Annotated in this window: 51 protein-coding genes, 1 pseudogene and 1 riboswitch (2 of these 53 only partly in view); of the genes and pseudogenes, 34 read left to right on the top strand and 18 right to left on the bottom strand. The window is 71.1% G+C overall.

Going from position 1 to position 57,248, the window contains the following annotated elements; genetic code table 11:
* Together ACQEV8_RS11710 and ACQEV8_RS11705 are read right to left on the bottom strand one after the other, a co-directional pair.
* Positions 1-1,142: the 5' portion of an anthranilate synthase family protein gene (locus tag ACQEV8_RS11710; protein ID WP_432959558.1), read on the bottom strand. 715 nt of this gene lie to the left of the window's left edge; only the first 1,142 of its 1,857 coding nucleotides appear in the window; it begins with the start codon at positions 1,140-1,142; its stop codon lies beyond the left edge, outside the window.
* A gap of 104 nt (positions 1,143-1,246) precedes the next feature.
* Positions 1,247-1,303: a trp operon leader peptide gene (locus ACQEV8_RS11705; protein ID WP_082319877.1), complete on the bottom strand. Its 57-nt coding sequence runs from the start codon at positions 1,301-1,303 to the stop codon at positions 1,247-1,249.
* 96 nt (positions 1,304-1,399) lie between these two features.
* Here ACQEV8_RS11705 and ACQEV8_RS11700 point away from each other — a divergent pair, with 96 nt between their 5' ends.
* Together ACQEV8_RS11700 and ACQEV8_RS11695 are read left to right on the top strand one after the other, a co-directional pair.
* Positions 1,400-2,752, top strand: a complete 1,353-nt coding sequence (locus tag ACQEV8_RS11700) for a class II 3-deoxy-7-phosphoheptulonate synthase (RefSeq protein ID WP_432959556.1) — start codon at positions 1,400-1,402, stop codon at positions 2,750-2,752.
* A 148-nt stretch (positions 2,753-2,900) separates the two neighbouring features.
* Positions 2,901-3,143: a (2Fe-2S)-binding protein gene (locus ACQEV8_RS11695; RefSeq protein WP_432959555.1), complete on the top strand. Its 243-nt coding sequence runs from the start codon at positions 2,901-2,903 to the stop codon at positions 3,141-3,143.
* Between the two features lie 7 nt (positions 3,144-3,150).
* Here ACQEV8_RS11695 and bfr read toward each other — a convergent pair whose 3' ends face one another.
* Positions 3,151-3,627 (bottom strand): bacterioferritin, encoded by a 477-nt coding sequence (gene bfr, locus ACQEV8_RS11690; RefSeq protein ID WP_261680601.1) that lies wholly within the window; start codon positions 3,625-3,627, stop codon positions 3,151-3,153.
* Positions 3,628-3,802: 175 nt separating this feature from the next.
* On the opposite strand from bfr, the gene ACQEV8_RS11685 reads away from it, so the two are divergent.
* Positions 3,803-4,453 (top strand): sulfite oxidase-like oxidoreductase, encoded by a 651-nt coding sequence (locus ACQEV8_RS11685; RefSeq protein ID WP_432959554.1) that lies wholly within the window; start codon positions 3,803-3,805, stop codon positions 4,451-4,453.
* Positions 4,454-4,465: 12 nt separating this feature from the next.
* On the opposite strand, the gene ACQEV8_RS11680 is transcribed toward ACQEV8_RS11685, so the two are convergent.
* From ACQEV8_RS11680 to thiO, 5 genes are all read right to left on the bottom strand, one after another.
* Positions 4,466-5,344, bottom strand: a complete 879-nt coding sequence (locus tag ACQEV8_RS11680) for a deoxyribonuclease IV (RefSeq protein WP_432959553.1) — start codon at positions 5,342-5,344, stop codon at positions 4,466-4,468.
* A gap of 59 nt (positions 5,345-5,403) precedes the next feature.
* Positions 5,404-7,338 (bottom strand): Stk1 family PASTA domain-containing Ser/Thr kinase, encoded by a 1,935-nt coding sequence (gene pknB / locus ACQEV8_RS11675; protein ID WP_432959552.1) that lies wholly within the window; start codon positions 7,336-7,338, stop codon positions 5,404-5,406.
* Positions 7,339-7,442: 104 nt separating this feature from the next.
* Positions 7,443-8,240: a thiazole synthase gene (locus ACQEV8_RS11670; RefSeq protein ID WP_432959550.1), complete on the bottom strand. Its 798-nt coding sequence runs from the start codon at positions 8,238-8,240 to the stop codon at positions 7,443-7,445.
* Positions 8,241-8,242: 2 nt separating this feature from the next.
* On the bottom strand, positions 8,243-8,443 hold the full coding sequence (gene thiS, locus ACQEV8_RS11665) for a sulfur carrier protein ThiS (protein WP_432959548.1): 201 nt from the start codon (positions 8,441-8,443) through the stop codon (positions 8,243-8,245).
* Positions 8,440-9,609, bottom strand: a complete 1,170-nt coding sequence (thiO, locus tag ACQEV8_RS11660) for a glycine oxidase ThiO (RefSeq protein ID WP_432959546.1) — start codon at positions 9,607-9,609, stop codon at positions 8,440-8,442. Before thiO ends, thiS begins: the two co-directional genes overlap by 4 nt.
* Positions 9,607-9,718: riboswitch (TPP riboswitch) on the bottom strand. (Overlaps the previous gene by 3 nt.)
* A gap of 52 nt (positions 9,719-9,770) precedes the next feature.
* On the opposite strand from thiO, the gene ACQEV8_RS11655 reads away from it, so the two are divergent.
* The 6 genes from ACQEV8_RS11655 to ACQEV8_RS11630 all read left to right on the top strand — a co-directional run bounded on the left by ACQEV8_RS11655 (position 9,771) and on the right by ACQEV8_RS11630 (position 15,128).
* Positions 9,771-10,121 (top strand): hypothetical protein, encoded by a 351-nt coding sequence (locus ACQEV8_RS11655; protein ID WP_432959545.1) that lies wholly within the window; start codon positions 9,771-9,773, stop codon positions 10,119-10,121.
* 32 nt (positions 10,122-10,153) lie between these two features.
* Positions 10,154-11,395 carry an NAD(P)/FAD-dependent oxidoreductase gene (locus tag ACQEV8_RS11650; protein ID WP_432959543.1) on the top strand — a complete coding sequence of 414 codons (1,242 nt, stop codon included), beginning with the start codon at positions 10,154-10,156 and terminating at the stop codon, positions 11,393-11,395.
* Positions 11,396-11,474: 79 nt separating this feature from the next.
* On the top strand, positions 11,475-11,840 hold the full coding sequence (locus ACQEV8_RS11645) for an Rv2175c family DNA-binding protein (protein WP_184596507.1): 366 nt from the start codon (positions 11,475-11,477) through the stop codon (positions 11,838-11,840).
* A 593-nt stretch (positions 11,841-12,433) separates the two neighbouring features.
* Positions 12,434-13,093, top strand: coding sequence for a thiamine phosphate synthase (gene thiE / locus ACQEV8_RS11640; RefSeq protein WP_432959542.1), 660 nt, complete (start codon positions 12,434-12,436; stop codon positions 13,091-13,093).
* Positions 13,094-13,197: 104 nt separating this feature from the next.
* Entirely contained in the window at positions 13,198-14,121 is a 924-nt protein-coding gene (metF, locus tag ACQEV8_RS11635; protein WP_391104984.1) for a methylenetetrahydrofolate reductase [NAD(P)H], read from the top strand.
* Positions 14,122-14,177: 56 nt separating this feature from the next.
* The gene (locus ACQEV8_RS11630) at positions 14,178-15,128 is read left to right on the top strand and encodes a hypothetical protein (RefSeq protein ID WP_432959540.1); all 951 of its coding nucleotides are present in this window, start codon (positions 14,178-14,180) and stop codon (positions 15,126-15,128) included.
* Positions 15,129-15,156: 28 nt separating this feature from the next.
* Here ACQEV8_RS11630 and ACQEV8_RS11625 read toward each other — a convergent pair whose 3' ends face one another.
* The 4 genes from ACQEV8_RS11625 to ACQEV8_RS11610 all read right to left on the bottom strand — a co-directional run bounded on the left by ACQEV8_RS11625 (position 15,157) and on the right by ACQEV8_RS11610 (position 20,573).
* Complete coding sequence (locus ACQEV8_RS11625) at positions 15,157-16,659, bottom strand: phytoene desaturase family protein (RefSeq protein WP_432959538.1); 1,503 nt, start codon at positions 16,657-16,659, stop codon at positions 15,157-15,159.
* Between the two features lie 389 nt (positions 16,660-17,048).
* Complete coding sequence (locus tag ACQEV8_RS11620) at positions 17,049-17,678, bottom strand: TetR/AcrR family transcriptional regulator (protein WP_432959536.1); 630 nt, start codon at positions 17,676-17,678, stop codon at positions 17,049-17,051.
* A gap of 47 nt (positions 17,679-17,725) precedes the next feature.
* Positions 17,726-19,810, bottom strand: a complete 2,085-nt coding sequence (locus ACQEV8_RS11615; protein ID WP_432959534.1) for a YhgE/Pip family protein — start codon at positions 19,808-19,810, stop codon at positions 17,726-17,728.
* The gene (locus ACQEV8_RS11610; RefSeq protein ID WP_432959533.1) at positions 19,782-20,573 is read right to left on the bottom strand and encodes an ATP-binding cassette domain-containing protein; all 792 of its coding nucleotides are present in this window, start codon (positions 20,571-20,573) and stop codon (positions 19,782-19,784) included. The genes ACQEV8_RS11615 and ACQEV8_RS11610 overlap by 29 nt, the downstream gene beginning before the upstream one ends.
* 164 nt (positions 20,574-20,737) lie before the next feature.
* Here ACQEV8_RS11610 and ACQEV8_RS11605 point away from each other — a divergent pair, with 164 nt between their 5' ends.
* The 3 genes from ACQEV8_RS11605 to ACQEV8_RS11595 all read left to right on the top strand — a co-directional run bounded on the left by ACQEV8_RS11605 (position 20,738) and on the right by ACQEV8_RS11595 (position 23,062).
* Entirely contained in the window at positions 20,738-21,301 is a 564-nt protein-coding gene (locus tag ACQEV8_RS11605) for an SAV_6107 family HEPN domain-containing protein (RefSeq protein WP_432959531.1), read from the top strand.
* A 206-nt stretch (positions 21,302-21,507) separates the two neighbouring features.
* Positions 21,508-22,380 (top strand): methyltransferase, encoded by an 873-nt coding sequence (locus ACQEV8_RS11600; protein ID WP_432959530.1) that lies wholly within the window; start codon positions 21,508-21,510, stop codon positions 22,378-22,380.
* Between the two features lie 280 nt (positions 22,381-22,660).
* The gene (locus tag ACQEV8_RS11595; RefSeq protein ID WP_184596525.1) at positions 22,661-23,062 is read left to right on the top strand and encodes a DUF3040 domain-containing protein; all 402 of its coding nucleotides are present in this window, start codon (positions 22,661-22,663) and stop codon (positions 23,060-23,062) included.
* 130 nt (positions 23,063-23,192) lie between these two features.
* Here the strand turns inward: ACQEV8_RS11595 and ACQEV8_RS11590 are convergent, their stop codons facing one another.
* From ACQEV8_RS11590 to ACQEV8_RS11575, 4 genes are all read right to left on the bottom strand, one after another.
* Complete coding sequence (locus ACQEV8_RS11590) at positions 23,193-25,586, bottom strand: transglutaminase TgpA family protein (protein WP_432959528.1); 2,394 nt, start codon at positions 25,584-25,586, stop codon at positions 23,193-23,195.
* A complete protein-coding gene (locus tag ACQEV8_RS11585) occupies positions 25,586-26,947 on the bottom strand; it encodes a DUF58 domain-containing protein (protein ID WP_432959527.1) in 1,362 nt (453 codons plus the stop codon). The genes ACQEV8_RS11590 and ACQEV8_RS11585 overlap by 1 nt, the downstream gene beginning before the upstream one ends.
* Positions 26,947-27,984 carry an AAA family ATPase gene (locus ACQEV8_RS11580; protein ID WP_432959525.1) on the bottom strand — a complete coding sequence of 346 codons (1,038 nt, stop codon included), beginning with the start codon at positions 27,982-27,984 and terminating at the stop codon, positions 26,947-26,949. Before ACQEV8_RS11580 ends, ACQEV8_RS11585 begins: the two co-directional genes overlap by 1 nt.
* Positions 27,985-28,276: 292 nt before the next feature.
* A complete protein-coding gene (locus tag ACQEV8_RS11575; protein ID WP_432959523.1) occupies positions 28,277-28,891 on the bottom strand; it encodes a beta-class carbonic anhydrase in 615 nt (204 codons plus the stop codon).
* Between the two features lie 310 nt (positions 28,892-29,201).
* On the opposite strand from ACQEV8_RS11575, the gene rsmH reads away from it, so the two are divergent.
* From rsmH to ACQEV8_RS11495, 16 genes and pseudogenes are all read left to right on the top strand, one after another.
* A complete protein-coding gene (gene rsmH / locus ACQEV8_RS11570; protein WP_432959522.1) occupies positions 29,202-30,158 on the top strand; it encodes a 16S rRNA (cytosine(1402)-N(4))-methyltransferase RsmH in 957 nt (318 codons plus the stop codon).
* Positions 30,159-30,203: 45 nt separating this feature from the next.
* Positions 30,204-30,653, top strand: coding sequence for a septum formation initiator family protein (locus ACQEV8_RS11565; RefSeq protein WP_432959520.1), 450 nt, complete (start codon positions 30,204-30,206; stop codon positions 30,651-30,653).
* Between the two features lie 5 nt (positions 30,654-30,658).
* A complete protein-coding gene (locus ACQEV8_RS11560; RefSeq protein ID WP_432959519.1) occupies positions 30,659-32,608 on the top strand; it encodes a peptidoglycan D,D-transpeptidase FtsI family protein in 1,950 nt (649 codons plus the stop codon).
* A gap of 231 nt (positions 32,609-32,839) precedes the next feature.
* Complete coding sequence (locus tag ACQEV8_RS11555; RefSeq protein WP_432959518.1) at positions 32,840-34,360, top strand: UDP-N-acetylmuramoyl-L-alanyl-D-glutamate--2,6-diaminopimelate ligase; 1,521 nt, start codon at positions 32,840-32,842, stop codon at positions 34,358-34,360.
* Positions 34,361-34,388: 28 nt separating this feature from the next.
* A complete protein-coding gene (locus tag ACQEV8_RS11550; protein WP_432959517.1) occupies positions 34,389-35,795 on the top strand; it encodes a UDP-N-acetylmuramoyl-tripeptide--D-alanyl-D-alanine ligase in 1,407 nt (468 codons plus the stop codon).
* Positions 35,795-36,886, top strand: coding sequence for a phospho-N-acetylmuramoyl-pentapeptide-transferase (mraY, locus tag ACQEV8_RS11545; protein ID WP_382499195.1), 1,092 nt, complete (start codon positions 35,795-35,797; stop codon positions 36,884-36,886). The genes ACQEV8_RS11550 and mraY overlap by 1 nt, the downstream gene beginning before the upstream one ends.
* Complete coding sequence (murD, locus tag ACQEV8_RS11540) at positions 36,868-38,307, top strand: UDP-N-acetylmuramoyl-L-alanine--D-glutamate ligase (protein WP_432959516.1); 1,440 nt, start codon at positions 36,868-36,870, stop codon at positions 38,305-38,307. The genes mraY and murD overlap by 19 nt, the downstream gene beginning before the upstream one ends.
* A 145-nt stretch (positions 38,308-38,452) precedes the next feature.
* A pseudogene (gene ftsW / locus ACQEV8_RS11535) lies at positions 38,453-39,816 on the top strand (putative lipid II flippase FtsW).
* Positions 39,817-39,822: 6 nt separating this feature from the next.
* Positions 39,823-40,920: an undecaprenyldiphospho-muramoylpentapeptide beta-N-acetylglucosaminyltransferase gene (gene murG / locus ACQEV8_RS11530; protein ID WP_432959514.1), complete on the top strand. Its 1,098-nt coding sequence runs from the start codon at positions 39,823-39,825 to the stop codon at positions 40,918-40,920.
* A gap of 26 nt (positions 40,921-40,946) precedes the next feature.
* Positions 40,947-41,741 carry a cell division protein FtsQ/DivIB gene (locus ACQEV8_RS11525; RefSeq protein ID WP_432959513.1) on the top strand — a complete coding sequence of 265 codons (795 nt, stop codon included), beginning with the start codon at positions 40,947-40,949 and terminating at the stop codon, positions 41,739-41,741.
* A 288-nt stretch (positions 41,742-42,029) separates the two neighbouring features.
* Positions 42,030-43,223: a cell division protein FtsZ gene (gene ftsZ / locus ACQEV8_RS11520; RefSeq protein ID WP_432959512.1), complete on the top strand. Its 1,194-nt coding sequence runs from the start codon at positions 42,030-42,032 to the stop codon at positions 43,221-43,223.
* Between the two features lie 10 nt (positions 43,224-43,233).
* Entirely contained in the window at positions 43,234-43,965 is a 732-nt protein-coding gene (gene pgeF, locus ACQEV8_RS11515; RefSeq protein ID WP_432959511.1) for a peptidoglycan editing factor PgeF, read from the top strand.
* A 6-nt stretch (positions 43,966-43,971) separates the two neighbouring features.
* Positions 43,972-44,691: a YggS family pyridoxal phosphate-dependent enzyme gene (locus ACQEV8_RS11510; protein WP_432959510.1), complete on the top strand. Its 720-nt coding sequence runs from the start codon at positions 43,972-43,974 to the stop codon at positions 44,689-44,691.
* A gap of 129 nt (positions 44,692-44,820) precedes the next feature.
* A complete protein-coding gene (locus ACQEV8_RS11505; RefSeq protein ID WP_432959509.1) occupies positions 44,821-45,462 on the top strand; it encodes a cell division protein SepF in 642 nt (213 codons plus the stop codon).
* 59 nt (positions 45,463-45,521) lie between these two features.
* Complete coding sequence (locus ACQEV8_RS11500) at positions 45,522-45,806, top strand: YggT family protein (protein ID WP_115908676.1); 285 nt, start codon at positions 45,522-45,524, stop codon at positions 45,804-45,806.
* 56 nt (positions 45,807-45,862) lie between these two features.
* Positions 45,863-46,996, top strand: a complete 1,134-nt coding sequence (locus tag ACQEV8_RS11495) for a DivIVA domain-containing protein (protein ID WP_432959507.1) — start codon at positions 45,863-45,865, stop codon at positions 46,994-46,996.
* A 202-nt stretch (positions 46,997-47,198) separates the two neighbouring features.
* Here the strand turns inward: ACQEV8_RS11495 and ileS are convergent, their stop codons facing one another.
* Positions 47,199-50,375: an isoleucine--tRNA ligase gene (gene ileS, locus ACQEV8_RS11490; protein WP_432959506.1), complete on the bottom strand. Its 3,177-nt coding sequence runs from the start codon at positions 50,373-50,375 to the stop codon at positions 47,199-47,201.
* A gap of 981 nt (positions 50,376-51,356) precedes the next feature.
* On the opposite strand from ileS, the gene ACQEV8_RS11485 reads away from it, so the two are divergent.
* From ACQEV8_RS11485 to ACQEV8_RS11460, 6 genes are all read left to right on the top strand, one after another.
* Positions 51,357-52,418, top strand: coding sequence for a TraR/DksA C4-type zinc finger protein (locus ACQEV8_RS11485; RefSeq protein WP_432972613.1), 1,062 nt, complete (start codon positions 51,357-51,359; stop codon positions 52,416-52,418).
* 89 nt (positions 52,419-52,507) lie between these two features.
* Positions 52,508-53,164: a signal peptidase II gene (lspA, locus tag ACQEV8_RS11480; RefSeq protein ID WP_432959505.1), complete on the top strand. Its 657-nt coding sequence runs from the start codon at positions 52,508-52,510 to the stop codon at positions 53,162-53,164.
* 64 nt (positions 53,165-53,228) lie between these two features.
* Positions 53,229-54,173: an RluA family pseudouridine synthase gene (locus ACQEV8_RS11475; RefSeq protein WP_432959504.1), complete on the top strand. Its 945-nt coding sequence runs from the start codon at positions 53,229-53,231 to the stop codon at positions 54,171-54,173.
* Positions 54,170-54,643: a GNAT family N-acetyltransferase gene (locus ACQEV8_RS11470; RefSeq protein ID WP_432959502.1), complete on the top strand. Its 474-nt coding sequence runs from the start codon at positions 54,170-54,172 to the stop codon at positions 54,641-54,643. The genes ACQEV8_RS11475 and ACQEV8_RS11470 overlap by 4 nt, the downstream gene beginning before the upstream one ends.
* Before the next feature lie 98 nt (positions 54,644-54,741).
* Positions 54,742-56,328 carry a Na+/H+ antiporter gene (locus ACQEV8_RS11465; RefSeq protein ID WP_432959500.1) on the top strand — a complete coding sequence of 529 codons (1,587 nt, stop codon included), beginning with the start codon at positions 54,742-54,744 and terminating at the stop codon, positions 56,326-56,328.
* A 57-nt stretch (positions 56,329-56,385) separates the two neighbouring features.
* Positions 56,386-57,126, top strand: a complete 741-nt coding sequence (locus ACQEV8_RS11460) for an SDR family NAD(P)-dependent oxidoreductase (RefSeq protein WP_432959498.1) — start codon at positions 56,386-56,388, stop codon at positions 57,124-57,126.
* 62 nt (positions 57,127-57,188) lie between these two features.
* Here ACQEV8_RS11460 and ACQEV8_RS11455 read toward each other — a convergent pair whose 3' ends face one another.
* Positions 57,189-57,248, bottom strand: partial view of a mechanosensitive ion channel family protein gene (locus ACQEV8_RS11455; RefSeq protein WP_432959496.1) — the final stretch only. It continues 1,071 nt past the right edge of the window; 60 of the gene's 1,131 nt are visible here — the last part of the coding sequence; its start codon lies beyond the right edge, outside the window — the gene reads right to left on this strand; it ends in the stop codon at positions 57,189-57,191.

The following is a 57,248-nucleotide window of genomic DNA, read 5'->3' as shown; positions in this document are numbered from 1 at the left end:
GGCCTGCCCGGCCGTACACCCAGGGCCGCCAGCACGCCCGCCGCCTTCGCGTGCGTCTCCGCGACCTCGCTCTCGGGGTCGGACCCGCGCACGAGCGTGGCACCGACCGGCACCCGCAGCCCGCCGTCCGCGTCGATGTCGGCGGTGCGGATGAGGATGGGGGAGTCCAGGGTCTGCGTCCCGCCGGGATCCCGCCCGAGCAGGGCCAGCGCCCCGGCGTAGTAGCCACGCCCCCCGGCCTCGTGCCGCTCGATCACCCGGCAGGCGTTCTGTACCGGAGAGCCGGTGACGGTCGCCGCGAACATGGTCTCCTTCAGCACCTCCCGCGCGTCCAGCGAGGACTTCCCGCGCAGCTCGTACTCGGTGTGCGCGAGGTGCGCCATCTCCTTCAGCCGTGGCCCGACCACGACGCCGCCCATGTCGCCGACGGTGCACATCATCTTGAGCTCCTCGTCGACGACCATCGACAGCTCCTCGATCTCCTTGCCGTCGGCGAGGAAGCCGAGCAGATGCTCAGGGGTCGGCCCCTCGGCGGGGTAGCGGTAGGTGCCGCTGATCGGGTTCATGACGACCGTGCCGCCGGACATCCGGACGTGCACCTCCGGGCTCGCCCCGACCAGCGTCCGGTCCCCGGTGTGCACGACGAAGGTCCAGTACGCGCCCCGCTCGCCCTCCAGCAGCCGCCGGAACAGCGCCAGCGCGTCGGCCCGGCCGAATCCCGGGATCCCGCCCTCGTACGTGCGCCGGATCACGAAGTTCGCGCCCTCGCCCCGCCCGATCTCCTCCCGCAGCACACGCCCGACGATCTCCGCGTACTCCCCGTCGCCGACGTCGAAGCCGCCGCCCTCGACCCGCACGTCATGCCCCGGGAGTTGTTCCAGGGCCTCGGCCAGCGGGATCTCGTACGACTCCTCGGGCGTCAGCACCGCCAGAGGAGTGCCGTCGTCGCGGACGTCGAAGCCGCGCTCACGGATCTGCCGGAAGGGGACGAGCGCGAGGCCCTCGTCGGGGAGGTCGGCGAGCCGGTCGTACGTGGCGACCGGGCCGATCAGGACCTCGACCTGCTCGTGGTCCCGGCCCGGGGTGCGGCGGCGCAGCAGCGCGAAGGGGCGCGGATCGTGAAGGAGCTGTGCCAGGTCCATGGTTCCTCTTCCGTCGATGTCGATCGATGGCGGTGAGGAACGGACCCCGGGAACACCGAAGGCCGCCCCTCGGGCGGCCTTCGCGAAGTCAGTCGTACGCGCAGTCAGTGGGCCGCCGGATGAGCGGTCCACCACCAGGTCTGGATCGAGTGCGCGAACATGCGAGGGACCTTACCCCATGTCCGATGGGTGTACTCGGTGTCTCAATTGCTGGGCATGGGTCAGGACGTCCGACACGACCCCGTAATGTTGAGGTCGTGACCGTGAACGCTAAGACCAGCGCGAGTGCTGGCAACACCTGGCGAGACCTGCCCGCGGCGCAGCAGCCCGAGTACCCCGACACCGAGGCTCTGCGCGCAGTCGTTGCGGACCTCGAGTCGTATCCGCCGCTCGTCTTCGCGGGCGAGTGCGACCAGCTGCGCGCCCGGATGGCGGCCGTCGCCAAGGGAGAGGCGTTCCTCCTCCAGGGCGGCGACTGCGCCGAGGCCTTCGACGCCGTGTCCGCGGACCACATCCGCAACAAGCTGAAGACGCTGCTCCAGATGGGCGCCGTGCTCACGTACGCCGCGTCCGTGCCCGTGGTGAAGGTGGGCCGGATCGCCGGCCAGTACTCCAAGCCGCGCTCCAAGGGCACCGAGACCCGCGACGGCGTGACCCTGCCGACCTACCGCGGCGACTCGGTCAACGGCTTCGACTTCAACGAGGCCGCCCGCATCCCGGACCCCGAGCGCCTGAAGCGGATGTACCACGCCTCCGCCTCCACGCTGAACCTGGTGCGCGCCTTCACCACCGGCGGCTACGCCGACCTGCGCCAGGTGCACGCCTGGAACCAGGACTTCGTGAAGTCGTCCCCCTCGGGGCAGCGCTACGAGCAGCTGGCGCGCGAGATCGACCAGGCGCTGAACTTCATGCATGCCTGCGGGGCCGACCCGGAGGAGTTCAAGACCGTCGAGTTCTACTCCTCGCACGAGGCGCTGCTGCTCGACTACGAGTCCGCCCTGACCCGGGTCGACTCACGCACCGGGCAGCTGTACGACGTCTCCGGGCACATGGTGTGGATCGGCGAGCGCACCCGGCAGCTGGACCACGCGCATGTCGAGTTCGCCTCGCAGATCCGCAACCCGATCGGCATCAAGCTGGGCCCGACGACCACGGCCGAGGACGCGCTGCAGTACATCGAGCGTCTCGACCCGGAGCGTGAGCCGGGCCGGCTGACCTTCATCGTCCGCATGGGCGCCGACAAGGTCCGCGACAAGCTCCCCGAGCTGGTGGAGAAGGTCACCGCCTCGGGCGCCACCGTGGCCTGGGTGACCGACCCGATGCACGGCAACACCTTCGAGGCGGCCTCCGGGCACAAGACCCGCCGCTTCGACGACGTGCTCGACGAGGTCAAGGGCTTCTTCGAGGTCCACAAGGCGCTCGGCACCCACCCGGGCGGCATCCACGTGGAGCTCACCGGCGACGACGTCACCGAGTGCGTGGGCGGCGGCGACGAGATCTTCGTCGACGATCTGCACCAGCGCTACGAGACGGCCTGCGACCCGCGGCTCAACCGCAGCCAGTCGCTGGACCTGGCGTTCCTCGTGGCCGAGATGTACAGGGACCAGTAACAGGATCGCCTGTTACCCGGGCATGGACTGGGGCGCGGATCACAGGATCCGCGCCCCTCTCCACTTTTGTGGCTCCGACCCGGCGGGTAAGGTTAGGTTAGCCTCACCGATCAACGGGGACGGCGCCAAGAAACGAACCCGCCGGGAGGTGAGCCGCGTGTACATCTGCAGTTGTTTCGGGATCACCGAGCAGCAGGTCAAACAGCACGCGGACAGCGGTGCCTGCACCCCCCGCCAGATAGCCTCCGCCTGCAAGGCGGGCACGGACTGCGGGTCGTGTGTACGCCGCATCCAGGCGCTCCTCGGCAGGGGTGCGTGCCCTCGCCGGGACATGGCCGACCGGGGTGCACCGGTGCTCTCGGACCTGTCGGATCTGGAAGACGCCGCCTAGGCGGGTCCTAGCTCGGCTGCTCGATCTGCTGCGCGATGTACAGCGCCTCGCCGAGCTGCTCGATGAGCTCCAGCTGCGTGTCCAGATAGTCGATGTGGTGCTCCTCGTCCTCGAGGATCGACTCGAAGAGGTTCGCGGACGTGACGTCGCCCTTGGTGCGCATCACCTCGATGCCGCGCTTGAGGCGGTCGATCGCCTCGACCTCGACCTGTCGGTCGGCCTGGAACATCTCGGTGACCGTCTGCCCGACCCGGACATGGAAGAGCCGCTGGTAGTTGGGCAGACCGTCCAGCATGAGGATGCGCTCGGTGATCTTGTCCGCGTGCTTCATCTCATCGATGGACTCTTCACGCGTGTACTTGGCGAGCTTGGTCCAGCCTTTGTTGTCCTGGATCCGGTAGTGCAGCCAGTACTGGTTGATCGCCGTCAGCTCGCCGGTCAACTGCTCGTTCAGGAATTCGAGGACCTCGGGGTCGCCCTGCATCGCAGAGGCTCCTTCCACGCGTAAGAACTGGCAGGTTGCGCCGCATGATTCCACCGCGGAAGAAGATCGTCCAGTAAGTCTTCACTTAGTAAGTAAGGGCATGCTTAGTTCGGAATGCCCCGATTTGAAATGGCCCGGGTCAAGGGCATTACCCGAGGTCTGTCAGGATGGACACATGGGTCAGCCGGTGGGACGCGAATCGGGAGAAGGGCGTGATTCGGCGGGAGCGACGCAGCCCGGGCTTCCGCCGGGACAGCGATTGCAGCGCGGCTGGCCGGTCACGCACTACGGGCCCGTCCCCAAGTTCCGGCCCGAGCGCTGGGAGTTCAGGGTCTTCGGCGCCACCGCCGGCGGCGGCAAGGACTGCTGGACCCACGAGGAGTTCACCGCCCTGCCGTACACCACCGTCGTGGCCGATCTGCACTGCGTCACGAAGTTCAGCATGCTGGGCGCCGAGTGGGGCGGGGTCCCCGCGCGCACCATCCTCGACATCGCCCCGCCCGCGGACGACGTCACCCATGTGATGGTGTGGGCCGAGTACGGATTCAGCTCCAACCTCCGGCTGTCCGACTTCGCCTCCGAGCAGGCCCTGTTCGCGACCCACAAGGACGGCGAACTCCTCACCGCCGAGCACGGCTTCCCGCTGCGCCTGGTCGTGCCCCACCTGTACGCCTGGAAGGGCCCCAAGTGGGTGCGCGGCGTGGAATACATGACCGCCGACCGGCGCGGTTTCTGGGAGGAGCGCGGCTACCACAACGTCGGCGACCCGTGGCATGAGCAGCGCTACTCGTACCAGGAGGAGCCCGGGGACGGCCCCGACCTCTGAGACCGAGCGGCCTCAGAGATCACGCAGCTTCTTCAGCCGCTCCACGTCCGCCGCGTGCCCCTCCTTGCCGCCCGGTGTCTCGATGATCAGCGGCACGCCCTCGGTCGCGGGGTGCGTCATCAGGGCCCGGAACGGGTCCTCGCCGATGTGGCCCACGCCGATGTTCTCGTGCCGGTCCTTGTGCGCGCCCACCACGTCCTTGGAGTCGTTGGCGTGGATCAGCTTCAGCCGGCCCTCGCCGACCGTGTCCACCAGCAGGTCCAGCGTCTGGTGCATGCCGCTCGGGCCGGTCAGATCATGCCCCGCGGCGAAGATGTGGCAGGTGTCCAGGCACACGCCGAGCATCGGGTGGGCGTCCAGCGCTTCGAAGTACGGGCCGAAGTCCCAGGTCCGCGAGCACAGCGAGGCGCCCTGGCCGGCGGTCGACTCCAGGAGCAGATACGGGTCGTCGTCGTGGGTCAGCTCGTCCAGCAGCGGCAGCAGACGCTCCCGCACCTGCCGCAGCGCCACCGACCGCTCCCGGCCGCCCGTCGCACTGCCGGTGTGCACGACAACGCCCAGCGCCCCGATCTCCCGCCCGCGGCGCAGCGAGTGCCGCAGTGACTCCACCGACTTCTCCGCGGTCGCCTCGGTGTGCGAGCCGAAGTTGATCAGGTAGGGAGCGTGGACGTACGCCGGGATCGACTCGGTCTCGCACGCCGCGCGGAACGCCTCGTCCTGCTTCGGATTTCCGGCGGGTGTGGCCCAGCCGCGCGGGTTGGCGACGAAGACCTGGACGGTCTCCGCCTTCAGATCACGGGCGTACGACAGACCGACGGAGTGCAGCCCACCGGCCACGGGGACATGGCCGCCCACCGGGTTGCGGGAGGGGCCGGACAGCTGATTGTTCACCCGTTCAGGGTGTCATGCGTCCGGCCCAGCCCCGTCCACGGGCTGCCCGCCCGCGCTCGTCACCTGATCTTGATGGTGATCGTCGAACCCTTGGGCGCCGTCTGGCCGCCCTCGACGGACTGCCCCTTGACCTCGTCGCCGAACAGGCCGAGCAGGCCGCGGTCCTCCTCGACCTGGAACCCGGCGCTCTCCAGCGTCCGCGTGGCGTCGTCGACGCTGTCGCCGGTCACGTCCGGGACCTCGATCATCTCGGGGCCCTTGGACAGCGTCAGCGTCACCGTGTCGCCCTCGGCCGCCCGGCCGCCGGCGTTCGGCGTCTGCTTGGCGACCTGGCCCTTGTCGAACTCGGAGGAGTTGACCCGCTCGGTGGCGATCTTCACCTTGAGCCCGGCGTCCTGCAGCTGCGCCCGGGCGTCGGCTTCGTCCGCGCCGGTGACATCCGGGATGTCGATGGGGCTGCCCTTGCTGACGACCAGCGCGACGGCCGTGCCCGCACGCACCTTCGTGCCGTCGGCGGGCCGCGCGGAGATCACCGAGCCCTTCGGCACGTCCTCGCTGAACTCCCGGGTGACCATGCCCGGCTCAAGACCGTCCTCCTTCAGCTGGGCCCGCGCCTTGGCCAGCTTCTGGCCTTCCAGGGCGGGCACCCGCACGGTCTCGGGGCCGTCGGACACGGTGATGCTCACCGAGTCGTTGCCACGGATGCGCGCCCCGGCCTTCGGGTCGGAGCTGATGATCTGGCCCCGCTCCACGGTGTCGCTGTAGGCGTGCTCGACCTTGCCGAGATCCAGCCCGGCGTCCTCCAGCCGGCTCTCGGCCTCGGTCTGGGTCTTCGCCAGCAGCGGGGGGACCTCGGTGAACTGGCCCGAGTTGATGTACCAGATGCCGCCGCCGAGGCCCAGTACCAGCAGCACGGCGACGACGATCGCCAGCGGACCGCGCCGGGACCCCGAGCGGCGCCGGGACGGCGGGGGCGGCGGGGACTCGAAACGGCTGGTGCGGTTGAGCGCCGCCTCGGACGTCTCGTCGTCCTCGTTGACCGGCAGCGGACGCAGCGTGGTCAGGGCGCGCGGGATCACGCTCGTACGGTCGTCGGCGCCGTCGTGCTCCGCGGAGAGCGCCTGCGGCGGCACCACGTCCAGCTGCTCCGCGCTCAGCCCGGCGCGCCCCTCGCGGACCCGCGCGAGCAGCGCCACCGCGTCGTGCGGGCGGACGTCCGGGGTGCGGGCGGTCGCCGAGGCCACCATCTCGTCCAGCTCGTAGGCCAGACCGGGTACGGCGGCCGACGGCGGCGGGACATCCTCGTGCAGGTGCTTGTACAGGATCACGGCCGGGGAGTCCGCGTCGTGCGGCTTGTCGCCGGTCAGCATCTCGTACAGCATCACCCCGCACGCGTACACGTCGACGCGGGGGTCCGCGGTGCCGTTCTCTATCTGCTCGGGCGCGAGGTACGCGACCGTGCCGAGCACGGTCCCCGTGGTGTTCGTCACGGTGTCCACGGCCCGGACGAGCCCGAAGTCGGCGACCTTCACCCGGCCGTCGTCCCCTATCAGGACGTTCTCCGGCTTCATGTCCCGGTGCACGAACCCGGCGCGGTGCGCGGCGCCCAGCGCGGCCAGCACCGGCTCCAGGATGTCCAGGGCGGCGCGCGGCTGCAGGGCCCCGCGCTCGCGCAGCACGTCCCGCAGGGTGCAGCCCGCCACGTACTCCATGGCGAGATAGACGTAACTGCCGTCGGTGCCCTGGTCGAATACCTGCACCACGTTCGGATGGGCCAGCCGGGCGACGGACTTCGCCTCGCGGATGAACCGCTCGACGAACGAGCCGTCCACCGCGAGCGAGGGGTGCATCACCTTGAGCGCGAGAACGCGGTCCAGCCGGGTGTCCACAGCCCGGTAGACCGTCGCCATCCCGCCGACGGCGATCCGCGCGTCGATGCGATACCGGCCGTCGAGCACCTGCCCGACCAAGGGGTCCTGAAGGGTCGTGTCCACGCAGGCGAGTGTACGAGCCACGACCGACAGCCCGCCGCCCCGGCTGTTTTCGGGGGCGGGACTGCAGCCGACCTGTGACGTGTGTCCCGGCCCGCTGCCCGGGCTCACCGGAAAGCGGGCCGCTCCGGATCCAGCACGGCCATGCCCTCACCCGGCGAAGACGCCTCCGCGAAATGCCGCCGCGGGATGCGCCCGGCCCGGTACGCCAGCCGCCCTGCCTCCACGGCGTGCCGCATCGCGTCGGCCATCAGGACCGGCTCCTGCGCCCGCGTCACCGCCGAGGCGAGCATCACACCCGCGCACCCCAGCTCCATCGCCAGCGCCGCGTCCGACGCCGTACCGGCACCGGCGTCCAGGATCACCGGCACGCGCGCGTGCTCGGTGATCAGCTGGAAGTTGTGCGGGTTGCGGATACCGAGCCCGGACCCGATCGGTGAGCCAAGCGGCATGATCGCCGCGCAGCCCACGTCCTCCAGCTTGCGCGCCAGCACAGGATCGTCGTTGGTGTACGGCAGCACCGTGAAGCCGTCGTCCACCAGTGTCTCGGCCGCCTCCAGCGTCTCGATCGGATCCGGCAGCAGCGTGCGCTCGTCGGCGATGACCTCCAGCTTGACCAGGTCGGTGCCGAGGGCCTCGCGCGCGAGACGGGCCGTGAGGACGGCCTCCCCGGCCGTGAAACAGCCCGCCGTGTTGGGCAGCACCCGGATGCCGAGCCGGTCCAGGAGGGACAGCACGGAACCGTGCACCGAGGGGTTCACCCGGCGCATCGCGACCGTCGTCAGTTCCGTCCCGGAGGCGACCAGCGAGCGCTCCAGCACGTCGAGGCTGGGCGCCCCGCCCGTACCCATGATCAGGCGGGACGTGAAGGACGTACCACCGAGGACAAACGGATCGTCGGCCATGGTCAGCCTCCTTGGACGGCGGTGAGGACTTCCACGCGGTCCCCCTCGGCGAGGGACGTGGCCTGCCACTGTGCGCGCGGGACGACGGTTTCGTTGAGGGCGGCGGCCACTCCGGAGGGCGAGGTGGTGAGCGAGCTCACGACGGTGTCGAGAGCCGTGCCGGGCCGGACAATGCGGGGCTCCCCGTTGACGGAGATGTTCATACGGGCTGCTCCGTGAGTGCGGTGGCGGTACTGAAGCGCTTCGGGGTGAAGGGACGGGCCTCCTCGGGCAGTTCGCCCGCAGTCAGGGCGTGTGCCAGGGCGTCGCCGGTCACCGGCGTGAGCAGGACACCGTTGCGGTAGTGCCCCGTGGCCAGCAGCAGGCCCTCCAGACCGGTCGGGCCGAGCAGCGGCGCGTTGTCGGGGGAGCCGGGCCGCAGTCCGGCCCGGGTCTCCGTGAACGGCAGCTCGGTGACGCCCGGGACCAGCTCGTGCGCGTCGCGCAGCAGCTCGTACACGCCGCCCGCGGTCACGGTGGTGTCCCAGCCCGTTTCCTCGCTGGTCGCGCCGATGACCAGCTCGCCGCTCTCGCGCGGTACCAGATAGACATGGCTGCCGCGCACGACCGCGCGCACGGTCCGGCTCAGGAAAGGCCCGTGCCGCCCCGGCATGGTCAGCCGTACGACCTGCCCCTTCACCGGTCGCACGGGCGGCAGCACGTCCCCGGGGACGCCCGTGAGCCGTCCGCTGAGGCTGCCCCCGGCCAGCACCACCTGCCCGGCGTCCAGGGGTGTCCCGTCGGCCGTGACGACGCCCGCTGCCCGGTCCCGTACGACGGTGAGCCGCTCCGCCCACGCCCGGTGGAAGACCACACCCGCCCGCTCGCACGCCGTCACCAGTGCCCCGGACAGCCGCCGCGGGTCGATCTGGTGGTCGCCGTCGACCCGCAGCCCGCCGCGCACGCCCGGCGCGAGCATCGGCTCCAGGCGGCGGCACTCCCGCCCCGACAGCCACTGCGAGTCCAGGCCGGACTGCTGCTGAAGGGCGTGCAGTTCGCGCAGATGAGCCCGGTCGTCGGCGTCCAGGGCCACCGCGAGCGTGCCGCAGCGGCGGTAGCCGAGGTCGTGGCCCGTGAGGTCGGTGAGCTCGGCCACGAAGTCCGGGTAGCGCCGGGCGGAGGCGAGGTTCAGGCCGAGCAGGGTCTGCTCGCCGTAGTGCAGTTCCGTGACGGCGGCCAGCATGCCGGCCGCCACCTGCGCGGCCCCGCCGCCCGGCTCGGGGTCCACCACGGCCGTGGCGAGCCCGCGTTGTGCGGCCCGCCACGCGGTGACCAGGCCGATGATGCCGCCCCCGATGACGAGGACGTCTGACGTTCGCGTACGCGGCATGGGCGTCCAGCCCCTCCCTTCGCCGGCATGACCCGGATCAGGTTCGTACGGTCGGAGGCCGCCAGCCTCCCTCTCAGCCCGGTGCGTCCGGGCTCCCGCGAGTGCTCTACGTTGGCCACCCTAGCCCGATGCCGTATGTCGCAGTAAGGGAGCCTCCGTCCATGGCCCGATCCCTCGACGGTCTTCTCCTGGCCCCGGTAGCCGACCAGGCGCCGGGCCAGGTGGGGACCCGCACCCGGTTCACGTACCACGAGAAGGACGGCGAGATCTGGGCCGAGTACACGGGCGGCGACGTCGTACGCGGCCATCTCGTGGGTACCCGGGAAGGTGACCGGCTGGACTTCCGGTACGTACAGCTCAAGCAGGACGGAACCACGTCCTCCGGGCACTGTGCGTCGACGGTCGTGGAGCTGCCCGACGGGCGGGTGCGGCTGGAGGAGACGTGGGAGTGGGAGTCGCAGCAGGGCAGCGGGACGAGCGTTGTGGAGCAGGTCACTGCGCATGAGCACTGACTGACAAAACGTCAGGTGTCTATGGTGATCAGGTGAGCGAGCAGACGCAGGAACCAGGTCCGTGCGCGCCCAGGCGCGTGGTCGTGGCGGGTGCGGGCATGGCCGGTGTGCAGACCGCGGTCGCCCTGCGGGAGCAGGGCTTCACCGGCACCGTGACCCTCATCGGCGCCGAGCCCCACCAGCCCTACGACCGGCCCCCGTTGTCCAAGGCCGTCCTGCTCGGCAAGGCCGAGGGCTCTGCCTTCGACCTCGACTTCGAGGCCCTCGGCATCGAACTGCGACTCGGCTGCGAGGTGCTGGGCCTGCGGCCCGGCGATCACGAGCTGGACACCGAGGACGGACCCGTGCCGTACGACGCCCTCGTCGTCGCGACCGGGGCCGAACCGATCCGGCTGCCCGGTGCGGAGGGCGTGCCGGGCGTACATCTGCTGCGCACCCTGGACGACGCCGAGCGGCTGCGGCCCGTACTGGCCCGCAAGCACGACATCGTGGTCGTCGGCGCGGGCTGGATCGGCGCCGAGTTCGCCACGGCCGCGCGCGAGGCGGGCTGCGCGGTGACCGTCGTGGAGGCCGCCGAACGGCCCCTCGCCGGGGCACTGCCCGCCGAGGTCGCGGCCCCGATGGCCGGCTGGTACGCCGACGCGGGTGCGGTCCTGCGCACCCACGCGCGCGTGGAGCGCGTCGAACCCGGCGCGGTGGTCCTCGATGACGGCACGCGGCTTCCCGCTGGCGCGGTCGTGGTCGGCATCGGTGCCCGCCCCGCGACGGCGTGGCTGGCCGGCTCCGGCGTGGATCTCGGCCCCCAGGGCGAGATCGTGTGCGACCAGCACCTGCGTACGGCGGTGCCGGACGTCTACGCCGTCGGCGACTGTGCCTCCTTCCCGTCGGGGCGGTACGGCGGGCGCCTGCTGGTGCACCACTGGGACAACGCCCTCCAGGGGCCGCGCACGGTGGCCCTGAACATCGTCGGCCGGGCCTCGGGGGAGGCTCCGGCGGTGTACGACCCGGTGCCGTACTTCTGGTCCGAGCAGTTCGGGCGGTTCGTGCAGTACGCCGGGCACCACGCCGGCGCCGACACGACCCTGTGGCGGGGCGACCCGGCCGGGCCGGCCTGGACGGTGTGCTGGCTCCGTGGCGACCGGCTGGTCGCGCTGCTGGCGGTGGGCCGTCCCCGGGACCTGGCGCAGGGGCGTCGTCTGATCGAGTCGGGCGCCGCCATGAATCCGGTGCTGCTGGAGGACCCGGCCAGGCCGCTGAAGGCGGCGACGGCGTAGCTGTCGGGGGAGCGCGTTGTCCGCCCAGGTGGGCCGGGCTGACTTCCGACTGTCAGTGGGGGATGGCAGGCTGGTTCCCGTGACCGAGATTGACGCAAAGATCGATGCTCTCGTCCCCGCCTGGCTCACCCTCCCCGACATCGCCGAACAGTTCGATGTCGAGGTGACGCGTGTGCGGCAGCTGGTCAAGGACGGCCAGCTCATCGCCGTACGCCGAGGTGAGAACCGCGCGCTGCACGTCCCCGCCGCCTTCATCGACGGGGACAAGGTCGTCAAGGGCCTGTCCGGGACCCTGACGCTCCTGCGGGACGACGGCTTCACGGACGAGGAGATGCTGGAGTGGCTCTTCACCCCCGACCCGAGCCTGCCCGGCACCCCGGCGCAGGCCCTGAGTGAGAATCGCGGCACGGAGGTGAAGCGCCGCGCCCAGGCGCTCGCGGTCTGACCCGGCCTCGACGAGACACCGTCCGGTGCCGTGCGAGCGGGGCCGGACCTGAACGACTGCCCGGAGCACGGGCTGCGGCCCGTGGGGCCACGGGCCCGGGGCGGCTCGCGCCCGCTCGGGGCGTGGGCCGCCGGGTCGGGCCCTGCGGGGCCCCTCCCGGGGGCCTCGGGCCGCCCGGCCCGGGGACGGTCGCTGCCTCCCATAGAGGCTCGGCTGCCGCCCGGTCCCGGTGAGAGACTCGGGACCTGCCCGGGGTTGCCGTGGCCCTTTGCGGGCAGCGGCCGACAGTGGGCCGTCGCCGCCCGCCTGTCACCGGCAGAGTGGCCCCGCCGCCCTGCCGCGCGACTCGGCGGGTATGCCGACGAGGCGGGGTGCCGGCTGCCCTTCCGGCACCGGCACGGGGCGCTCTCCGGCGCGCCCCTGGTCCCGCCCTCACCCGAGGGCGCTTCGGCCGCATGCCCGGCGCGGACGGCCGACACGGGCGCCGTGGCGCCCGGCAGCTCCAGGGGCTCGGGTACGTCTCGCACCCGCCCGCCACCGACACCGGCACGGGTCTCCGCACCCGCCCGCCACCGACACCCAGGGGGACACACATGCCCGACACCGTCGCCACCACCGCACGGGCCCAGCTCGCCGACGCCCGGGTCTACCTCTGCACCGACGCCCGCAAGCGGCAGGGCGATCTCGTGGAGTTCCTCGATGCCGTGCTGGCCGGCGGGGTCGACATCGTGCAGTTGCGGGACAAGGGCATGGAGGCCGGCGAGGAGCTGGAGCAGCTGGCCGTCTTCGCCGACGCCTGCGCCCGGCACGGGAAGCTGCTCGCGGTCAACGACCGCGCCGACGTCGCCCACGCCGCCGGCTCCGACGTGCTGCACCTCGGCCAGGGCGACCTCCCGGTCCCGGCGGCCCGCGCGATCCTCGGCGACGACGTCCTGATCGGCCGCTCCACGCACGCTGGGTCCGAGGCCGCCGCGGCCGCGGCGCAGGACGGCGTGGACTACTTCTGCACCGGACCGTGCTGGCCCACCCCCACCAAGCCCGGCCGCCACGCCCCCGGCCTGGACCTCGTCCGGTACACCGCCGCCCTCGGCACCGACCGCCCCTGGTTCGCCATCGGCGGTATCGACCTCGGCAACCTCGACCAGGTCCTGGAAGCGGGCGCCCGGCGCGTCGTCGTCGTACGGGCGATGACCGAGGCCGACGACCCGGGCGCGGCGGCTGCCGAGTTCGCGAAGCGGCTGCGGGAGAAGTAGGACGCCGGTTGGCCGGTTGTCCAAGGGGTGGACAACAAGTACACAAATCGGGCAAATGTCGATGCCCGGTTGGGGGACCGACCGCCCCTGGCTAACCTGCCCGTATGGCCCTCGGCACCGCATCCATCAGGTCGGACCACGCCCGCACCGTCCGCGACATGCTCGCGACGGGTAAGACGACGTACTCGTTCGAGTTCTACGCGCCCAAGACTCCGAAGGGCGAGCGGAACCTGTGGAACGCGCTGCGCCGGGTCGAGGCGGTGGCGCCCGACTTCGTGTCCGTGACCTACGGCGCGGGCGGTTCCACCCGCGCGGGCACGGTCAAAGCGACCGAGGCGATCGCCTCCGACACCACCCTGACCCCGATCGCGCACCTCACGGCCGTCGACCACTCCGTCGCCGACCTGCGCAACATCATCGGCCAGTACGCCGACGCTGGGATCCGTAACATGCTCGCCCTGCGCGGTGACCCGCCCGGCGACCCGATGGGCGACTGGGTGCCGCACCCCCGCGGCCTCGCCTACGCCGCCGAGCTCGTCGAGCTGATCAAGGCGTCCGGCGACTTCTGCGTGGGTGTCGCCGCCTTCCCGGCGATGCACCCGCGCTCCAGCGACTGGGACACCGACGTCCGCCACTTCGTCGACAAGTGCCGCGCGGGCGCCGACTACGCGATCACGCAGATGTTCTTCCAGCCGGAGGATTATCTGCGGCTGCGTGACCGGGTCGCGGCCGCCGGCTGCGACACCCCGGTCATCCCCGAGATCATGCCGATCACCAGCGTGAAGTCGCTGGCGCGGATCCCGTCCCTCACCAACGCCGCCTTCCCGGACGCCCTGAAAGAGCGGATCCTCACAGCAAAAGACGATCCGGCCGCTGTACGCTCCATTGGGATCGAATTCGCCACGGAGTTCTGTGCGCGGCTGCTCGCCGAGGGAGTGCCCGGCTTGCACTTCATCACGCTCAACAACTCCACGGCGACCCTGGAAATCTACGAGAACCTGGGCCTGCACCACTCACCGCAGGCCTAGACCGTTCGCACCGGTATACGACACACTGCGTAACGGCCACTGGGAGAGGGGCGTACATGGGCTGGGCGGTCCTCTACATCGCGTTCGGCGTCGTCGCACTGTGGCTGCTGGGCGAGGTGCTGCTGCAGTACAAGGCGCGGCTGCGCTGGCGGCTGCTGGCCTTCGCCGGCTTCCTCGGCGTCGTCGTCGGGGTCCTGATCCCGTCGGTCGTCGTGATCGGACTGGGCGCGGCCGCCTTCGCGGTCGGGCAGACCTACGTCACCCTGTCGTTCCGCAGCGGCTTCGCGTCCGGCTGGGCGATGAGCGCCCCGATGCTGGGCGGCAGCAAGCGCGGCCGCGGTGACCGGGGCCGCCAGAAGCCGACCCTCGAGGTCTCCGGCCTGGAGGCGGCGGGCGGTGGCTACGGCGACGAGAGCGGCGAGCGTGGCGACTACCGCCGCGACGCCGACCCCTACGGCCAGGGCGACGACTACGACCGCGACGACGTCTTCACCCCCGCTCGCCCGATCCAGCCGACGGCCGCCGAGACCACCGCCGTCTACGAGCCGCAGCCCATCCCGGACGACACCGGCTCCTACGGCGTCTACGGCGACACCGGCTACCAGCAGGGCCCGCCCCACGACCAGTACGCCGCCACGGCCCAGGGCACCGACCAGTCCTACGCCTACGACTACTCGGGCTACGGCCAGCAGCAGGGCTACGACGCCACGGGCCAGCAGCAGTACGCCGCCTACTCCGACCCGTACGTCGGCAACGGGACTTACGGCGGCGGGACCTCGTACGACACCGGCTACGGCGACCAGCAGTACTACGGCCAGCAGCAGGACTACGGCCAGGACCAGTACGCCGGCACCTACGGCGGCGAGTCCCCGCCCGGTGGTGTGTGGGTCCCGCAGCAGCGCACCGACGAGTACGGGCAGGAGCTGCCGCCGGAGCAGCCGTACCCGTACCAGGGCAACGGGCAGCAGCCGCAGGGCAACGGCTTCGACGAGCAGTACCGTTTCTGAAGCCTGACCCCCCGCCGGGGGCGGTGGGCTACTGGGAGCCCCGGAACCCCGGCCCCTCCACGATCAGTCCCGCGACCAGCGCGCCCGACATGCCCGCATGCGGCAGTCCGCCGCCGGGGTGCGCCCAGCCGCCGACGCTGAACAGGCCGGGCACGCGCGTGCTGTTGGACGGATGCAGCAGCCGCCCGTCGGCCGCCGCCAGTGCCTGCACCGGCACCGCACCACCCTCCGCGCCGGTCTCCTCGGCGATGTCGGCCGGGGTGCGCACCTCGTGCCACAGGAGACGGTCGCGCAGGTCGGGTATGGCGCGTTCGGCGGCGCTGATCACGGTGTCGGCGAGGTCGTCGTAGGGCTCGTGGGGTTCGTCGGGCCGGGCGGGCACCACCGTCGTGAGCGTGACCGCCTCGTGGTCCCGGTCCGGGACCAGCGCCGGGTCGTCGGGCCGCAGGATCGTGACCGTGGGCCGCGCGTGCGACGGAGCCGGGCCGAACAGTGCGTCCAACTCGGCCTCCCGATCCGCCGCGTGCACCACCGTGCGGTGTGCCGTGCCCTCGGGGCGGGCGCCGCGCAGGCCCAGCAGCACCGTGAGCCGACTGGCCGACGCGGGCTGCGGCGGCACCTCACCGTCGGCCCGCACCACGGTCCCGGCCGTCATCCCCTCCAGCGTGCCGGGCGCTACACCGGCGACGACGAAGTCCGCCTCCGCGACCGTCCCGTCGGCGAGTTCCACTCCCGACACCCGACCGTCCTTCTCCAGCACCCCGGTCACATCGGCGCCGAAGCGGAATTCGACCTTTCTGGCCACGCACCGCTCGAACACCGCCCGTGCCAGCTCGCGCAGGCCTCCGCGCACGTACCAGACGCCGAAGGCGTGCTCCATGTAAGGCAGTACGGCCGCGCTCGCCGGGGTGATCCGGGGGTCAAGGCCCTGGGTGAGGGCATGGCTCTCCAGGAGTGCGGTGAGCCGGGGGTCGCGCAGCTCCCAGGCGCCGATCTCGGCGAGCGTGCCGGCCCGGCGGGTGCGCAGCAGCCGCTTGTGGGGGACCGCGGCGTAGGGCTCGCGCTCGGCCAGCACCTGCCAGTTCGGCCACAGCGGCTCCTCCAGGAGCGGGCGGCGGGTCCGGTCCCAGGCCTCGCGGGCCCGGACCAGGAAGTCGCCCCACCGGTTCCCGGCGCCCGGGCCGAGGCCCTCGTCCAGGGCGGTGACGACGCCCGCGCGCGAGGCGTTCGGCAGCGACACCCGGGTGCCGTCCGCGAACACGTGCCGGGACGAGGGGTCGACCTGGACCAGCTCGACGCACGCCTCCAGCGGCTCCTTGCCGGTCTTGACGAACAGATCGCGATAGACGGCCGGCAGCGGGAGCAGGCCGGGGCCCGTGTCGAAGGAGAACCCGTCACGCTCGAAGCGGCGCAGCGCTCCGCCGTACGTGTCCGTCCGCTCGTACACCACCACCCGGTGGCCCGCGACGGCCAGCCGGGCGGCAGCCGTCAGCGCGCCCATCCCGGCGCCGATCACCGCAATCCGTGCCATGTGAAGGACTCTATCGGGCCCCACTGACAGCGCCTCCTGGTGCCGTGTGCGCAGGGCTGAGTACCCGTACCTAGCCGGGGAGTTGAGTACGCGCGCGGATGGGGCAGGGCCGTCGGGGACGAGAGAGTGGAGACACGGAAAGGGGCACGGCTCCGGCACCGGCGACACGGGGCGCCGGAACGGGGCCGGCCCGCGATCCGCTCCTTCCGCCGGCCCTGTCGGCGGGAGCGAGACACGGGGGAGAACCGGGGGACGACCGAACGGGGGTCCTGCGGGGGACGCACGGGGGAGCAGGAAACGGGGGAGCAGGGAAGGCGCCGGTGCGAGGTGGCCCGCGGGGGACGCGGCCACAGCGGACCGGCGCCTTCACGTCCGCGCCCGGTGCCTCCTCAGCCGCAGCCGCTCACCCTCCCCTGGAGCAGCCGGGACAGGGCCGCGTGCACATCGTCCAGGGAGCGCTCCGCCTGGAAGGACTTCCAGTCGAGCGCGGCCACCAGGACCATGCCGACCAGCGCGGACGCCGTCAGTGGGACGTCGATCTCCTCGCTGAACTCGCCGCCCGCGACGCCCTCGCGCAGGACGTCCTCCACGACCGCGACGGCCTGCTGCCTGACCACCATCAGCGTGGACTGCCAGGTCCGGTTGGTGCGCCACAGCTCGGCCACGTACAGCTGGGTGAAGGCCGGATAGCGGTCGATGAAGACCAGACCCGCGCGGATCATCGCGTCCAGCGCGTCGACCTTGGTGCCGCCCTCCCGGGCGGTCCGCTCGGCCGCTTCCCGGAGGGAGGCGGTGAGGAGGCCCACACCGTGCCGCAGCAGTTCCTCGAAGAGGACGGACTTGCTCGCGAAGTTGTAGTAGACCGTGCCCTTCGCGACTCCGGCACGCTCGGCGATCTCGTCCACGGTCGTGGCGGAGAAGCCCTGCTCGGCGATGAGCGTGACGGCCGCCTCGTAGAGCTTCTGCCGGGTGGCCTCGCGGCGCGTGCTGCCGCCCGACGTTGCACTGCTGCTTTCCATGGCCCTGATTGTCACAGGAACCTCTCCGGGAGACGTGACGGAAGGGCTCACAGGCTCAGCTCCGGGTGCAGCCGGTCCAGCGTCCACACCTGGCGGCGCCGGGCCGCCACGGCGGTCAGCGCGAGGGCACCGGCGGTGAACGCCGTCAGCACCACGCACGCGTGCCACACCGGTTCCATACCGCCGCCCGTGATGAGCCTCCTGAGAGCCTCCACGACGTAGCTCATCGGCAGGAAGGGGTGGAGCGCGTTGAAGAAGCCGGGGCTGGTCTGCACGGGGTACGTGCCGCCCGCCGACGTCAGCTGGAGCATCAGCACGGCGAGTACGAGGATCCGGCCCGCCGCCCCGAAGCGCGCGTTCAGCCACTGCACGATCGCCGCGAAGCACGCCGTCACCAGGAACAGGAAGCCCACCGTCCCGGCCGCCCGCGCCATCTCCAGGCCGACCGCCCAGTGCAGCACCGACATCAGGGCCACCGTCTGGAGCACCCCGATCGCCACCACCGGCAGCCAGCCGGACAGCGCGATCCGCCACGCCGAGGCGCCCGCGGCGAGCGCGCGCCGGTTCATCGGCGCGATCAGCATGTACGCCACCATCGCGCCCACCCACAGCGACAGCGGGATGAAGTACGGGGCGAAGCCGGTGCCGTAGTTGGGCGCCTTGTGCAGGTCCTGGGAGGCGAGCCGCACGGGGTCGGCCATGACCTCGGTGCGCCGGTCGCGGTCCGGCTTGTCGTAGTCGGGGATCTGCCCGGCCCCGTCGTGCAGTCCGCCGGCGAGCTTCCCGGAGCCGCCGACGAGCTTGTACATGCCGCCGTTGAGGTCGTCCGCGCCGGTCTTCAGATCGCCGACGCCCTTGTCCAGGTCGTTGGCACCGGTCTTGGCCGTGCCGATCCCCTTGTGCAGCTTCTTCGCTCCCGCGGCCACCTCGGCCGCCCCGTCGTTCAGCTTGTTGATCTTCTTGACGGCGTCGTCGAGGTCCTCGGAGAGGTGCGGCGCGCGGTCGGCGAGGGCCTGGGACTGCTTCTGGAGGGTGGCGAGGTGCTTGTCGAGCTCGGTCAGATCGCCGTTCTGGTCCGCGATCAGCGTGTCGAGGTCGTCGGCGATGGTGGCCACGTCGGCGGCCGCGTCCTTGGCCTTCTTGAGATCGGCGCAGGCGGCGTCGGGCAGCACGGGGTCGTCGCAGCGCCTCGCGTAGGTGCCGTTCAGCGTGTCCGACGCCGTACGGGCGTCCTTGGCGGCGGCCGGGGCCCGTTCCGCCAGGGTGTCCAGGTGCTTGCGGATCGCGCCGGAGGAGTCGGCCACGAACTGGGCCGTGTCGCCGATGGTCTTCTCGTTGCCCTTCAGGAAGGGGCTCACCTTGGCGGCGTTCGTGTTGACCTTGTCGGCGAGCCTCCGCGTGCCTTCCGCGACCTGCTTCGTGCCGTCCGCCACGTCGCCCGCGCCCTTGTCGAGCCTCTTCAGGCCCGTGGACAGCTTTCCGCTGCCGTCCTTGGCGTCCTTCAGGCCGTCGGCGAGGTCCTTGGAGCCCTTCTCGGCCTTCCCGATGCCGCCCTTGAGCTTGTCGGCGCCCTTCGCCGCCTTCACGGTCTCGCCGTGGATGTCGGAGAACGACACGAAGATCTTGTCCAGGAAGGACCGCGACGTCTTCGTGGACGCGGCCTGGCGCACCTCGCTGAACACCGTCCGGGAGATCTGCCCGACGATGTAGTTGTTCGCGTCGTTGGTGCGTACCTGGAGGGCCCCGGTCTCCGGGGAGTTGCCGGAGCTGGAGGCGACCCGCTCGCTGAAGTCGCCGGGCACGGTGAGCGACAGGTAGTAGGTGCCGTCCTCGACGCCCCTGCGGGCCTCGGTGGCGCTCACCTCGCGCCAGTCGAAGGTCTTGCTGTCGCGCAGCTTCTCCGTGATGTCGTCGCCCGCCGTGACCTTCTTCCCGTCGGCGGTCGCCCCCTTGTCGTCGTTCACGAGCGCCACGGGGACACGGTCCAGCCGGCCGTACGGGTCCCAGAACGACCACAGGTACAGCGCGCCGTACAGCAACGGCAGCACCAGCAGCGCGACCAGTGCGGCGCGCGGCAGCTTCCCCCTGCCGAAGCGGCGGAGCTCAAGCGCGGCCAGTCTCGGCGAGCGCATCGGCCTTCTCCTTGTCCTCGCTCTGATGGTTGCCCTGAGGGGTGTTCTGCCGGGTGGACACCTTGACGGCGCCCTCGGGGGCCTCGCTGCACACCGCCACGACCGTCGTCCCGGCGTCGGCCAGCGACCTGAGCAGGGCCCAGGCCTCGTCCCGCTCGCCGTCCGAGAGCTTGAGGTCGGCGTCGTCGACCCCGAGCAGCCGCGGCCGGGCCACGAGGGCGAGGGCGACCGACAGCCGCAGCGCCTCCAGGCGTTCCAGATCGCGTACGGCGGTACGGGGACCCTTGGGCAGCGCCTCCAGGTCCAGTCCGGCCGCGGTCAGTGCGGTGTCGACACGCAGCCGCGCCTCGGCCGCCCGCTCGCCGCGGGGCCGCAGCAGCTTGCGCAGCGAGTCGCCGAACCGCCTGTGGAGCAGGGCCCGTTCGCGCAGATGCTCGCCGACGGTGAGCGCCGGGTCGAGGTCGGTGACCCCGGGCACATGGGCCAGGGCGCTGACGCGGCGCACCGCCGGCATCCGCTTGGGAAGGGCGGCGTCGCCGACGGCCGCCGTGCCCTCCGTGATCCTCATCCGGCCCGTCAGCGCGAGCAGCAGGCACGTACGGCCGGACCCGGACGGGCCCTCGACCGCGATCAGTGCTCCCGGCTCGGCGTCGACGGACATCCCACGGAACGCCCACCCGCGCGGCCCCTTGATCCCAAGGTTCTCGGCGGCGACCCGCACCCCTCCCGTTCCCGTTTGTTCCCCCACGGGGCTCCCCTGCATGTGAGCATGAAATTGAACTGACTGGTCAGTGCAAAAACTACTCCGAACCAACGATCGAAGCAAAACCGCAGGTCAGAACGGATTGTCAGTGCCATACCTCACGATGGGTCACATACGGCACTCCGTGGGAGGAGCCGCCGTCACACGACGACAGGAGGTTCGTCATGGCCAGCTACCACGCAGCAGCCGCCCGCCGGCGCCGCGCCACCGGCCTTGCCCCCTCACTGACCGGCCCGGCGAGCGACGTACACCCCGTGCTGCGCCGGGCCACGGCCCCGCCCGCCGCCCTCGACCTGCTCGCCCAGGCCCGCTCCGGTCTCGACGAGGCCACCGCCTTGGACACACCGAACGAGCGCTACGCGACGGCCCATCTCGCCGCCCTCCGCACCGCCGCCGCCGTCCTCGCCGCCCGGGGGAGGCCCGAGACCTCGACCCGGGCCCGGACCAAGATCCGGAGCGCCTGGGAAGTGCTCCCCGAGATCGCGCCCGAACTGACCGAGTGGAGCGCGCTGTTCGCCGCAGGCGCCCGGCGCCGGGCCCGCGCCGAGGCAGGCATCCAGGGCGCGGCGAGCGCCCGGGACGCCGACGACCTGATACGGGACGTGGCGATGTTCCTCCGCCTCGTCGAGCGCATGCTCGTCCTCCAGCCGGTCCTCCCGCAGCCGCGCCCGGACCAGGACCGGCCGGAGGACCCCGGGGCGGGGAGGGACATGCCGGACGCCGGCTGACCGGGGCCGCTGACCGGGGCCGGCGTCCCGGATCCGCCCGGGGGCACCGCTCGGGCCCAGGGCGGGACCGCTCATGCGGGCCGCCGTGTCCGAGGCAATAGGGTGGGAGACGCCTGAAGTCTTCCCTCCCCGTAGCCGGGGCCGGGGGAGACGCCCCGTTCGCTCCGCCGTGCAAGAGGCGGTGCCGCGCCGAGGAGTCAACTGCCGTGTCGGACCCGATGCGCCCACCCGCCTCCCCTCACCACGCTCAACCGGCGTCGCCGCGCTCAGGCCCTTCCCGGTCGCGCGCCTCACTGCGTACGGCCGTGGTCTGGGAGGTCCTCCAGGACGCCCTGGAACGCCGGGTCAAGGCCACGGGCCGGGAGTCGCTGGACGTCCTCGACACCGGAGGCGGCAGCGGCAACTTCGCGGTGCCCGCCGCCCGCCTCGGGCACCGGGTCACCGTCGTCGACCCCAGCCCCAACGCGTTGTTCGCCCTGGAGCGGCGTGCCGCCGAGGCCGGTGTCGCGGACCGGGTGAAGGGCGTGCAGGGCGACGCGCACGGCCTCTTCGACGTGGCCGAGCGCGGCGGCTACGACGTGGTGCTGTGCCACGGCGTCCTGGAATACGTGGACGACCCCGCCGAGGGCGTCCGCAACGCGGTGGCCGCCCTGCGCCCTGAGGGTGTCCTCAGCCTGCTCGCCGCCGGTCTCGGGGGTGCCGTGCTCGCCCGCGCCCTCGCCGGGCACTTCAAGGAGGCCAGGCAGGCGCTCGACGACCCGAACGGCCGATGGGGCACGGGTGACCCCGTGCCCCGCCGCTTCACCGCCGAGCAGCTCACGGGGCTCGTCGAGAGTGCGGGCCTGCGGGTCGGCGCCGTGCACGGGGTGCGGGTCTTCGCCGACCTCGTGCCCGGCGTCCTCGTGGACACCGAGCCCGGAGCCCTGGAAGCGCTGCTGAAGCTGGAGGAGGCAGCGGCCGAGCTGTCGGCCTTCCACTCGGTGGCCACGCAGCTGCATGTACTGGGTGAGACCGGTGAGACCGGTGGGACCGCTGACATCGGTGGGGCAGACGAGACCGATGGGGCAGCCGAGGCCTGAGCTGCTTCGTGAGGTACCACCCCTGATCAGCGCCTTGACTGTGCATGGAGTACGCCACAGGCCCCCCGAATGGGGGCTTGGCGCCGTATGATCGAGGGAGACCGTTCCGGCATGACGGGTCGGCCGCCGGGGAATGGAAGCCTCAGCGAGCCGGGATGTCCATGGCGGGTTCCGGTTGGCTAGTTGGCGCAGAGGGGCGGGTTTCACGGGGGCGATTCCCTGCCTATCCTGAAGAGACCCCCCGGGTCGCCCCCGGCGACTGCACGATGAGGAGGACTCCGTGCCGCTCTCGGAGCACGAGCAGCGCATGCTCGAGCAGATGGAGCGAGCGCTGTACGCCGAAGATCCCAAGTTCGCGACGGCGCTCGAGGGAAGCGGGCTGCGTACGTACACCCGGCGACGGGTCTACCAGGCGGTCGCCGGCTTCCTCGTAGGTATTGCGCTCCTCATGGCCGGTATGGTCGCCAAGCAGGTCTGGCTCAGCGTCGTGGGCTTCCTCGTCATGCTGGGCTGTGCGGTGCTCGCCGTGACCGGCTGGCGCAAGGCCCCCAAGCCGGGCGAACAGGCGGCAGGCGCCGCCGGACCGCAAGCCCGCCGCCAGGGCGGCCGGCAAAAGCGCTCCATGATGGACCGCATCGAGCAGCGCTGGCAGAAGCGCCGCGACGAACAGGGCGGCCACTAGTTTCCACTGGTCCCGGAGCCCAGCTCTCCGGGACCACGCGAAGACACGTGAATCAGGGGGTGACCACCGACGCGGTGGTCACCCCCTGACGCATGCCGTCGACGCCGGCGCCGCTGGGGTTCGGCGGGCTTCAGCCCTGCTGCCCCGAGGCCTTCCGCCACGTCGGCCGCATCGCCAGGACGCGGTCCCGCGTCCCCGACCACCAGGCCGACGCCGTCCACACCACGCGCACCGTGGAGCGCGGCGCGAGGACGGCGCGGAGCCTGGCGCCCCTGCCGACCGCGGCGCTCAGACCCGCCGACGCCCGGCGGACGTCGTCCGCGATGCCCGCCGTCGGGCGGGGCCGGGGCGCGTACAGGACCTGCTCCACCGCGTTCGCCACCCGGTGCACCGAGGCCGCGGCCGTCGCGTCGAGCCCACCCAGTGCGACGATGCGGGCGGCCGCCTTGCGCGGGGTCTGCGACTCGTCAGGCGTGATGCCGAAGTCCCACGCGGTGTCTGTCAGCTCCTGCCAGACGGCCAGAGTGGTCGGTGCCGCGTCCGCCTCGCCGCGGCCGTGCGCCCCCAGCCGGACCGTGCGTGTCCGCAGACGCCACAGCATCGGGGCCAGGGGGAGCGCCAGAGCGGCGAGGCCCGCCAGGGCCCAGGCCAGGATCGCGTACCACTTCGGGCCGCCGTCGTCCGTGGGCAGCGCCGCCTGCGGCGACTCGCTCGCGCACCCGCCGTCCAGCTTCTTCTGCTCGGGCGTGCAGCTCTCGCTGGAGGAGGGCGCCGCGGAGGGCGCGGCGGACGACGTCTCGGACGGGCGCGCGGGGTCCGGCACCGAGCTGCCCGGGTCGTCCGGCAGCGTGTACGACGGCATCGAGCCGCGGTTCGGAGTCGGCTCGAAGCGGGTCCAGCCCACGCCCTCGAAGTACAGCTCGGGCCAGGCGTGCGCGTCCCGCAGCCCCACCGACACCGAGCCGTCCGCCTGCGGGGAGCCGGGCGCGAAGCCCACCGCGACCCGGGCCGGTATGTCCAGGGAGCGGGCCATCGCCGCCATCGCGAAGGAGAAGTGCACGCAGAAGCCCTGCTTGTCCTTCAGGAAGCGGGCGATCGCCTGCGAGCCGCTGCCGACCTGCACCTGGGTGTCGTACTCGAAGCCGCCGGTCACGGCGAACCAGTCCTGCAGTTTGACCGCCTGGTCGTACGGGTCGGCCGCGCCCTCGGTGACCTTGCGGGCCGTGCTCGCCACCACCGACGGCAGTGAGTCGGGCAGCTTCGTGAAATCGCGCTCGATGGACGCCGGCGGCTTCGGCGCCGAGGCCAGCTGCTCCGCCGTCGGCTGCACGTCCAGGCTCTTTACCTGGTACGTCAGGCCCCGGGTGTTCTGGCCGTGGTCACCGACCAGGGTCATGCCCTGGGGCTCGTAACGCCAGTTGCCCCGGATGTTCACCCCGCTCGGCGGGTACGGCATCGGCAGCCAGTCCTGGGCGTACCAGTCGGCCGCGGAGATCGTGGTGTCGAACTCCGTGCGCTTCACATCCGGACCGAGGCCGGCCGGGGTCGGGAACGTGCCGTCGGGGAGGGCGGTGATGGAGCGCCGGGACGGCTTCCAGGTGGTGCCGTCGAAGTCGTCCAGGGACACGATCCGCAGATACAGGTCCGAGACGTCCGGCATCTTGGTCTTCACTGACAGGACCTGCTGGTCCTCGTCCGCGTTCAGGCTGTCCCGCAGCGACACCAGCGGGTTCACGGCGGAGATCGTGCCCCCGCCGCCCGCGCCGGAGCCGGAACCGGCCCCCACCGAGTCCAGCAGGCCGCCGTTCATCGCGGGCAGACCGAGCGGCACCACCAGGGCGATCCCCAGCGCGACCACGCCGATGCGCCGGCCGGTGCGGACCGGGGCGACCGCGCCGCTCTGCTCTCCTCCGGCCGTGCGCGAGGCCCCGCCGAAGACCCGCCCCCACTGAGAGAGGCGGTCCCGCCCCTCGGCCAGGAGCAGCATCAGATAGCCGGCCGCCGCGACCAGGAACCACAGCCAGTCCGTGCCCCCGTCGGACAGCCCCGCGGCCACGGAGTACAGCGCGAGCAGCGGCAGCCCGGCCGGTGCGGCGCTGCGGAAGGTCACCGCGAGGGTGTCCACCAGCAGCCCGATGATCAGGACCCCGCCGATGAGCATCAGCCGTATACCGTCGGACTCCAGGGGGGCCGGGATCGCGTACCGCGCGATGTCGTCCCCGCCCTGCCGGAGCAGGATCGCGAAGCGGTCGAGGGCCTCCGGCCCCGGGATCAGCCCGGCGAGGGCCTGTTCCCGGGCGAACACGAACGTCAGCAGGAACACCGTGACCACGGCCTGCGCCGCGACCGTCAGCGGCCGGGCCAGCGGCACCCTGCGGGCCGCGGCACCCACGCCTGCCTGCACGCCCAGCAGGAAGGCCGCCTGCACGATCCACGTGGCCGGCTTGACCAGGGGCAGCAGGGCGCACGCGGCCATCAGCGTGGCCGCCCACGCGCCCAGCGTCAGTCGTATCCGCCCGCTCATCACGGTCCCTCCCCGCCGCCGGCCGCGGCCACGCCCCTGCGCTCCCGGTCCGCCTGTCGCCACAGGTCGTCCAGCAAGGCCCCCCGGGGCACGCCCAGAGTCGTCCAGCCCGCCTCGCGCAGCATGCGCAGCCGCTCCCCGCTCCCGTCCAACGGACCGGGCACGTCACTCGGTTCCCGCATCCAGTTCTCGCTGTCCAGCACGAAGGCGACCGCGCCTCCACTGCGCTGGCGCATCCTGGCCACCACGGCCGCCTGCTCCTCGTCGAGATCGCCGAGGAAGGCCACCAGCAGCCCCTCGTTCCCACCGCGCAGCACGTCGTAGGCCCGGGATAGGCCCGCGCCGTCGGAGTGGTCGATCACCGCGAGGGTGTCCATCATCAGCCCGGCCGCGTCCGCCGATCCCTGGCTCGCGCCCGCGAAGCCGTCGCCGCCCTCGCCGGGCACCGCGCTGCCGGTGTCGGTCAACAGCCGTACGGAGAAGCCCCGTTCGAGCATGTGCACCAGCACGGACGCGGCGCCCGCCACGGCCCACTCGAAGGCCGCGTCCGGACCCGCGCCCTGGAACGCGATGCCCCGGGTGTCGAGCAGCACGGTGCAGCGGGCGCGCTGCGGCTGCTCCTCGCGGCGCACCATCAACTCGCCGTAGCGGGCTGTGGAGCGCCAGTGCACACGGCGCAGATCGTCGCCGTAGCGGTATCCGCGCGGGATCACGTCGTCCTCGCCGGCCAGCGCGAGCGAACGCTGCCGCCCGTCGCCGTACCCCTTCGCCTCACCGCTGAAGCGCACCGGCGCCAGCGGCTCCACACGCGGGATCACCGTCAGGTTGTCGTACGTCGAGAAGGAGCGGGTCAGCTCGCACATGCCGAACGGGTCGGTCAGGCGGAGCTGGAGCGGGCCCAGCGGGTAGCGGCCGCGCAGGTCGGAGCGCACCCGGTAGGACACCTCGCGCCGGCCGCCCGCCTCCACCCGGTCCAGCACGAAGCGCGGGCGGGGGCCGAGCACGTACGGCACCCGGTCCTGGAGCATCAGCAGGCCCGTGGGCAGCCGCGAGACGTTGTCCATCCGCAGGTGGACCCGGGCCTCGCTGCCGGCGGGCACGCGCGCGGGGGAGAGCCGGCGGCTGCCGGCGACCCGGTAGCGCGTGCGGTACAGGACCGTCGCGCACACCAGCGGCAGCACCGCCAGCAGCAGGCCCACGCGCAGCAGGTCGCTCTGCCCGAGCACGTAGCTGCAGACGGCGGCCGCGACGCCGGCGGCCAGGAAGGAGCGTCCGCGGGTGGTCAGACCGGCCAGGGCGGTGCGGATGCCGCTCTTCTCGTCCTGGTCGGCCTCCGCGTGCCCCGTCCCCGCGGTGGTCATCACAGCCTCCGCGGCGGCTGCTGGGGATACGACGGCACCCCGCGGCCCAGGCCGCCGAAGCCGCTCTGCTGCGGCGCCGCAGGCACCGGCGTGCGCTGCAGGATCTCCTCGACGACCTGCTCGGCGGTGCGGCGGTTGAGCTGGGCCTGGGCGGTGGGCAGCAGGCGGTGGGCCAGGACGGCGACGGCCAGGGCCTGCACGTCGTCCGGCAGCGCGTACTCCCGGCCGCTGAGGGCCGCGGACGCCTTCGCCGCGCGCAGCAGGTGCAGCGTCGCGCGCGGTGAGGCGCCCAGTCTGAGGTCGGGGTGCGTGCGCGTGGCGGCGACCAGGTCCACCACGTAGCGCCGGACCGGCTCGGCGACGTGCACGCCGCGCACCGCCTCGACCAGCTTGAGGATCTCGTGCGCGTGGGCCACGGGCTGGAGGTCCTCCAGCGGCGAGACGCCGCCGTGCACGTCCAGCATCTGCAGCTCGGCCTCCGCGCTGGGGTATCCCACCGAGACCCGGGCCATGAAACGGTCGCGCTGGGCCTCCGGAAGCGGGTAGGTGCCCTCCATCTCGACCGGGTTCTGCGTCGCCACCACCATGAACGGGCTCGGCAGTTCGTAGCTGCTGCCGTCGATGGTGACCTGGCGCTCCTCCATCGACTCCAGGAGCGCGGACTGCGTCTTGGGCGAGGCGCGGTTGATCTCGTCGCCGATCACGACCTGCGCGAAGATCGCGCCCGGCTTGAACTCGAAGTCACGGCGCTGCTGGTCCCAGATGGACACACCGGTGATGTCCGACGGCAGCAGGTCGGGCGTGAACTGGATGCGCCGCACCGAGCAGTCGATGGACCGCGCCAGTGCCTTGGCGAGCATCGTCTTGCCGACTCCCGGGACGTCCTCGATCAGCAGGTGTCCCTCGGCCAGCAGTACGGTCAGCGAGAGCCGTACGACCTCGGGCTTGCCCTCGATCACGCCTTCCACCGACTCCCGCACCCGCTCCACCACAGCGGTCAGATCAGTGAGGCTCGCTCGATCGTCATAGGTCGTCACCCGGCCCTCCTCGGCCTTTCCCCTGCTCCCAGGAAGCACGGGATACCCCATTTTCCCGGGCCGACGCCGCATGACGCGCGACGGCCCACCCCGAACCACGGACACCACGCGTGAAACGCTCAGCGTGACGTCACTCCCGCATTCTTGCTGCCGTTACCGATTCGTGTCACTCGACTGTGGATAACTGGCCGCGATATGTCGGCCTTGCGACCCTTTCGAACGCGTGACTGACAGGATTCCGACAGCTGCGGCAGGCCGGCTCCGGGGTGGTGACCAGGGGTGGGTGACCAGGTCAGGAGGCGGGGTCGATCTCCCGCAGCAGGCCCGTTCCGACGTCGTAGACGAATCCGCGGACGTCGTCGGTGTGCGGCAGGAACGGCGAGGTGCGCACGCGCCGCATCGACTGCCGTACGTCCTGGTCGACGTCCTGGAAGGACTCCACCGCCCAGGCCGGGCGCTGGCCGACCTCGGCCTCCAGCTCGCCCCGGAAGTCCTCGGTGAGGGTCTCCATGCCGCAGCCGGTGTGGTGGACGAGGACGACGCTGCGCGTCCCCAGCTTGCGCTGGCTGATGGCGAGGGAGCGGATCACGTCGTCGGTGACGACGCCGCCGGCGTTGCGGATGGTGTGGCAGTCGCCGAGTTCGAGGCCGAGCGTGGCGAGCGGGTCGAGGCGGGCGTCCATGCAGGCCACGACCGCCACGTGCAGGGCGGGCGCGGCGGCCATCCCGGCGTGGCCGAAGTCGGCGGCGTACCGGGTGTTGGCGTCGACGATTCGGTCGGTGACCGTGCCGCGGCCGGCTATGGCGCTCTCCGAACCCGTGGGAACTGATGCAGAAGTCGTCATATCCATGACGGTACTGGTCACGACTGTTCCGGGCCCGCTGTGAGAGAGGACAAAGAACGCCATCGGGCCTTGTAGTGAGGTAACCCACAAGGGTGGTGCGCCTGCCGGTCGCGACGCGCAGGCCGGTTGATTGACCGCGAGACGCGGTGGACTAAAGTGACGCGAAGCGGGAGGCGAGACTCTCCCCGCTGGACTGATTTCCCCGGAGACCCGGCGACGCCCGGCGATCTCCCCGCGTGCGCGGCGCGTACGTACGGCTCGGCCTCCTCCCGCTCCCGGTCGGCTGACGCTTCCGGCGCCGGCAGGCCTCCCCTTCAGCAGCGGGCGGGGACCCGGCGGTGCGTGGGCCCCGCGCCGGATCTGAGAGGCCCCCTTGAGCCAGAGTCGACACGTCCCGGTGATGCTCCAGCGGTGCCTGGACCTGCTGGCACCCGCCCTGGAGGGCCCGGACCCGGTGGTCGTCGACTGCACCCTCGGCCTCGGCGGCCACAGCGAGGCGCTTCTCGAGCGGTTCCCCGGGGCCCGGCTCGTCGCCCTCGACCGCGACAAGGAGGCCCTGCGTCTGTCGGGTGAGCGCCTCGCGTCCCACGGGGAGCGCGCCACCCTCGTCCACGCGGTGTACGACGAACTGCCCGAGGTGCTGGACAGGCTCGGCATCGCGCGCGTGCAGGGCGTCCTGTTCGACCTCGGCGTCTCCTCCATGCAGCTCGACGAGGCCGACCGCGGCTTCGCCTACGCCCAGGACGCACCGCTCGACATGCGGATGGACCAGACGACCGGCGCCAGTGCCGCCGAGGTCCTCAACACGTACCCGCCCGGCGAACTCGTGCGTATCCTCCGGGCGTACGGCGAGGAGAAGCAGGCCAAGCGGATCGTGTCCGCGGTCGTGCGCGAGCGCGAGAAGGAGCCGTTCAGCAACAGCGCCCGGCTGGTCGAGCTGATCCGGGACGCCCTGCCGCAGGCCGCCAAGCGCACCGGCGGCAACCCGGCCAAGCGCACCTTCCAGGCCCTGCGCATCGAGGTCAACGGCGAGCTCTCCGTCCTCGAGCGGGCGATCCCGTCCGCCGTGAAGGCGCTCGACGTTGGTGGGCGGATCGCGGTGCTGTCGTACCACTCGCTGGAGGACCGGCTGGTCAAGCAGGTGTTCGCGGCGGGCGCCGCCACCACCGCGCCGCCCGGACTGCCCGTCGTGCCCGAGCGTTACCAGCCGCGGCTCAAGCTGCTCACCCGCGGTGCCGAACTCCCCACGGAAGAGGAGATCGCCGAGAACCGGCGGGCGGCACCTGCGCGGCTGCGCGGGGCGCAGCGCATCAGAGAGGACATCGAGTGAGCCACGTGCAGGGCGGCCGGGTGTTCCGGACCCGAGGGAGCGTGAGTGAGCAGTAAACCCGAACTGAAGGGGAGGGCGGCCCGTCTCGCGCGGCTCTTCCCGGCCGGCACCGCGCGGGCGGCCCGCATGCCGTTCGTGCTCCTCGTGGTCCTGCTCCTCGGCGGCGGTCTCATCGGCCTCCTGGTGTTGAACTCGGCCCTCAGCGAAGGCGCGTTCAAGCTCGACGACCTCCAGCGCGAGACCAAGAGCCTCACCGACGAGGAACAGGCCCTCCAGCGGGACATCGACGCCTACTCCGCCCCCGAGGCCCTCCAGCGCCGCGCCCGCGAACTCGGCATGGTGCCCGGCGGCGACCCCGCCTTCCTCGAGCGCGACGGCACCGTCAAGGGCGTCCCCAGCGCCGCCCCCGGCGCCTGGCAGAGCGCCGCGCACATCCCCCTGGTCCTCGCCCCCGAGGCCATGCCCAACGGCCCCGCCCCGACCCCCGGCAGGTGACGGAAGTGTCCGACAGGGAACCCCCGCGCCGCCGAGTGCCCGGCCCCGCTCGGCCCGATGCCCGGCGGCGTCCCGGGCCCGGTGCTCGTCCGGCTCGGCGGCCGGCTCAGGTCCGGCCGGGGACGCCCCGGCCGTTGCGGCTGGGCAGCCCGCGGCCCCGGCTGCGGCTGGTCGGGCTCGCGCTGACGCTGGTGATGATCGCCTTCGTCGTGCGGCTGTTCCAGGTGCAGGCCGTCGACGCGAGTACGTACGCGGCCAAGGCAGAGCAGAACCGCTACGTCGGGCAGGTGCTGGCCGCGGACCGGGGCGAGATCACCGACCGGTCCGGTGTGGCCCTGGCGACCAGTGAGGACGCCTACGACATCACGGCCGACCCCACGATGTTCGCCCCGGACCACCTGAAGATCGGTGACGGGCCCGAGCAGGCCGCCGCGCTCCTCGCGCCGATCCTCGGCCAGGACCAGGAAGCCCTGGTCGAGAAGCTGCGGCCGAAGAACAAGAACCTGCGTTACGCGAAGCTGGCCTCCCGGCAGACCCCGCAGGTCTGGAAGCAGATCAAGGATCTGAAGTCCGCGCTCGCCAAGAAGGAGGAGACGGACAAGTCCGTGCACAACGTCCTCGCGGGCGTCTTCTCCGTCGGCACCAGCAAGCGCGTGTACCCCAACGGCGACCTCGCCGCCGGGATACTGGGCTGGGTCAACGGCGAGGGCAAGCCCGGCGGCGGCATCGAACTCCAGCTGGACAAGGAACTGGCCGGCAAGGACGGCAAGATCCGCTACGCCCAGTCCGGCGGCCGTCTCGTCCCCACCGTGGGTTCCACCGAGACACCCGCCGTGCCCGGCAGCGACGTCGAGCTCACCATCGACCGCGACATCCAGTGGGCCGCCCAGAAGGCCATCACCGACCAGGTGAAGGAGTCCGCGGCCGACCGCGGCTACGTCATCGTCCAGGACACCCGCACCGGCCAGATTCTGGCCATGGCCAACTCACCCGGCTTCGACCCCAACGACCTGTCGGACGCCGACTCTGCCGCGCTCGGCAACGCGGCCGTCCAGGACGCCTTCGAGCCCGGCTCCACCGCCAAGGTCATGTCGATGGCCGCCGTCCTCCAGGAGAACACCGCCACCCCGATGACCCACGTCGTCGTGCCCAACCGGCTGCACCGCGGCGACCGGCTCTTCAAGGACGACATCGACCACCCGACCTGGTACCTGACGCTCAACGGCGTCCTCGCCAAGTCGAGCAACATCGGCACCATCCTCGCCACCGGCCAGCTCGGCAGGACCCAGGCCCAGTCCAACAAGGTCCTCTACGACTACCTGCGCAAGTTCGGCCTCGGCAGCTACACCGGCCTCGGCTTCCCCGGCGAGACCAAGGGCATCCTCGCCCCGCCCGACAAGTGGTCGACCTCGCAGCAGTACACGATTCCTTTCGGCCAGGGCGTCTCCATCAACGCCATGCAGGCGGCGTCCGTGTACTCGACCATCGCCAACGGCGGCGTCCGCGTCGACCCCACACTCGTCCGCGGCACCAAGGGCCCCGAGGGGCGCTTCACCCCGGCCCCCGAGCCCAAGAAGACCAGGGTCGTCAGCGCCAAGACGGCGAAGACCCTCGCCCAGATGCTGGAGTCCGTCGTGGACGACGAGGAGGGCACCGGCACCAAGGCGCGCATCCCCGGCTACCGCGTCGCGGGCAAGACGGGCACGGCCAACCGCGTGGATCCGGCCACCGGCAAGTACCACGGCTACACCTCGTCCTTCGCCGGCTTCGCGCCCGCCGACAAGCCCCGCGTCACCGTCTACTGCGCCATCCAGAACGCCACCCAGGGCAGCTACTTCGGCGGCCAGATCTGCGGCCCCGTCTACAAGCGCGTCATGGAGTTCGCACTGAAGTCCCTCCAGGTCCCGCCGACCGGCGCCAAGGCCGCGAAGCTGCCCGTCTCCTTCCAGAACTGAACCCCTCGCCCTCCGGAACGGAACCCCCGACAGGCCCCCAACCGAACCCCGAGCCCTGATCAGCACCGAGCACCACCGAGCCACCAGGACCGCCCCGTGACAACGATCACTCCCGACCCCGGGAACCAGAGCGCCGCCGCCCCCTCACTTCGCCCGGAGGCGGGTACGCCCGGTACGCTCACCGCCGTGCCACACGCTGATCAGTCCCAAATCACCCAGAAGGGCCATCCCGTGACATACCCCGGGCCGCCCAGGCCGGTGCAGGTCTCCGCCACACCCCTCGCGGAACTCGCCGATCAGCTGGGTGTTCCAACGCCGGAGAGTTCCGCCGAGGTCACGGGCATCACCCACGACTCCCGCGCCGTGCGCCCCGGCGACCTGTACGCCGCCCTCCCGGGGGCCCGGCTGCACGGCGCCGACTTCGTCACGCAGGCCGCCGGTCTCGGCGCCGCCGCCGTGCTGACCGACCCGACCGGCGCGGAGCGCGCCGCGGCGTCCGGGCTGCCGGTCCTCGTCCTCGACGACCCCCGCGGGCGGATGGGCGAGCTGGCCGCGACGATCTACGGGCACCCCGGCCGGGACCTGCTCCAGATCGGCATCACCGGCACCTCCGGCAAGACCACCACCGCCTACCTCGTCGAGGGCGGCCTGAAGTCCGTCAGGTCCACCGGCCTGATCGGCACGGTCGAGATGCGCATCGGCGACGAGCGCATCAAGTCCGAGCGCACCACCCCCGAGGCCACCGACCTCCAGGCCCTGTTCGCCGTCATGCGCGAACGCGGCGTCGACGCCGTCGCCATGGAGGTCTCCAGCCACGCCCTGGTCCTCGGCCGGGTCGACGGCTGTGTCTTCGACATCGGCGTCTTCACCAACCTCAGCCCGGAGCACATGGAGTTCCACTCCGGCATGGAGGACTACTTCCAGGCCAAGGCGCAGCTGTTCACGCCGGAACGCGGCAAACTCGGCGTGGTCAACGTCGACGACGAGTACGGCCGCAGGCTGGCGAACGAAGCCACCGTCCCGGTCGTCACCTACTCCGCCGAGGGCCACCCCGACGCCGACTGGCGTGCCGAGGACGTCGAGGTCGGCCAGCTGGACTCGACGTTCACCGTGATCGGCCCCAAGGGCGAGCGGATCAGCGCCAAGTCGCCGCTGCCGGGCCCCTTCAACGTGGCCAACACCCTCGCCGCGATCGTCGCCCTGGCCGTCGCCGGCCTCGACCCGCAGTCCGCCGCCGACGGTGTCGCCGCCGTACCCGGCGTGCCGGGCCGGCTGGAGCGCGTGGACGCCGGGCAGCCCTACCTCGCGGTCGTCGACTACGCCCACAAGACGGACGCGGTCGAATCGGTCCTCAAAGCGCTCCGCAAGGTCACCGAGGGCAAGCTGCACATCGTCCTCGGCTGCGGCGGCGACCGGGACAAGTCCAAGCGCGAGCCCATGGGGGCCGCGGCGGCCCGGCTCGCCGACACCGCCGTACTGACCTCCGACAATCCCCGCTCCGAGGATCCCCTCGCGATCCTCGCCACGATGCTCCAGGGCGCCGCCTCGGTGCCCGCGTTCGAGCGCGGCGAGGTGCAGGTCTTCGAGGACCGGGCCGCCGCGATCGCCGCCGCCGTCGCCCGGGCCGAGCCCGGCGACACCGTGCTGGTCGCGGGCAAGGGCCACGAGCAGGGCCAGGACATCGCCGGGGTGGTCCGTCCCTTCGACGACCGCCAGGTACTTCGCGAAGCCGTCCAGAAGACCCAGGGATGAAAATCCAGAAGACCCAGGGGATGAACTTGTGATCGCCCTCTCCCTCGCCGAGATCGCAGAAGTCGTCGGCGGGCAGACGCACGACATACCGGATCCGTCCGTCCAGGTCACCGGCCCGGTCGTCCGTGACTCCCGCGAGGCGGTGCCGGGCAGCCTGTTCGCCGCCTTCGCCGGCGAGCGCGTGGACGGACACGACTACGCGGCGGCGGTCGTCGAGGCGGGAGCGGCGGCCGTGCTCGGCACCAAGCCCGTCGGTGTGCCCGCCATCGTCGTGGACGACGTCCAGAGCGCCCTCGGCGCCCTCGCGCGGCACGTCGTACGACGTCTCGGTGCCACCCTCGTGGCCCTCACCGGCTCGGCCGGCAAGACCAGCACCAAGGACCTCATCGCGCAGGTGCTCCAGCGCAAGGCGCCGACGGTGTTCACGCCCGGCTCCCTCAACAACGAGATCGGGCTGCCGCTGACCGCGCTCAGCGCGACCGAGGAGACCAGGTTCCTCGTCCTGGAGATGGGCGCCCGGGGTATCGGGCACATCAGCTACCTCGCCGGTCTGACGCCCCCGAAGGTCGGCCTCGTCCTCAACGTCGGCAGCGCCCACATCGGCGAGTTCGGCGGCCGTGAGCAGATCGCCCAGGCGAAGGGCGAACTCGTCGAGGCACTCCCGGAGAACGGAACCGCCGTCCTCAACGCGGACGACCCCTACGTGCGGGCCATGGCCGCCCGTACGAAGGCGAAGGTGATCTTTTTCGGAGAGTCCGGCGAAGCGGACGTACGCGCCGAGAACGTGCGACTCACGGACAGCGGACAGCCCTCGTTCAGGCTTCGCACACCCTCCGGTGCAAGTGACGTGACCATGCGCCTGTACGGTGAGCACCACGTGTCGAACGCGCTCGCCGCGGCCGCCGTCGCCCACGAACTGGGCATGTCCGCAGACGAGATCGCCGTGGCGCTCTCCGAGGCGGGCTCCCTCTCCCGCTGGCGGATGGAGGTCACCGAGCGCCCGGACGGCGTGACGATCGTCAACGACGCCTACAACGCGAACCCCGAGTCCATGCGAGCCGCTCTGCGCGCGCTCGCGGCGATGGGCAAGGGGCGGCGGACCTGGGCGGTGCTCGGCAAGATGGCCGAGCTGGGGGACGAGGCTCTCGCCGAGCACGACGCGGTCGGGCGGCTCGCCGTCCGGCTCAACGTCAGCAAGCTCGTCGCGGTCGGTGGCAGGGAAGCCGCCTGGCTGCAACTGGGCGCATATAACGAGGGTTCGTGGGGTGAGGAGTCGGTGCACGTGTCCGACGCACAGGCGGCGGTCGACCTGTTGCGCAGCGAGTTGCGCCCGGGGGACGTCGTACTCGTGAAGGCGTCCCGTTCGGTCGGCCTCGAGAGCGTGGCGCAGGCGCTCGTCGAGTCCGGTGCCGAGGGTGAGGTTTCCGCCCGATGATGAAGCAGATCCTGTTCGCAGGAGTCATTGGCCTCTTTCTCACGCTGATCGGCACCCCGCTGCTGATCAAGCTCCTCGCGCGCAAGGGCTACGGCCAGTACATCCGCGACGACGGCCCGCGCGAGCACGCCAGCAAGCGCGGTACGCCGACCATGGGCGGTATCGCCTTCATCCTGGCGACGGTCGCCGCGTACTTCCTGGCGAAGGTGATCACGGGCTATCTGGACCCGGAGGCCGACGCGGCGCCGACCTTCTCGGGTCTGCTGGTGCTCGGCCTGATGGTCGGCATGGGCCTGGTCGGCTTCCTCGACGACTACATCAAGATCGTCAAGCGTCGTTCGCTGGGTCTGCGGGCCAAGGCGAAGATGGCCGGTCAGCTGACCGTCGGTATCGCCTTCGCGGTGCTGTCGCTCCAGTTCGCGGACAACCGCGGCAACACCCCGGCGTCCACGAAGCTGTCGTTCATCACGGACTTCGGCTGGACGATCGGACCCGTGCTGTTCGTGGTCTGGGCGCTGTTCATGATTCTCGCGATGTCGAACGGCGTGAACCTGACCGACGGTCTGGACGGTCTGGCCACCGGCGCCTCGGTGCTGGTCTTCGGCGCCTACACCTTCATCGGCGTCTGGCAGTTCCAGGAGTCCTGCGCCAACGCGCAGACCCTGACCAACCCGGGCGCCTGCTACGAGGTGCGCGACCCCCTCGACCTCGCCGTGGTCTCCTCGGCGCTGATGGGCGCCTGCCTCGGTTTCCTGTGGTGGAACACCTCGCCGGCCAAGGTCTTCATGGGTGACACCGGTTCGCTCGCACTCGGCGGTGTGCTCGCCGGTCTCGCGATCTGTTCCCGCACCGAGCTGCTGATCGCCATCCTCGGTGGCCTGTTCGTCCTGATCACCATGTCCGTGGTGATCCAGGTCGGTTCCTTCCGTCTGACCGGGAAACGCGTCTTCCGGATGGCGCCACTCCAGCACCACTTCGAACTCAAAGGCTGGTCCGAAGTGCTCATTGTGGTCCGCTTCTGGATCATCCAGGGCATTTGCGTGATCGTCGGACTCGGCCTCTTCTACGCAGGATGGGCAGCGGACAAGTGACCTCCTCGGAGCCTTTCGACTTCCAGGGCAAGCACGTCACCGTCGCCGGGCTCGGCGTCTCCGGCGTCCCGGCGGCCAAGGTGCTGCACGGCCTCGGCGCGATCGTCACGGTCGTCAACGACGGCGCGGACGAGCGCGCCCGGGCGCAGGCGGCCGAGCTGGAGGCGCTCGGCGTCACCGTGCGCCTCGGCGACGGCGACACGTTGCCCGAGGGCTCCGAACTGATCGTCACCGCGCCCGGCTGGAAGCCGGACAAGCCGCTGTTCGCGGCGGCGGAGCGGGCGGGCGTCCCGGTCTGGGGCGATGTCGAACTGGCCTGGCGCCTGCGCGGCCCCGACGCCGCTCCCTGGCTCGCCGTCACGGGCACCAACGGCAAGACCACGACCGTCCAGATGCTCGCCTCGATCCTGGAGGCGGCGGGCCTGCGCACCGCCGCCGTCGGCAACATCGGCGTCTCGCTCCTGGACGCGGTGCTCGGCGAGGAGCGCTACGACGTGCTGGCCGTGGAGCTGTCCAGCTACCAGCTGCACTGGGCGCCGTCGCTGCGCGCCCACTCGGCCGTCGTGCTGAACCTCGCCCCCGACCACCTCGACTGGCACGGCTCCATGGAGGCGTACGCCGCCGACAAGGGCCGTATCTACGAGGGAAATCAGGTCGCCTGCGTCTACAACGTGGCCGACAAGGCGACCGAGGACCTGGTCCGCGAGGCCGACGTCGAGGAGGGCTGCCGCGCCATCGGCTTCACCCTGGGCACGCCCGGGCCCTCCCAACTCGGTGTCGTGGAGGGCATCCTGGTCGACCGCGCCTTCGTCGAGAACCGGCAGAAGAACGCCCAGGAGCTCGCCGAGGTCGCCGACGTGAACCCGCCTGCCCCGCACAACATCGCCAACGCGCTCGCGGCGGCAGCCCTCGCCCGGGCCTACGGCGTGCCCGCCAAGGCCGTACGGGACGGTCTGCGGGCCTTTACCCCGGACGCCCACCGCATCGCTCACGTGGCCGACGTGGACGGCGTCGCGTACGTCGACGACTCCAAGGCCACCAACACGCATGCGGCTCAAGCCTCGTTGGCGGCGTACGAGCCGATCGTGTGGATCGCGGGCGGACTCGCCAAGGGCGCCGTCTTCGACGAACTGGTCGCCGAGTCGGCGCAGCGGCTGCGCGGGGCCGTGCTGATCGGCGCGGACCGCGCGCTCATCCGGGAAGCCCTCGCGCGACACGCCCCGGAAGTACCCGTCGTCGACCTCGACCGGACCGACACTGGGGCGATGCTCCAGGCCGTCCAGGAGGCGCGGCGGCTCGCACAGCCCGGCGACACGGTGCTGCTGGCCCCGGCCTGCGCCTCGATGGACATGTTCACCAACTACAACAAGCGCGGTGACGCGTTCGCGGAGGCGGTTCGCGAACTCGGCGCGGGCACCTGACGGTCGGTCTCGGCCACGACGGGTGCTTCGGGACCCTTGGAGGGACGCGTGACTCGGATGTGGCCCGAGACCAACCGGCGGACACCCGCCGCCGACCCGGGGCCGACGCCCCCACCCGTCCCACCCGCGTCCGCGGGAGCCGTCCATGCCCGGTAGCCGTACCGGAGGGCCGCCCGCGCAGCGGCCCGTCCGCCGGCCCGCCGTGGCCCGGGTGTCGCGCGAGAGCGGCCTCCTCGGCCTGTACCTGCGCGCGCGCAGGGGCTGGGACCGGCCGCTGACCGCCTACTACCTGATCTTCGGCGGCAGCCTGCTGATCACGGTGCTGGGGCTGGTGATGGTCTACTCGGCCTCCCAGATCACCGCGCTGCAGATGTCGCTGCCGGGCTCGTACTTCTTCCGCAAGCAGCTGCTCGCGGCGGTGATCGGCGCCGGTCTGCTGTTCGCCGCCTCACGGATGCCGGTGAAGCTGCACCGGGCATTGGCCTACCCCATCCTCGCGGGCGCCGTCTTCCTGATGACCCTGGTGCAGATCCCGGGGATAGGAGTGTCGGTCAACGGCAACCAGAACTGGATCGCGGTCGGCGGCTCCTTCCAGATCCAGCCCAGCGAGTTCGGCAAGCTCGCCCTCGTGCTGTGGGGCGCCGACCTGCTCGCCCGCAAGCAGGACAAGAAGCTGCTGACCCAGTGGAAGCACATGCTCGTCCCGCTGGTGCCGGCCGCCTTCATGCTGCTCGGGCTGATCATGATCGGCGGCGACATGGGCACGGCGATCATTCTCACAGCCATCCTGTTCGGCCTGCTCTGGCTGGCAGGCGCGCCCACGCGGCTGTTCGCCGGTGTGCTGTCGATCGCCGCCGTGCTCGGCCTGATCCTCATCAAGACCAGCGCCAACCGCATGGCCCGTCTGCAGTGCCTCGGCGCCACCGAACCCCAGTCGGGCCCCGTCGACTGCTGGCAGGCCGTGCACGGCATCTACGCCCTGGCCTCGGGCGGAATCTTCGGCTCCGGGCTGGGCGCGAGTGTGGAGAAATGGGGCCAACTCCCCGAAGCCCACACCGACTTCATCTTCGCCGTCACCGGTGAGGAACTGGGCCTGGCGGGGACGCTGTCGGTACTCGCCCTCTTCGCGGCTCTAGGCTATGCGGGTATCCGCGTGGCCGGACGCACGGAGGACCCCTTCGTGAGGTATGCCGCGGGAGGCGTGACCACCTGGATCACGGCCCAGGCCGTGATCAACATCGGTGCGGTGCTCGGTCTGCTGCCGATCGCCGGTGTCCCCTCCCGCTGTTCTCCTACGGAGGATCGGCCCTGCTGCCGACCATGTTCGCCATCGGGCTGCTGATCGCCTTCGCACGCGACGAGCCCGCTGCGCGGGCGGCGCTTGCGATGCGACAACCCCGCTTTGGTAGAAAGCGGGGGGCTGGGGGCACCGGTTCCATTCGGAGTCCCCGGAGATGGAACACGATGCGACGGCGTGCCTCGGCGGCGCGCTCGTCCGGAGAGCGGTGAATTTCGGTGCATGTCGTACTCGCCGGCGGAGGAACCGCGGGCCACATCGAGCCCGCGCTCGCCCTCGCGGACGCCCTGCGCAGGCAGGATCCGAGCGTGGGCATCACGGCCCTGGGAACGGAGCGCGGCCTCGAGACACGTCTCGTACCCGAGCGTGGGTACGAACTCGCGCTGATCCCCGCCGTACCGCTGCCGCGCAAGCCCACCCCCGAGCTGATCACCGTCCCGGGCCGGCTGCGCGGGACGATCAAGGCGACCGAGCAGATCCTGGAGCGCACCAGGGCGGACGCCGTGGTCGGCTTCGGCGGCTACGTCGCCCTGCCCGGCTACCTCGCGGCCAAGCGCCTCGGCGTGCCGATCGTCATCCACGAGGCCAATGCCCGCCCGGGCCTGGCCAACAAGATCGGCTCGCGGTACGCCAGCCAGGTCGCGGTCTCCACGCCGGACAGCAAGCTGCGCAACTCCCGTTACATCGGCATCCCGCTGCGCCGCTCCATCGCCACCCTGGACCGGGCCGCCGTACGCCCCGAGGCCCGGGCCGCCTTCGACCTCGACCCGAACCTGCCCACGCTCCTGGTCACCGGCGGCTCCCAGGGCGCCCGCCGGCTGAACGAGGTCGTCCAGCAGGTCGCGCCCTGGCTCCAGCAGGCCGGAATCCAGATCCTGCACGCGGTCGGTCCGAAGAACGAACTGCCGCAGGTCCACCAGATGCCGGGAATGCCCCCCTACATCCCGGTAAGTTATCTGGACCGGATGGACCTCGCGTACGCCGCGGCGGACATGATGCTCTGCCGTGCGGGCGCGATGACCGTCGCCGAACTCTCCGCCGTCGGGCTCCCCGCCGCTTATGTCCCGCTGCCCATCGGCAACGGCGAACAGCGGCTCAACGCCCAGCCGGTGGTCAAGGCCGGCGGCGGCCTGCTGGTCGACGACGCGGAGCTGACCCCCGAGTGGGTCCAGCAGAACGTCCTGCCCGTGCTCGCCGACCCGCACCGGCTGTACCAGATGTCCCGCAGCGCAGCCGAGTTCGGCCGCCGGGACGCCGACGACCTGCTCGTCGGCATGGTGTACGAGGCGATCTCCGCCAGTCGTGCACACCGCTAGGACTGTATGAGGGAAGGCAGGGGAGCGTGGCCGGATCGACCACCGCCGAGCGCGGTGAACGCCAGCAGAAGTCGTCCGGCCCGCCGCCCCGCCCGCGGTCCAGGCGGGCCCGGCTTCGTGTGATTGTCATCCTGGGCCTCGCCCTGGTCTTCCTCGGCTTCCCGACGGTCTGGCTGTTCTACGGCTCCGACTGGCTGCGTGCCGAGCGGGTCTCCGTGTCGGGCACCAGGGTCCTGACGCCGGCTCAGGTCCGGGCGGCCGCCGACGTTCCCCTCGGGAAGCCGCTGATTTCCGTCGACACCGAAGCGATCGAGTCGCGACTGCGCCGGAAATTGCCCCGAATTGACTCGGTTGACGTGGTCCGTTCCTGGCCCGATGGAATCGGCCTGAAAGTGGTCGAGCGGACTCCGGTTCTGATTGTCCAAAGGGGCGGAAAGTTCGTCGAAGTGGACGATGAAGGTGTCCGTTTCGCCACGGTGCCCGAGGCGCCGAAAGGCGTCCCCGCACTGGAATTGACACTGTCCCGGTCCAGCTCCGCCGCCGCGAGCCTGCGCCGCTTCGGCGAGTCCCGGCTGGTGCGCGAGGCGGTCGTCGTCGCCCGTGCCGTTCCGGCCGCCGTCGCCCACGCCACACGGACCGTCAAGGTCCGTTCCTACGACGACATCTCGCTCGAGTTGAGGGACGGCCGTACGGTCGTCTGGGGCAGCAGCGAGAAGGGCGCCGTCAAGGCCCGTACGCTCACCGCCCTGATGAAAGCCTCGCCCGGTGCGCGCTACTTCGACGTGAGTGTTCCCACCGCGCCCGCGTCATCAGCAAGTTGACGCACATCCGCGCAGGCCAGCACCCTGGTTGGGCAGTGCTACGGCTGATCACATAGGGTGAAAAGAAAAACGGGAGGTTCGGCGTGTTCGTTGAACGTGCGCCACTTGTCGACTTAGTGTCCTGTTCAGAAGACTCCAAGGAACAGACACACTGGTAACCCTAAACTTCAGGGTTAGGGTTCGGGTCGGCGATACGGACCGTCCCATTCGGCATCAGTCGTCGGGTCGCGGGGCGCAGCGCGCCACGGTGATTCGGCGACACGTAACTCGAGGCGAGAGGCCTTCGACGTGGCAGCACCGCAGAACTACCTCGCAGTCATCAAAGTCATCGGTGTCGGCGGCGGTGGTGTCAATGCCATCAACCGGATGATCGAGGTCGGTCTCAAGGGCGTCGAGTTCATCGCCATCAACACCGACGCGCAAGCTCTGTTGATGAGCGACGCCGACGTCAAGCTGGACGTCGGCCGTGAACTCACCCGCGGACTCGGCGCCGGAGCCAACCCGGCCGTGGGCCGCAAGGCCGCCGAGGACCACCGCGAGGAGATCGAGGAAGTCCTCAAGGGGGCCGACATGGTCTTCGTGACAGCCGGTGAAGGCGGCGGCACCGGCACCGGCGGCGCGCCCGTCGTGGCCAACATCGCCCGATCGCTCGGCGCCCTCACCATCGGTGTGGTCACGCGCCCGTTCACCTTCGAGGGGCGGCGCCGCGCGAACCAGGCCGAGGACGGCATCGCCGAGCTCCGCGAAGAGGTCGACACCCTCATCGTCATCCCGAACGACCGGCTGCTGTCCATCTCGGACCGCCAGGTGTCGGTGCTGGACGCCTTCAAGTCGGCCGACCAGGTCCTGCTCTCCGGTGTCCAGGGCATCACCGACCTCATCACCACCCCCGGCCTCATCAACCTCGACTTCGCCGACGTCAAGTCGGTCATGTCCGAGGCGGGCTCGGCACTGATGGGCATCGGCTCGGCGCGTGGCGACGACCGCGCGGTGGCAGCCGCCGAGATGGCGATCTCCTCGCCGCTCCTGGAGGCGTCCATCGACGGGGCCCGAGGTGTGCTGCTCTCCATCTCCGGTGGCAGCGACCTCGGTCTGTTCGAGATCAACGAGGCCGCCCAGCTGGTCAGCGAGGCCGCCCACCCGGAGGCCAACATCATCTTCGGTGCGGTGATCGACGATGCCCTCGGCGACGAGGTCCGGGTCACCGTGATCGCGGCCGGCTTCGACGGCGGCCAGCCGCCGTCCAAGCGGGACAACGTCCTCGGGTCGTCCTCGACCAAGCGCGAGGAGCCGGCCCCGGCACGGCAGACCGAGAGCCGCCCGTCCTTCGGCTCGCTCGGCAGCGTGACTCCGAAGGAGGACCCGGAGCCCGCTCCGGAACCGGTCAACGACATCCCGGTCGCCCCGCCGGTCCCGCCGGCGCCGCGGACCTACTCGGACAGCGCGGCCGAGGAACTGGACGTACCGGACTTCCTCAAGTGATCCTTCAGTCGTGATAGGACAGCGCGAAAGCGTGAGCGGCGCGCACTTCGGCTTCACCGACCGGTGGGGCGGAGTGAGCGCCGCTCCGTATGAGGAGCTCAACCTCGGCGGAGCGGTCGGCGACGACCCCGACGCCGTACGCACCAACCGGGACCTGGCCGCCAAGTCCCTGGGCGTCGAGCCCGGCCGGGTGGTCTGGATGAACCAGGTCCACGGGCCCGATGTGGTGGTGGTGGACCGGCCGTGGGGGTCTTCGTCCGAGATCCCTTCGGTCGACGCGATCGTCACGGTGAAACGGGGGCTCGCCCTCGCCGTGCTCACCGCGGACTGCGTGCCGGTCCTGCTTGCCGACCCGGTCGCGGGGATCGCCGCGGCGGCCCACGCGGGCCGGCCCGGCATGATCGCCGGGGTCGTCCCGGCCGCGCTACGCGCGATGACCGAACTGGGCGCCGAGCCCTCCCGGATCGTCGCCCGCACCGGGCCCACCGTCTGCGGCCGGTGTTACGAAGTGCCCGAGGCGATGCGCGCCGAGGTGTCCGCCGTCGAGCCGGCGGCGTACGCCGAGACCAGTTGGGGCACTCCGGCGGTCGACGTGAGGGCCGGGGTGCACGCGCAGCTCGAACGGCTCGGGGTACGCGACCGGGCGCAGTCTCCGGTGTGCACGCTGGAGTCGGACGATCACTTCTCGTACCGCCGCGACCGCACCACCGGTCGGCTCGCGGGCTATGTGTGGCTGGACTGATGGGGCATGACGGACCGTAAGGACGAACTCGCCACGAATCTGGCGAAAGTTGAGCGACGTATCGCCGAGGCGTGCGCGGCCGCCGGGCGGGCACGCGAGGAAGTGACCCTGATCGTGGTCACCAAGACCTATCCCGCGAGCGATGCGCGCATGTTGTCGGACCTGGGGGTGCGGCATGTCGCCGAGAACCGCGACCAGGACGCGGCCCCCAAGGCCGCTGCCTGTGCGGATCTGCCCCTTTCGTGGCACTTCGTCGGCCAACTCCAGACCAACAAGGTGCGGTCGGTGGTCGGTTACGCGGACTTCGTGCAGTCCGTCGATCGCTCCAAGCTCGTCACAGCTCTGTCGAAGGAGGCTGTCCGGGCCGGCCGCGAACTGGGGTGTCTGCTCCAGGTCGCGCTCGACGCCGGGGAGAGCGCCCGCGGTGAGCGGGGCGGCGTGGCCCCCGGCGGGATCGAGGAGTTGGCAGGCCTCGTGGCCGAGGCGCCCGGGTTGCGGCTCGGCGGACTGATGACCGTCGCGCCGCTCACCGGCGAATATGCGGGACGCGAACAGGCGGCGTTCGAGCGGTTGATGGTTTTGTCGACCGACCTGCGCCGGAGTCATCCGGCTGCCACCATGGTCTCGGCAGGGATGAGTGCGGACCTCGAACAGGCCGTGGCGGCCGGAGCGACACATGTGCGCGTCGGCAGCGCGGTACTCGGAGTCCGCCCCAGGCTCGGGTAACGTCGCCAAGAAGTCGGACCACAGCAGAAAATATGGTCATTGCCGCCGATAGGCGGACTCAAGGACCTCGTGGATCGCAGGCACTTGGCAGTCGTCAGCAGATCCACCACAGAGCGGAGGACTCAGAGCATGGCCGGCGCGATGCGCAAGATGGCGGTCTACCTCGGCCTCGTGGAGGACGATGGGTACGACGGCCGCGGATTCGACCCCGACGACGACTTCGAACCCGAACTGGACCCGGAGCCCGAGCGGGACCACCGACGGCACGAGCCGTCCCATCAGCCGCACGTCTCACATCAGCCCCAAAGGGACGAAGAGGTACGAGTCGTACAGCCGTCCGTGCCTCGCGAACCGGCCCCCCGTTCCGCTTCGCTTCCCGCGGAATCCGGACGCCCGGCGCGCATCGCGCCCGTGGCATCCATCACACAAGAACGCGCAAGTATGGAGAAGAACGCACCGGTGATCATGCCCAAGGTCGTGTCCGAACGAGAGCCTTACCGGATCACCACACTCCACCCACGGACCTACAACGAGGCCCGTACCATCGGGGAACACTTCCGTGAAGGCACTCCGGTGATCATGAATCTGACTGAGATGGATGACACAGATGCGAAGCGACTTGTCGACTTTGCGGCTGGTCTGGTGTTTGGTCTTCACGGCAGTATCGAGCGGGTGACGCAGAAGGTGTTCCTGTTGTCGCCTGCTAACGTCGATGTCACGGCGGAGGACAAGGCCCGCATCGCAGAGGGCGGGTTCTTCAACCAGAGCTGAGACGCACCACCGGAAACAGCAGTACCCAGCAGGGCACAGGGGAGAGGGAAGCGCAGGTCATGAGCGTGGTTCTGGATGTCATCTACATCGCGCTGATGTGCTTCCTCATCGTGCTCATCTTCCGGTTGGTCATGGACTATGTCTTCCAGTTCGCCCGCTCATGGCAACCCGGCAAGGCGATGGTGGTCGTTCTGGAGGCCACCTACACTGTCACTGATCCACCGCTCAAGCTTCTGCGGCGGGTCATTCCGCCGCTGCGTCTCGGGGGCGTGGCGCTAGACCTGTCCTTCTTCGTACTGATGATCATCGTCTACATCCTGATCTCGATCGTGAGCCGGCTGTGATGAGCGATGTGACCTACCGTCTTGCCGAATGCCGACGACTACGTTGAGGTGAAGAGATGCCGTTGACCCCCGAGGACGTGCGGAACAAGCAGTTCACGACCGTCCGCCTCCGAGAAGGCTATGACGAGGACGAGGTCGATGCCTTCCTCGATGAGGTCGAAGCCGAACTGACCCGCCTGCTCCGCGAGAACGAGGACCTGCGCGCCAAACTGGCCGCGGCCACGCGCGCTGCTGCTCAGAATCAGCAGAACATGCGCAAGCCTCCGGAGCCTCAGCAGGATCAGCAGCAGCAACAACAGCAGCAGCAGGGCATGCGCGGTCCGGGTGGTCCCGTACCCGCCGGCATATCGGGCCCGCCGCAGCAGCAGATGGGTGGCCCCATGGGTGGTCCGCCCCAGCTGCCGAGCGGTGCCCCGCAGCTGCCCGCCGGTCCCGGCGGTCAGGGTGGTCCGCAGGGTCCCGGCCCCATGGGCCAGGGTCCGGGCGGTCCGGGCCCGATGCAGCAGCAGATGCAGCAGCAGATGGGTGGTCCGATGGGCGGCCCCATGGGCGGTCCTCCGATGGGCGGCCCCGGTCAGGGAGGCCCCGGTGGCGACAGTGCCGCCCGTGTCCTCTCGCTGGCCCAGCAGACCGCCGACCAGGCGATCGCCGAGGCCCGTTCCGAAGCCAACAAGATCGTCGGGGAAGCGCGTTCGCGTGCCGAGGGTCTGGAGCGTGACGCCCGTGCCAAGGCCGATGCCCTGGAGCGGGACGCGCAGGAGAAGCACCGTGTGGCGATGGGCTCCCTGGAGTCCGCTCGCGCCACGCTGGAGCGCAAGGTCGAGGACCTGCGCGGCTTCGAGCGCGAGTACCGCACGCGCCTGAAGTCGTACCTGGAGTCGCAGCTGCGCCAGCTGGAGACCCAGGCCGACGACTCGCTGGCTCCGCCGCGCACTCCGGCTGCCGCGTCCCTCCCGCCGTCCCCGGCGCCTTCCATGGCTCCGGCCGGCGCGAGCGCCCCGTCCTACGGCGGTGGCAACCAGACGATGGGCGGTGGCCCGTCGCCGTCCGGTCCGTCGTACGGCGGTCAGCAGCAGATGTCCCCGGCTATGACCCAGCCGATGGCGCCGGTGCGTCCGCAGGGCCCTTCGCCGATGGGCCAGGCGCCCTCGCCCATGCGGGGCTTCCTGATCGACGAGGATGACAACTGACGGCCTGATGGCCAGTAGTACGGCGTAGACATCGGCAGCGTTCAGGGCGAGGCCCCGGGTTGATCCCGGGGCCTCGCCCTTTGCCCGGTCTGTTCCTGCTGCCATGCCTGTTCGTGCGTACGCAATCGCGTTCGTGCGTACGCAACGCCGAAGGCCCGGTCCCGCCAAGATCTTTGGCGGGACCGGGCCTTCGGTCTGAGCGTTACGCCTTGCGCAGGCGGAAGGCCAGGGACAGACCCTCGTCGCTGAAGGACTCGCCGTAGGTGTCGTCCGCCTCGCCCTGCTGGAAGTCCGTCGCCAGGACCTCGTCGGCGATCAGGCCGGCGTGGTCGGTCAGGGCCGCGACCGTCGCCGCGTCCGTGGCCGTCCAGCGCAGCGCGATGCGGTCGGCCACGTCGAGGCCGCTGTTCTTGCGGGCCTCCTGGATCAGCCGGATCGCGTCACGGGCCAGGCCCGCACGCCGGAGTTCCTCCGTGATCTCCAGGTCGAGGGCGACCGTGGCACCGGAGTCCGACGCCACCGACCAGCCCTCACGCGGCGTCTCCGTGATGATCACCTCGTCGGGAGCCAGCGTGATGGTCTCGCCGTCGACCTCCACCGATGCCGTGCCCTCGCGCAGGGCCAGTGACAGGCCGGCCGCGTCCGCGTTCGCGATGGCCTTGGCCACGTCCTGGACGCGCTTGCCGAACCGCTTGCCCAGCGCGCGGAAGTTGGCCTTGGCCGTGGTGTCGACCAGGGAGCCGCCGACGTCGCTCAGGGTCGCGAGCGACTCGACGTTCAGCTCTTCCGTGATCTGAGTGCGCAGCCCGGAGTCCAGCGCGTCGAAGCCTGACGCGGCGATGAGCGCGCGGGACAGCGGCTGGCGCGTCTTGACGCCCGACTCCGCGCGTGTGGCACGGCCCAGCTCCACGAGCCGGCGCACCAGCACCATCTGCTTCGACAGCTCCGGGTCGATGGCCGTGAGGTCCGCCTGCGGCCAGGAGGACAGATGGACCGACTCGGGAGCGCCCGGGGTGACCGGAACGATCAGGTCCTGCCAGACCCGCTCGGTGATGAACGGGGTCAGCGGGGCCATCAGCTGCGTGACCGTCTCGACGACCTCGTGCAGCGTGCGCAGGGCCGCCTTGTCGCCCTGCCAGAAGCGGCGACGGGAGCGGCGCACGTACCAGTTCGACAGGTCGTCGACGAACGCGGACAGCAGCTTGCCGGCTCGCTGGGTGTCGTAGGCGTCGAGCGCCTGGGTGACCTGGTCGGTGAGCGCGTGCAGTTCGGACAGCAGCCAGCGGTCCAGGACCGGGCGGTCGGCCGGGGCCGGGTCGGCCTCGGACGGGGCCCAGCCCGACGTACGGGCGTACAGGGCCTGGAAGGCGACCGTGTTCCAGTAGGTGAGGAGCGTCTTGCGGACGACCTCCTGGATGGTGCCGTGGCCGACACGGCGGGCCGCCCAGGGGGAGCCGCCGGCCGCCATGAACCAGCGGACCGCGTCGGCGCCGTGCCGGTCCATGAGGGGGATGGGCTCCAGGGTGTTGCCCAGGTGCTTGGACATCTTGCGGCCGTCCTCGGCGAGGATGTGGCCGAGGCAGACCACGTTCTCGTACGACGACTTGTCGAAGACCAGGGTGCCGACCGCCATCAGCGTGTAGAACCAGCCGCGGGTCTGGTCGATGGCCTCGCAGATGAACTGCGCCGGGTAGCGGGCCTCGAAGGTGTCCTTGTTCTTGTACGGGTAGCCCCACTGAGCGAACGGCATCGAACCCGAGTCGTACCAGGCGTCGATGACCTCGGGCACGCGCGTGGCGGTGCTGCCGCACCCGTCCTGCGGGCAGGCGAAGGTGACCGCGTCGATGTAGGGGCGGTGCGGGTCCAGGCCCGACTGGTCGGTGCCCGTCAGCTCGGTCAGCTCGGTGAGGGAGCCGACGCAGGTGAGGTGGTCGTCCTCGCAGCGCCAGATGGGCAGTGGCGTGCCCCAGTAGCGATTGCGGGACAGCGCCCAGTCGATGTTGTTGTCCAGCCAGTCGCCGTAGCGGCCGTGCTTGACCGTGTCCGGGAACCAGTTGGTGTTCTCGTTCTCCGCGAGGAGACGGTCCTTGATCTCCGTGGTGCGGATGTACCAGGAGGGCTGCGCGTAGTAGAGGAGCGCGGTGTGGCAGCGCCAGCAGTGCGGGTAGCTGTGCTCGTACGGGATGTGCCGGAAGAGCAGGCCGCGGCTGTCGAGGTCCTCGGTGAGCTTCTCGTCGGCCTTCTTGAAGAAGACGCCGCCGACGAGGGGGACGTCCTCCTCGAAGGTGCCGTCCGGGCGGACCGGGTTCACGACGGGGAGGCCGTAGGAGCGGCAGACCTTGAGGTCGTCCTCACCGAAGGCGGGGGACTGGTGGACCAGACCCGTGCCGTCCTCGGTCGTGACGTAGTCGGCGTTGACCACGTAGTGGGCCTCGGCCGGGCTGTGCCCATTGGTTCCCTCGCTGACGCTCGGGAACTCGACCAGCTCGAAGGGGCGCTGGTACGTCCAGCGCTCCATCTCGGCGCCCGTGAAGGTCTGGCCGGTGGTCTCCCAGCCCTCGCCGAGGGCCTTGGCGACGAGCGGCTCGGCGACGACGAGCTTCTCCTCGCCGTCGGTGGCGACGACGTAGGTGACTTCGGGGTGGGCGGCCACGGCCGTGTTGGAGACCAGAGTCCAGGGCGTGGTCGTCCACACCAGGAGGGCGGCCTCGCCGGCCAGCGGGCCGGAGGTGAGCGGGAAGCGGACGAACACGGACGGGTCGACGACCGTCTCGTAGCCCTGCGCCAGCTCGTGGTCGGACAGGCCCGTGCCGCAGCGGGGGCACCAGGGGGCGACGCGGTGGTCCTGGGCCAGCAGGCCCTTGTTGAAGATCTCCTTGAGTGACCACCAGACCGACTCGATGTACTCGGGGTCCATGGTGCGGTAGGGGTCCTGGAGGTCGGTCCAGTAGCCCATGCGGGTCGTGAGCGCCTCGAAGGCGTCCGTGTGCCGGGTCACCGACTCGCGGCACTTGGCGTTGAACTCGGCGATGCCGTACGCCTCGATGTCCTGCTTGCCGGAGAAGCCGAGCTCTTTCTCCACCGCCAGCTCCACCGGGAGGCCGTGGCAGTCCCAGCCGGCCTTGCGGGCGACGTGGTAGCCGCGCATGGTGCGGAAGCGGGGGAAGACGTCCTTGAAGACGCGGGCCTCGATGTGGTGGGCGCCGGGCATGCCGTTGGCGGTGGGCGGGCCCTCGTAGAACACCCATTCGGGGCGACCCTCGGACTGTTCCAGGCTCTTGGCGAAGATCTTCTGCTCGTCCCAGAAGGCGAGCACGGTGTGCTCGAGGGCGGACAGGTCGACCTGGGCAGGTACCTGGCGGTACGTCGGCGATGTCATCAGCGGGTTTCCTCCGGCGGACTTGCTGCCTTCCGTCCGGAGGGACGAGAGCTACGTCATTGCCTGCGCCGCCTTCGGCGCGCTCCCGCGGTACCACCCTCCTTGGCCCTCCGGTGCGGGGTGTGCGCCGGTGAGCCCCCTCATTGGGGTCGCGATGCCGGCTCTACTGGCCGCCGCTGTTCGGCTACGGCTTTCTTCCGGCGGCTCCGGGGTGATCTTCACGTCGCGCTCGCCCCCGGGCTTCCACCGTCCCCGGGTCGCTCTGGGCTGCGTACGCCGCTACTCGTCCCCATCCACGCTTTTCGCTCCGCCCAGTGTACGGCGCCGGGCGGACAGCGGCCGACCGCTTTTCGGGGCCGCCGGGGACGAGGTGGCGCAAGAGGTGGAGTTTGGGTTTGATGACCCGAATGGAGTGGTATAGGTGTTCGGATCCTGGGACGTCCGGCTCGGCGGATTACCGGACGGGGAGCTGGGCACAACGGATGCAGGTTCGCCGCGCGGCATTGGCGAGGCGAGCGAATCGGGCGGTGTGCCCCGTTGCCGCGGGACTCAAGTCGATTTATCGTCCCAGCACGATTCGCGAGCAAGATCACTATATGTGAAGGGGCCGCGGCCATGGTGGCGAAGAAGACCGCCGTACAGCAGCCGGCGTCCGGCAGGGCCGCGGAGGCCTCCGGCGGTACGCCCAAGGACCCGGGCGGGAAGAAGACCGCCCAGGGAGGCTCGGCCGGGCAGGCGGCGAAGGGGGCGGCCGACAAGGCGACCGAGGGGACGAAGGCGGCTGTCACCAGGACCAAGGCGGCGGTCAAGAAGGTGACGGCCAAGAAGGCCGCGGCGGGAAAGGCCGTGGCCAGGAAGGTCGCGGCCAAGACGGCGGCGGCCGAGGGGCCGAGCGAAAAGGCTGAGGCCGAGAGGGCTGGGGTCGGGGAGGCTGAGGCCGTAGAGACCGGGGCGGTGGAGGCTGAGGTCGGGAAGGCCGCGGTGGAGAGAACCGCCGCCGAGAAGTCTGAGGCCGAGAGGGGAGCGGCCAAGAAGACAGCGGTCAAGAAGACAGCGGTCAGGAAGGCGACGGCCAAAAAGGCCGCCGCTGAGAAGGCCGCGGGAGCGAAGGCCGCGGCCGGGAGAGCCGCGGGCGAGAAGGCTGCTGCCGGTGAGACGGCGGAACAGGGGGTCGCGGGCCGGAAGGCCGCAGCCGGCGGGGCGGCAGGGCGGAAGGCCGCAGGTACGAAGGCGGCCGCCGATGAGACGGCGGGGAAGAAGGCTGACGCCGGGAAAGCGGGTGTCGGTGAGGTCGCGGGGAAGAAGGCAGTGACCAGGAAGGCCGCTGTCGGTGAGGCCGCGGAGAAGAAAGCCGCGGTCAAGAGGGCGAAGGCGGCCAAGGCCGTCGCCGCTGAGAAGAGCGTCGGGGCCGAGGGCGTGCGCGCCGGAGGCAAGAGCACCACCACGAAGAGCGCGGCCGGTAAGGGCACTGCCCGGACCGGCGCGGTCACACAGGACAAGGCCGGGAAGAGCACGGCCGAGAAAGCGGGCGCGGCCGAGGCCGCGACGCAGACGGGAGCGACCACGGTGGGTGCGAAGAAGACTCCTGGCACGGCGACGGCGGCCAAGACCGCCGTCCCGAAGGCACGGGTCGCCGCGGCGGAGCCCGGTGAACTCGCCGTACGCCCCGGGGAGGACCCCTGGACGGAGGCGGAGGTCGAGGAGGCGCGTGCCGAGCTGACCTCCGAGGAGACCCGGCTGCGTGAGGAGATCACGTCGTCCGAGCGCTCGCTCGCCGGTCTGATGCGCGACTCCGGGGACGGCGCGGGCGACGACCAGGCGGACACCGGCACCAAGAACATCACCCGCGAGCACGAGCTGGCCCTGGCCGCCAACGCTCGCGAGATGCTCATCCAGACCGAGCGCGCCCTGGACCGCCTCCACTCGGGTACCTACGGCCTGTGCGAGAACTGCGGCAACCCCATCGGCAAGGCCCGGATGCAGGCCTTCCCACGGGCCACGCTGTGCGTGGAGTGCAAGCAGAAGCAGGAGCGCAGGTACTGACCGGCGGCCGAATGCCGCCTGAGCACGTGGGGGGCACCGGGCGTGTCGTACCCTCGTGCTCAGTCAGGAACCTAGGTTGAGGGACTCACGTGGCAGAGGCGGAGCGCATCATCGGTACGCCGGACACACCGGACGCTGCCGGGGACGGGCAGGAGCGGCCCGAGGACGCGGCGTCGGGCGAGCGCGCCGACTCCGAGGGCACCCGGCCCGCCGGAGAGTCCGGCACGGGTGAGCCGGTGCCCACGGCCGCGCCGCCCCGGGGCAAGCGGCGTATCGCGGTCCTGTTCGCCGTCGCCCTCTTCGCGTACGCCCTCGACCTGAGCACCAAGATGATCGTGGTGGCCAAGCTTGAGCATCACCCGCCGATCGAGATCATCGGGGACTGGCTGAAGTTCGAGGCGATCCGCAACGCGGGCGCGGCCTTCGGCTTCGGCGAGGCCTTCACGGTGATCTTCACCATGATCGCGGCGGCGGTGATCGTCGTGATCGCCCGGCTCGCCCGCAAGCTCTACAGCCTGCCCTGGGCGCTCGCGCTGGGACTGCTGCTCGGCGGTGCGCTGGGCAACCTCACCGACCGGATCTTCCGGGCTCCGGGTGTCTTCGAGGGCGCGGTCGTGGACTTCATCGCGCCCAAGCACTTCGCCGTCTTCAACCTGGCCGACTCGGCGATCGTGTGCGGCGGCATCCTGATCGTGCTGCTGTCCTTCAAGGGGCTCGACCCGGACGGCACCGTCCACAAGGACTGAGCCCGCGAGGGGTTTTCCACAGGCGCCGTACGGGGCCGTCGGACCCGTCCGGCATACTCGACGGGTGAGCACGATTCCCGAGATCCGTACCCTGCCCGTGCCCGACGGACTGGAGGGCGAGCGCGTCGACGCCGCCATCTCCCGCATGTTCGGCTTCTCCCGGACCAAGGCGGCCGAACTCGCCGCCGCGGGGAAGGTCACGGTCGACGGATCGGTGGTCGGCAAGTCGGAGCGTGTCCACGGCGGCGCCTGGCTGGAGGTCGAGATGCCGCAGGCGCCCGCGCCGGTGCAGGTGGTGGCCGAGCCGGTCGAGGGCATGGAGATCGTGCACGACGACGATGACGTGGTCGTGATCGTCAAGCCGGTGGGCGTCGCCGCGCACCCGTCGCCGGGCTGGACCGGGCCGACCGTCATCGGGGGCCTTGCCGCCGCCGGGTACCGCATCTCCACCTCCGGTGCCGCGGAGCGCCAGGGCATCGTGCACCGCCTCGACGTCGGCACGTCCGGGCTGATGGTCGTCGCCAAGTCGGAGCGCGCGTACACCTCGCTGAAGCGCCAGTTCAAGGAGCGCACGGTCGACAAGCGGTACCACACGCTCGTCCAGGGCCACCCCGACCCGACCAGTGGCACCATCGACGCGCCCATCGGCCGCCACCCGCACCACGACTACAAGTGGGCGGTCACCGCCGAGGGCAAGGCGTCCGTCACGCACTACGACCTCATCGAGGCCTTCCGCGCGGCGTCGCTCCTCGACGTGAAGCTGGAGACCGGCCGCACCCACCAGATCCGCGTCCACATGGCCGCCCACCGGCACCCCTGCGTCGGCGACCTGACCTACGGAGCCGACCCGACCCTGGCCAAGCGCCTCGGCCTCACCCGCCAGTGGCTGCACGCGGTGCGCCTCGGCTTCGAGCACCCCGGGGACGGGCAGTGGGCGGAGTTCTCCTGCGACTACCCGGAGGACCTGCAGAAGGCCCTGGACCAGGTCCGGGAGGAGACGTACGCATGAGCGCTCCGCGGTATGCGGTGCGGGTCGCGGAGGACCTCACCGACCGTGAGGCGTGCTTCGCGGTGCGCAAGGAGGTCTTCGTCGGCGAGCAGGGCGTTTCGGAGGGCCTCGAGTACGACGCGTACGACGCGGGGGCCGTGCATGTGCTGGCCGTCCGGGAGGAGGACGGCGTGCCGCTGGGGACCGGGCGGCTGCTGTTCGGCGAGGCGGCCGTGGCGCAGACAGGAGCCGGCCTGTCCGTGGGCTGCCTCGGCCGGCTCGCCGTGACCGGCCGGGCGCGCGGCCTCGGCGTCGGAGTCGCCCTGGTGCGGGCCATCGAGGACGCGGCACGCGTGCGTGGGCTCGCGGCCGTCGACCTGCACGCCCAGACGCACGCGCTCGGCTTCTACGCGCGGCTCGGTTACGAGGCGTACGGGCCGGAGTACCTGGAGGCGGGCATCCCGCACCAGGGGATGCGGCGTTCGCTGTAGCCGCTCTCCGCAGGTGCTGCCGAAACGGTTTGTCCGTGGAGTTGCGTGGCAGGCTTGAGTTCAGTCGTATGACCGTCTGACCTCCCGGAGCGCTGACCGTGGATCAGTTGGCCCTGTTGTTCGTGCTGCTGCTCGGGGCCGTGATCAGCGTCCCGGTCGGGGACCGGCTGGGGATGCCCGCGCCGGTGCTGATGACGCTCCTGGGCATAGTCCTCGCGCTGCTCGAGTTCGTACCGAACGTCGAGATCCCGCCGGACCTGATTCTGCCGTTGCTGCTGCCGCCCTTGCTGTACGCCGCCGTGCGGCGCACATCGTGGCGGCAGTTCGCGGCGAACAAGAGACCGATCTTCCTGCTGGCCGTGGCGCTGGTGTTCGTCACCATGGCCTGTGTGGCCGCCACGGCCGACGCGATCGTGCCGGGGCTGCCGCTGGCCGCGGCGTTCGCGCTCGGTGCGCTGGTCGCGCCGCCGGACCCGGTCGCGGCCACCGCCGTCGCGGGCCAGCTGGGGCTGCCGCGCCGGCTGGTGTCGATCCTGGAGGGCGAGGGGCTGTTCAACGACGTGACGGCCATCGTCCTCTACCACGTCGCGATCGCCGCCGCCGTCAGCGGGACGTTCTCGCCCTGGCAGGCCGGGCTCGATCTGGTGCTGTCGGCCGTGGTGGGAGCGGCCGTGGGCATCGCGCTGGGCTGGGGCGCGAACAAGCTGATGGAACTGCTCGGGGACGCGACCCTGCAGATCGGGCTGACCCTGCTGGTGCCGTACGCCTCGTACGTCATGGCCGAGGAACTGCACGGGTCCGGAGTGCTCGCCGTGCTCACCACCGCGGTGTTCCTCGCGGAGTACGGGTCGGACGCCGACGACGTCATGACGCGGCTGGCCGGGCACACGTTCTGGAACATCGTCGACACGCTCGTCACCGGCGTCGCGTTCGGGCTTGTCGGTCTCGAGCTGCACAACGCCATCCGCACCGCGTCGGGCCGGTGGGGCGAACTGCTCGGCTGGGCGGCGGTCGTGGTGGTCGTCGTCGTGTTCGTACGGCTGCTGTGGCTGCTGCCGGCGACCTGGCTGACCAAACGGCTGCACGCGCGGCGGGACTACGACGAGGACATCCCGGTGAGCTGGCGCGAGACCGTGGTCATGTGGTGGTCGGGGATGCGCGGAGTGGCCTCGGTGGCGTTGGTGCTGGCCATTCCGCTGGAGACGGACGCGGGGGCGCCGTTCCCCAACCGGGACGAGCTCATCTTCATCGCGTTCGGGGTGATTGTGGCGACGCTGGTGGTGCAGGGGCTGACGTTGCCATGGCTGGTGCGGCGGCTGGGCGTGAAGGCAGACAGGGACCAGGAGAAGGAACTCGCGAAGGAGCTGGCGGTCCGGGCGTCCAAGGCGGCGAAGCGGAGGCTGCGCGAGATCGAGGAGGAAGAGGAGCTCCCGGAGGAACTGTCCGAGCAGATGGTGCGGCGGGCCTTCGACATCGGCGTCCGGATCAGTCCCGAGGTCGCGGAGGACGAGCGGCGGGAGGCTTCCCGGGAGCGCGCGCGGCGGCTGAAGCGGGTGCGGCGGATCCAGCAGGAGATGCTGAGTGCGGCACGGCACGAAGTGCTGGCGGCGCGCAGTGAGCCGGGGACCGATCCGGAGGTCGTGGACCGGGTGTTGCGGCATCTTGATGTGCGGTCGATGCGGTGAGGCGGGTCCGGCCGGGGCTTTTGGGGGCAACGGCTGACGGGTCGTAGGGTCGTGGGTATGGCACGGAATGTAGTGATCAGTGGTGGAGGAACGGGGATCGGGCTCGCGGCGGCCCGGGTGTTCGCCGCGGGCGGGGATCGGGTGTTGCTGCTCGGGCGGCGGGCCGAAGTGCTGGAGAAGGCCGGGGTGCCCGGGGCGTTGACGTATGCGGCGGATCTCGCCGAACCGGGGGACGTGCGGGGCGTCGCCGGGTTCGTGGCGCGGGAGTTCGGGGCCGTGGACGTGCTCGTGCACAGCGCCGGAGGCAACGGACTGCTGGAACCGGAGGCCGGGAGCGACGATCCGCTGGAAGCCGTCGCGCACAGCTGGAGCGTGAACTTCCGGCTCAACCTCCTGACGTCCGTACTGCTCACTGAGGCGCTGAAGCCGCGACTCGCCGAGCCCGGCGGGCGGGTGCTCTTCCTCGGATCCATCGCCGCCTACCGGGGATCGGGGAGCGGGGCGTACGGGGCGGCCAAGGCGGGGCTGCACCCTTACGCCCATGACCTGGCCAGGGAGCTGGGACCGCGCGGCATCACCGTGAACGTGGTCGCGCCCGGTTACATCGAGGACACCGAGTTCTTCGGGAGCGCGATGGCCGAGGACCGGCGGGAGCGGCTCATCGCGGAGACCTCGAACGGGCGGGCCGGGACACCCGGAGACGTCGCCGAGACGCTGCACTGGCTCGCCTCCTCGGGGGCCGGGCACGTCACGTCCCAGATCATCCAGGTCAACGGTGGCGCCGAGCGCGGCCACTGAGATCAACCAGGAAGGGGGCTGCCCGCGGTACGGGCAGCCCCTTCACTTCCTCGGCTCTCGTGTCAGCGCTCCGGCCTCGCCGAGCCGTGGTAGCGCCGCTGCTGGGGCGGGACGCCGTCCTG

The organism is Streptomyces sp. CA-179760, from assembly GCF_050937045.1.
Classification (GTDB): Bacteria; Actinomycetota; Actinomycetes; order Streptomycetales; family Streptomycetaceae; genus Streptomyces.
Note: the sequence above shows the minus strand (reverse complement) of the source record. Positions and strands in the feature narration are given on the sequence as shown.

What these genes read in the sequence shown, in the direction of transcription:
- ACQEV8_RS11510 (WP_432959510.1), top strand. Translation starts at nt 43,972, where the DNA reads ATGACGGACCGTAAGGACGAACTCGCCACGAATCTGGCGAAAGTTGAG.
- ACQEV8_RS11685 (WP_432959554.1), top strand. Translation starts at nt 3,803, where the DNA reads ATGGGTCAGCCGGTGGGACGCGAATCGGGAGAAGGGCGTGATTCGGCG.
- ACQEV8_RS11625 (WP_432959538.1), bottom strand. Translation starts at nt 16,659, where the DNA reads ATGGCACGGATTGCGGTGATCGGCGCCGGGATGGGCGCGCTGACGGCT.
- ACQEV8_RS11620 (WP_432959536.1), bottom strand. Translation starts at nt 17,678, where the DNA reads ATGGAAAGCAGCAGTGCAACGTCGGGCGGCAGCACGCGCCGCGAGGCC.
- ACQEV8_RS11585 (WP_432959527.1), bottom strand. Translation starts at nt 26,947, where the DNA reads ATGACCACCGCGGGGACGGGGCACGCGGAGGCCGACCAGGACGAGAAG.
- murD (WP_432959516.1), top strand. Translation starts at nt 36,868, where the DNA reads ATGGGCAGCGGACAAGTGACCTCCTCGGAGCCTTTCGACTTCCAGGGC.
- ileS (WP_432959506.1), bottom strand. Translation starts at nt 50,375, where the DNA reads ATGACATCGCCGACGTACCGCCAGGTACCTGCCCAGGTCGACCTGTCC.
- thiS (WP_432959548.1), bottom strand. Translation starts at nt 8,443, where the DNA reads ATGAACATCTCCGTCAACGGGGAGCCCCGCATTGTCCGGCCCGGCACG.
- ACQEV8_RS11470 (WP_432959502.1), top strand. Translation starts at nt 54,170, where the DNA reads ATGAGCGCTCCGCGGTATGCGGTGCGGGTCGCGGAGGACCTCACCGAC.
- ACQEV8_RS11610 (WP_432959533.1), bottom strand. Translation starts at nt 20,573, where the DNA reads ATGCAGGGGAGCCCCGTGGGGGAACAAACGGGAACGGGAGGGGTGCGG.
- ACQEV8_RS11500 (WP_115908676.1), top strand. Translation starts at nt 45,522, where the DNA reads ATGAGCGTGGTTCTGGATGTCATCTACATCGCGCTGATGTGCTTCCTC.
- thiO (WP_432959546.1), bottom strand. Translation starts at nt 9,609, where the DNA reads ATGCCGCGTACGCGAACGTCAGACGTCCTCGTCATCGGGGGCGGCATC.
- ACQEV8_RS11590 (WP_432959528.1), bottom strand. Translation starts at nt 25,586, where the DNA reads ATGAGCGGGCGGATACGACTGACGCTGGGCGCGTGGGCGGCCACGCTG.
- thiE (WP_432959542.1), top strand. Translation starts at nt 12,434, where the DNA reads ATGCCCGACACCGTCGCCACCACCGCACGGGCCCAGCTCGCCGACGCC.
- ACQEV8_RS11615 (WP_432959534.1), bottom strand. Translation starts at nt 19,810, where the DNA reads ATGCGCTCGCCGAGACTGGCCGCGCTTGAGCTCCGCCGCTTCGGCAGG.
- ACQEV8_RS11670 (WP_432959550.1), bottom strand. Translation starts at nt 8,240, where the DNA reads ATGGCCGACGATCCGTTTGTCCTCGGTGGTACGTCCTTCACGTCCCGC.
- metF (WP_391104984.1), top strand. Translation starts at nt 13,198, where the DNA reads ATGGCCCTCGGCACCGCATCCATCAGGTCGGACCACGCCCGCACCGTC.
- bfr (WP_261680601.1), bottom strand. Translation starts at nt 3,627, where the DNA reads ATGCAGGGCGACCCCGAGGTCCTCGAATTCCTGAACGAGCAGTTGACC.
- ACQEV8_RS11655 (WP_432959545.1), top strand. Translation starts at nt 9,771, where the DNA reads ATGGCCCGATCCCTCGACGGTCTTCTCCTGGCCCCGGTAGCCGACCAG.
- ACQEV8_RS11460 (WP_432959498.1), top strand. Translation starts at nt 56,386, where the DNA reads ATGGCACGGAATGTAGTGATCAGTGGTGGAGGAACGGGGATCGGGCTC.
- ACQEV8_RS11630 (WP_432959540.1), top strand. Translation starts at nt 14,178, where the DNA reads ATGGGCTGGGCGGTCCTCTACATCGCGTTCGGCGTCGTCGCACTGTGG.
- ACQEV8_RS11495 (WP_432959507.1), top strand. Translation starts at nt 45,863, where the DNA reads ATGCCGTTGACCCCCGAGGACGTGCGGAACAAGCAGTTCACGACCGTC.
- ACQEV8_RS11605 (WP_432959531.1), top strand. Translation starts at nt 20,738, where the DNA reads ATGGCCAGCTACCACGCAGCAGCCGCCCGCCGGCGCCGCGCCACCGGC.
- ACQEV8_RS11575 (WP_432959523.1), bottom strand. Translation starts at nt 28,891, where the DNA reads ATGGCGTTCTTTGTCCTCTCTCACAGCGGGCCCGGAACAGTCGTGACC.
- ACQEV8_RS11505 (WP_432959509.1), top strand. Translation starts at nt 44,821, where the DNA reads ATGGCCGGCGCGATGCGCAAGATGGCGGTCTACCTCGGCCTCGTGGAG.
- mraY (WP_382499195.1), top strand. Translation starts at nt 35,795, where the DNA reads ATGAAGCAGATCCTGTTCGCAGGAGTCATTGGCCTCTTTCTCACGCTG.